Raw genomic sequence first — 56322 nt, 5'->3', positions numbered from 1 at the left:
GATACGAAGCGCGCGACAAGGATCGCCAAGCCTGCCGACGCGGCGATGATGACCATCAGGTAGAGCGGATTATAGATGACCCGCAGCGGCTTGGCGAGGCGGGGGAAGGTCAGGGCCAGTGCGCGCCGCTGCCCACTGGTGTCGGTGAAGCGCACTACCCAGCAATCGGGGCGCGGCGCGTCGACCAGCCCGGCCGCGCGCTCGGTCGTCCGGGCGAAATCGGGGAAGCAAAGGCCGAGCGGCACCTGACCCGCTTCGGGCAGCGAACGCGGGCCAAGGCGGTCGGCCAGCGTCGCCTGCAGGTCGGCGTCCGGCTCGTTGATCGCGACGCCGGCCGGGGCGGGCGATGCGCCAATGATGCTATGCGTCGCCATCATCGCCTCGATCCGCGCGGGATCACGGCGTAAGCGGTCGGCAATGTCCATCGCGCTCGCCACCACGCGCTGACGCCGCACCCGTTCGAAATCATGCCGCCGCGTCTGTTCGGCGACCATCAGCGCGATGATCGCGGCGACCGACATGCCGATCGTCAGGATCACGAAAATCTGGCCGGTCATGGACCGGAAGAAGACCGGCACGCGGGAAAGCGATCGACGGATCATGAATAATCGACCGCGCTGGCCAGCACATAGCCCTCGCCACGCACGGTCAGGATCAATTCGCTACCCCCCGGCAGCACCGCCAGTTTCTGCCGCAACCGGCTGATCTGCAGGTCGATCGTCCGGTCAAAGGCAGCAGTCGCGCGTCGTTCGGGCAGCAAGGCCTCGCGCGCCAGAACTACGTTCGGTTCCTCGATGAAGCGGCAGAGTAAACGATACTCGGCCGACGACAGCATCACCAATCGCTCGTCGGGCGCGACCAGCCGCCGTTGTACCAGGTCCAGCCGCCACGGGCCGAAATGGGCGTAGCGCATCGCTTCGGCCGGTGCCACAGGTTCGCTCCGCCCGCGCCGCAGCAGGTTCCGGATGCGCACCAGCAATTCGCGCGGTTCGAACGGCTTGGTCAGATAATCGTCGGCGCCGAGTTCCAGCCCCAGCACCCGGTCGATCGCACTGCCGCGCGCGGTCACCATGATGATCTGCACGGCAGACCCCTCGGCCCGCAACTCCCGGCACAGCGACAAGCCGTCACCATCGGGCAGGTTGAGGTCCAGCACGATGAGGTCGATCGTCTCCTCGCGCAGCGTCTGGCGCAGTTCGGTCAGGCTGCCGACACCCAGCAGCCGGTAATTTTCCTGCCGTAACTGCCCGATGATGAGGTCGCGAATATCGGCATCGTCATCGACCACCAGCACCGTGGCGGCAGGAGGAAGGGAAGGGTCGATCATGCGGTCTTCTATCGTGCGTACCTGCAAAAGTCTGCGCTTCTCCGCACCCTGCTACAGGCTGATACAAAGCGTTACGCGGCGGCGAGGCGATGCGACAGGCCGACCATAAGTCGCTCTACCATGTGACAGGCAAAAGCGTCAGGACGAGAGCGTCGGCACCCCCTAGCCGACGCCAAGCGGAGTCCTCGCGACGTCAGCGGACCATGTCCGTCCGGCGCACGATCCCTCCCCCTCCCCCCGTGTCCGGCCGGCCCGCCGATGACGCGAGGCTCCGCCTGGTTCACGCAAGGATCGACGCTACTCTATGCCCTCGCCTTTTCGCACCGTGCCTCTGGCGCTCTGCATATTGATCGCCGCCTGCGCTGAACCCAAGCCCCCGCAAAAAGGCCCGGTCGAAGTGGGGGTCGTCACCCTGACGACGCAAAATGTCACGGTGGCGAGCGAACTGCCTGGCCGCACCGTGTCGGCGATGATGTCGGAAGTCCGGCCCCAGGTTGCTGGCCTGATTCAGAAACGCCTGTTCACAGAAGGCGCGATGGTGACCGCCGGGCAGCCGCTCTATCAGATTGACGAACGCCTCTATCGTGCCTCCCGCGACGAAGCGCAGGCAGCGCTGGCGAGCGCGCAGGCGACGCAGATGGCGGCGCAGGCCAGGGCGCGCCGCTACACATCGCTGGGTGACAGCGAAGCCGTCAGCGCGCAGGATCGTGACGATGTCACCGCCACCGCGCGGCAGGCCAGCGCCGCCGTGCAGCAGGCCCGCGCCAGCCTGCAGACCAGCAACGTCAACCTGCAATTCACCCTGGTCCGTGCGCCGATCAGCGGGCGTATCGGCCGCACGCTGTTCACGCCGGGCGCGCTGGTGACCGCCAGCCAGGCCGATCCGCTGACGACGATCCAGCAGCTTGATCCGATCTATGTCGATGTCACCCAGTCCAGCACCCAGTTGCTCGCGCTGCGCCGGTCGCTGGCGTCGGGCCAGACGCTGCCCGCCAGCGCGACTATTCGCCTGAAACTGGAGGATGGCAGCGACTATCCGCAGGAGGGGGTGATCGCGTTCGCCGAACCGATTGTTGACGTCAACAGCGGCACGGTGACGCTGCGTGCGCGCTTCCCCAATCCCGACGGGCTGTTGATGCCCGGCATGTTCGTGCGCGTCGTCGCCCCGCAATCGGTCGTGCCGGGCGCGATCCTGGCGCCGCAACAGGGCATCACGCGCGATCCCAAGGGCAATGCCACCGCCCTGGTGGTGAACAGCGCGAACAAGGTCGAGCGCCGCACCGTGACGGCGGGGCAGGCGATCGGCGACAAATGGCTGATCACCAAGGGGTTGAAAGCCGGCGACAGGCTGATCGTCGAAGGCACGGGCAAGGTCCAGCCCGACGATGTCGTCAAGCCCGTCGCGGCATCGAAATAAGCCATGCTCAGTCGCTATTTCATCGAACGGCCGATCTTTGCCTGGGTCATCGCCATTGGCATCATGTTGGCGGGGCTGGGGGCGATGTTTTCGCTGCCCATCGCCCAATATCCCGACATTGCGCCGCCCGGCGTCGGCATCAGTGCGACCTATCCCGGCGCATCGGCCGACACCGTCGAAACCGCCGTTACCCAGGTCATCGAACAGCAGCTGACCGGCATTGACGGGCTGATGTATTTCTCGTCCTCATCGTCCGCAACGGGCCGGTCGCAGATCACCGTAACCTTCCAGAAGGGCACCGACCCTGACACCGCGCAGGTGCAGGTGCAGAACCGCGTGCAACAGGCGCTCAGCCGCCTGCCCAATCCGGTGCAGCAGCAGGGATTGACCGTCACCAAGCAGCAGACCGACTTCCTGATGCTGGTCGGCCTCTATGACGAAAACGACCTGGCAACGCAGGCCGATATTTCAGACTATCTGGTCAATAATTTCCAGGATCCGATCGCGCGGATCGAAGGCATTGGCGCGACCCAGATATTCGGGTCGCAATATGCCATGCGCGTCTGGCTCGATCCCTATAAGCTCGCCGCCGTCAAGCTGATGCCCTCGGACGTGCAGAGCGCGATATCGGCGCAGAATGTCGAAGTGTCCGCCGGGCAGATCGGTGCCGACCCCGCACCCGCCGGGCAGCAGATCAATGCCACGGTGACCGCCCGATCGCGGCTGGAAACGCCTGAGCAATTCCGCAACATCGTCGTCAAGACGCAGCGCGACGGGTCGATCGTGCATTTGTCCGACGTCGCGCGGGTGGAATTGGGCAATGAAAGCTACACTACGTCCGCGCGGCTGAACGGCCATCCCGCAACCGGCATGGCGCTGCAACTCGCGCCCGGTGCCGACGCGCTCAAGACCGCCGAACTGGTGAAGGCCAGGGTCGATCAATTGGCGCAAAACCTGCCCCATGGCTATAAACTGGTGTACCCGCGCGATACGACGCCGTTCATCAAACTGTCCGTCAACGAAGTCATCAAGACGCTGATCGAGGCTGTCTTGCTGGTCGTCGTGGTCATGTTCGTCTTCCTGCAGAGCTGGCGCGCGACCCTTATCCCCACCATTGCGGTGCCCGTCGTGCTGCTCGGCACCTTCGGCGTGCTGGCGCTATTCGGCTATTCCATCAACACGCTCACTTTGTTCGGCATGGTGTTGTCGATCGGCCTGCTGGTCGATGACGCCATCGTCGTGGTCGAGAATGTCGAGCGGATCATGGAGGAAGAGGGGCTTTCCCCCCGCGACGCGACGATCAAGTCGATGGAGGAGATCGGCAGCGCGCTGGTCGGCATCGGCCTTGTCCTGTCGGCGGTCCTCTTGCCCATGGCTTTCTTCGGCGGATCGACCGGCGTCATCTATCGCCAATTCTCCATCACCATCGTCTCGTCCATGCTGCTCTCGGTCGTGGTGGCGCTCATTCTCTCGCCCGCGCTCTGCGCCACTTTGCTCAAACCCGTGCATGACGAACGGCGCAATCATGGCTGGTCGGGCAAGTTCAACCGCGGGTTCGATCGGCTGACCAACGGCTATATCCGCCGCACCGAACAGATGCTGGGACGCCGCAAGCTGTTCTGGGTCGGCTATGTCGTCATCCTTGGCATCCTCGCCCTGCTGTTCGTGCGCCTCCCCTCCAGCTTCCTGCCCGTCGAGGATCAGGGCCAGGTGATGGTGCAACTCACGCTGCCCGCCGGTGCCAAGTCCAGCCGCACGACCGAAACGGCCGCGCAGGTACAAAATTACTTTCTGAATGACGAGAAGGACAATGTCGCTTTCACCTTCATCTTGACGGGGTTCAGTTTTCAAGGTCAGGGCGAGAATGTCGCGCAGGGTTTCATCAACCTTGCGCCCTGGGAAGACCGCAAGGGTGCGGTGAACAGCGCGGGCGGCATTGCCGAGCGCGCCAACAAGCAATTATCGGCCATTCGCGATGCCAGGGTGCTGGCGATGACGCCGCCCGTCATTCGCGGCCTCGGCCAATCCAATGGCTTCTCCTTTCAACTGCTCAACACCGGTGGGTTAAGCCGCGACCGCTTTCTGGAACTGCGCAACCAGTTGATCGCCGCCGCCGCGAAAGACCCGCTACTCGCAGGCGTGCGCGCTGCCGCGCTGGAAGACACGCCGCAGCTCAAGATCGATGTGGATTCCGAAAAGCTCGCCGTCCTGGGTCTGAGTCAGAGCGATGTGGACTCGGTCCTCAGCGCCGCCTGGGGCAGCCGCTACATCAATGATTTCGTGGATCGCGGCCGGGTGAAGCGCGTCTTCATGCAGGCCGACGCCCCCTATCGCGCGCTGCCGACCGATCTGGACAACTGGATGGTGCGATCCGCATCCACCGGCGAAATGGTGCCCTTCTCCGCCTTTGCCACCACGCGCTGGACGATGGGGCCGTCCACGCTGGCGCGCTTCAACGGCCAGTCCTCCTATGAATTGCAGGGACAGGCGGCGGCAGGCGCCAGTTCGGGCGAAGCGATGGACCGCATCGTTGAGCTACAGCAACAGCTTCCCGCAGGCACCAGCTATGCCTGGAGCGGCCTATCCTATCAGGAACAATTGTCGGGTGGTCAGGCGCCGCTGCTGTACGGCCTGTCGGTGCTGGTCGTCTTCCTCTGCCTTGCTGCCTTGTATGAAAGCTGGTCGATCCCGATCGCGGTGCTGCTGGTGGTGCCGCTTGGCCTTGTCGGCGCCGTGATCGCGGTGTGGGCGCGGGGGCTGGAGAATAATATCTTCTTCCAAGTGGGCTTGCTCACCACCATGGGGCTTGCCGCCAAGAACGCCATCCTGATCGTGGAATTTGCCGAACTCGCACATCGACAGGGCAAAGACCCACTCTCGGCAGCGATCGAAGCCGCGAGGCTGCGCTTCCGCCCGATCCTGATGACCTCGCTGGCCTTCATCGCGGGCGTCATTCCGCTCGCCATCGCCACCGGTGCTGGCGCGCAGAGCCGGGTCGCGATCGGCACCGCCGTCGTCGGCGGCATGTTGACCGCCACATTGCTGGCGATCTTCTATGTCCCGCTCTTCTTCGTCACCATCGCACGGCTGTTCGACAGCAAGGCCAAGGCCAAAGCCCCGCCGCCAAGCCCCGCCCCGGACGCAGGATTGCCCGCATGACCCGCTCGCTCCTTCTGCTGACCAGCGCGCTGACGCTGGCGGGGTGCAACATGGCCCCGACCTATGTCCGCCCCGCTGCGCCGGTTCCAGCGGCCCTGCCCACGGGCGAAGCCTATGCCCCGGCGCAGGCGGGCGCGGCGGGGCTTCCCTGGACGCAATTGGTCGGCGATGCCAAACTCCAGGCGGTGATCGCGCGCGCACTCACCAATAATCGCGACCTGCGCGCGACGCTGGCCAATGTGCAGGCCGCCCGCGCCCAATATCGCATCCAGCGCGCCAGCCAGTTGCCGACGATCACCGGCGACGCCGGCGCGACCTTCAGCCGACGCAATGACGCACAGCAAAACAGCTATAGCGCCGACATCGGCTTTGGTGCGTTCGAAATCGATCTGTTCGGACGGCTGCGCAACCTGTCGGAATCCGCGCTGCAATCCTATCTGGCAACGCAGGAAGGCGCGCGGGCCGCCCGCATCGCGCTCATTGCCGAGACCGCGACCGCCTATGCGACGCTGGCCGCCGACCAGGAATTGCTCACCGTTTCGCGCCAAACGCTCGCCAGCGCACAGCGCACGCTCGACCTTGTGAGTTCGCTGAACGGCACCGGGTTGACCGGCAAGCTGGACGTCTATCAGGCGCAAACCACGGTCGAACAGGCCGCTTCCGATGTCGCCTCCAATGTGACGCAAGTGGCGCAGGACCGTAATGCGATCGACCTGCTGGCTGGCGCGCCCGTCGAGGAATCGCTGCTGCCCGCCTCGCTCGACAGCCTGATCACGGGCATCGCCAAGGTGCCCGCCGGGCTGACCTCCGACATCCTGCTCCAGCGCCCCGATGTGCTGCAGGCCGAACATCAGCTCATGGCCGCCAATGCCGATATCGGCGCAGCGCGTGCGGCGATGTTTCCGCGGATCAGCCTGACCTCGGCGATCGGCGTTGCCAGTTCGGCCCTGTCCTCGCTGTTTACCGGCGATGCCTTTGCCTGGTCGGCCGCGCCCTCGGCGAGCCTGCCGATCTTCGGCGGCCCCGTGCGCGGCAATATCGACTTTAGCAAGGCGCAGCGCGACATGATGCTGGCGCAATATGAGGGCGCGATCCAGACCGCTTTCAGGGAAGTCGCCGATGCCCTGGCCCGTGACGGCACGATCGATGCGCAACAGGCGGCCCAGCGTCGCCTGGTGATCGCCAGTCAACGGGCCTATGCCCTGTCCGAAGACCGCTATCGCGCCGGTATCGATACCTTCCTCACGACGCTCACCAGCCAGCGCACGCTCTATGCCGCGCGCCAGTCGGCGATCGCCACCGACCTCGCTCTGCTCACCAACCGCATCCTGCTCTATCGCGTGATCGGCGCGGATCAGTAACCTCTTCCCACGCCTTCCATTTATGATATGCTTTCTCCATAAGATAAATGGAGAGAGACCATGCTGTTATTGGCGCGGTATCTGGATTGGTTTTGTCGGCAATGTGCCGCTGGTGCGCAGGATGAACTGCGCCTCAATCAGTTGATCATCAGTGCGCGGGCACCGCGCTCGCCTAAGGATGCTGCGCCGCAGCGCCGCTGAACCCCGCTTCTTCGCCCTTGCCTCTCCGCCTTTCCCGCGCCATGGCACGGGCGATAGCGCGGCGGAGGAAAGCAGAGCCATGAGCAAGGACCGCCCGCAAGAGCTGCGCGACATTGTCGAGCGGATCGGCCAGCGGCCTGCCAACCCGATCACCCGCGCCCGCCAGATGGTGGAGCAGGAAGTGCCCGTCGCCAGGCGGGGACCGGGCTGGGACCGCCATTGGCGCGAACTCGAAGCCTATCTCGAAGTCGGGGTCGTCTGGCGCGACCCGGCCAAAACTGTCTGCATCGATCCTGCAGGGCCGGAGGATGAAGCGCCACAAGACAAAAAAAGGGCCGATCCGAAGACCAGCCCGTAAAAGTTTTAGGAGAGGATGCCTGAAAGGCGAGTTTGTTTTCGCCCCAATGGCGTTTTGCTGCAAGTGCGAAAGCATCATGTGCGATTGCAAAAATTGCATCCGTAGCGCAATGCAACGCTTTCCGTAGGGGAATTGATCGATACCCTGTGGCGTTGTGATGGGCGATGACTGATTGCGACTCGGCGAATCACTTGCTGATCCATGCTTTGCGCACAGCGGTCGGCTGCCTCTATGATGACTGCGCGAAAACCGCCAACTGATCGGCGAAGGCGTGCTTAAAGGCCGGGCGCGCCTCGCCACGAGCGACATAGGTACATAGATTGGGATAGGCGGTCAGCAGTCCGGATATGGTCAGCCGACGCAGCACAGTGACCATCAGCAAATCGCCCGCGCTGAACGCACCATCAAGCCATTCCGCATCATCCAAATGCTTTGACAGGGCGTCGAGACGGTGGCGAGTCTGATCGTCCATCATCTGCAGACGTTCAACATGCCAAGGCTTGTCGCGTTCAGTGAACATGGCGCTTTCGCGATGGAGGATCGGGGGCTCCACCGTGCTGAGCGCCGCGAACATCCAACTGATGGCCCGCCCTCGCGCGATGTCATCGTCCGGCAACAGGCCGGGATGCTGCTGTGCGATGTGGAGGACGATCGCGCCGGATTCGAACAGCCTCAAATCTCCTTCCTCATAGGTCGGGATTTGCCCGAACGGATGCAGCGACTGATGCGGGGCTTCCTTCATCGCCGCAAAGGACAACAAGCGAACCGCATAAGGCTGGCCCACTTCCTCCAAGGCCCATCTGACCCCCATATCGCGTGCCAGCCCCCGGCCGCGATCGGGCGATTGGGCAAAAGCGGTGATGGTGATAGCCATTGTGAGGGTCCTGCATTCTGCCGACGATATGCGCAGGCTTCACCTCTCCCGTCCGGCATGCAAGAGTGAGTCGATATTTTCGTCCACCGCCAATCCCTGACCCGAAAAGGCCAGCCATGACAGCAGCGTCCCCGCAGACCGATCAGCCCTGGTGGAAGGGCGCGGTGATCTACCAGATTTATCCGCGCAGCTTTCAGGACAGCAATCATGACGGCGTGGGTGACCTGAACGGCATCACCCAGCGATTGGAGCATGTCGCCAAATTGGGCGTGGACGCGATCTGGATATCGCCCTTCTTCACCTCGCCGATGCGCGATTTTGGCTATGATATCGCCGATTATTGCGGCGTCGATCCGGTCTTCGGCACGCTCGCCGATTTCGACGCGCTCATCGCCCGCGCCCATGCGCTGGGCTTGAAGGTCACGATCGATCAGGTCTATGCCCATAGTTCCGACCTCCACGACTGGTTCGTGCAGAGCCGCGCCGACCGCACCAATGCCAAGGCCGACTGGTATGTCTGGGCCGATCCCAAGGCCGACGGCAGCCCGCCCAATAATTGGCAATCGGTATTCGGCGGCCCGGCCTGGACCTGGGACGCGCGGCGCGGTCAATATTATATGCACCAGTTCCTGGCCAGCCAGCCGCAGCTCAACGTCCATAACCCGATGGTTCAGGATGCGTTGCTGGACGTCATGCGCTTCTGGCTGGACCGCGGCGTCGATGGCTTCCGCCTCGATGCGCTCAACCACGCGATGCACGATCCCGATTTCCGCGACAATCCTCCCGCGCCCGATGATGGCAGCCCCCGCACCCGGCCTTTTGATTTCCAGATCAAACGCTACAGCCAGTCGCATCACGCCATCGTCCCCTTCGTGGAACGCATCCGCGCACTATGCGACGCCTATGGTGCGATCTTCACGGTCGCCGAAGTGGGCGGCGCACTCGCCGAGCACGAAATGAAGGCCTTTACCGCCGGCGATCATCGCCTCAACAGCGCCTATGGCTTCACCTTCCTCTACGCGCCCGCGCTCACGCCAGCGCTAGTGGCGGAGACGGTCGACCAATGGCCGGACGAGCCGGGCATGGGCTGGCCCAGCTGGGCGTTCGAGAATCACGACGCGCCGCGCGCGCTGTCGCGCTGGTGCGCGCCCGAAGATCGGCCTGCCTTTGCGCGCATGAAGATGGTTCTGCTGATGGCGCTGCGCGGCAACGCCATCCTCTATCAGGGCGAGGAACTGGGCATCACCCAGGTCGACATCCCCTTCGAGCGATTGCAAGACCCCGAAGCGATCGCCAACTGGCCGCTCACCCTGTCGCGCGATGGCGCGCGCACGCCGCTGCCTTGGTCGGCCGATGCCATACAGGCGGGCTTTTCCAGCGTCGAACCCTGGCTGCCCCATGGCGACGATCATCTCGCTCTCGCCGTGGACGCGCAGGAGGCCGACCCCGAATCCCTCCTCACCTTCACCCGCAACATGCTGACGCTGCGCAAGACCAACCCGGCGCTACGCCATGGTGCGCTCGCCATCCTGGTTGCCGACACCGCCTGCCTCGCCTTCCGCCGGACCAGCGGCGACCAGTCTTTGCTCTGCATCTTCAACCTGTCGCGCGAGGCCATGGACTGGCCCGCTGGCGTTGACGGGTCAGGTCGCATCCTGAGCGCCGTCAACGGAGCATCGTCGGCCAGCCTGCCGCCATTCGCCGCCCTGCTGATCGAACAGTGACGCTCAGGCGGCGACCCGTTCGCCGCTCAGCATCTCGCTCAACCGACCGCGGATGATCGCCTCGGCATCCGCCACGATGCGCTTCACCAGCGCGTCGCAGGTCGGGATGTCGTGGATCAGGCCTTGGACCTGCCCGGCCCAGACCAGCCCCGCGTCCAGATCGCCCGTTTCCAGCGCAACCCGCCCCTTCGCGCCCGATACGAGCGGCTGGATGTCCTGAAACACCGCGCCGTCGCGCGACGATATCTCGACCACCTGATCCGACACGCTATTCTTGGCGACGCGCCCCGTATTGTGGAATTTGCGGAAGATCAGGTTCGTGCCCCGCTCGTCATTATCGACCAGAAACTGCTTCACATTGTCATGGATCGGCGCTTCCACCGTCGCGCAGAAGCGCGTGCCCATGTTGATGCCGTCCGCCCCCAGCGCCAGCGCGGCGGCAAGACCGCGCCCGTCGCCGAAGCCGCCACTCGCGATCATCGGGATCGTCAGCTTGTCGGCCGCCGCCGGGATCAGGATCAGCCCCGGAATATCATCCTCGCCCGGATGCCCCGCACATTCGAACCCGTCGATCGAGATCGCATCCACGCACATCCGCTGCGCCGATAGAGCATGACGGACGGCCGTGCATTTATGCACGACGATGACGCCGTGCGCCTTGAAATCGTCGACATGCTCCTGCGGCTTATGCCCCGCCGTCTCGACGATCTTGACCCCGCTATCGATGATCGCCTTGCGATATTCCGCATAAGGCGGCGGACTGACCGACGGCAATATGGTGAGGTTCACGCCGAACGGCTTGTCGGTCATCGCACGGCAGCGATCGATTTCGCGCCGCAGATCGTCGGGCGTCGGCTGGGTCAGCGCGGTCAATATGCCCAAGCCACCGGCATTGGAGACGGCCGCGGCCAGTTCCGCCCGGCCGACCCACATCATGCCGCCCTGCACGATCGGATGCTCGATCCCGCACAGGTCTGTAAAGCGCGTCCTGATCCCCATTACAGCGCTTCCACGATCGTCACATTGGCAACGCCCCCGCCTTCGCACATCGTCTGCAAGCCATAGCGCTTGCCCTTGGCGCGCAGGGCATGGATCAGCGTGGTCATCAGCTTGGTGCCACTGGCGCCCAGCGGATGGCCGAGCGCGATCGCGCCACCATGAACGTTGAGCTTCGCCGGGTCCGCGCCGATCGCCTTGAGCCATGCCATCGGGATCGCGGCAAAGGCTTCGTTCACTTCGAACAGGTCGATGTCGTTGAGGCTGAGGCCCGACCGCTCGAACGCGCGCCGGGTCGCCGGAATCGGCTCCTCCAGCATGATCACCGGGTCACCCGCCGTCACCGTCAGGTTGACGATGCGCGCAATGGGCTTGAGGTTGAAGCGCTTGATCGCTGCCTCGCTCGCCACCAGCACCCCCGAAGCGCCATCGGTCATCTGGCTGGCATTGGCTGCGGTGATGGTGCCGCCTTCCTCCAGCGTCTTGACGCTGGCCATCGCCTCCATCGTGCCGCCGCGGCGCACGCCGTCATCGGTGTCGAACAGGCCTTCGGGCGTCCCCACGCCGACGATCTCGCCCTTGAACGCACCGCTGTCGATCGCGGCGGCCGCCTTGGCATGGCTGGCTAGCGCAAAAGCGTCCATATCCTCACGGGTGAAGCCATATTTGTTGGCGATCATCTGCGCGCCATGGAACTGGCTGAACTCGGCCACACCATAGCGGTTCTGGATGCTCTTGGGCCATGGCCCGATGCCGACGCCCGCCGCCGCGTGAAGCTGATAGTTGGAACCCATCGGCACCCGCGTCATGCTTTCCGCGCCCGCGGCAATCACCAGATCCTGCGTACCGGACATGATCGCCTGCACCGCGAAATGCAGCGCCTGTTGCGAGGAACCGCATTGCCGGTCGATGGTGACGGCGGGCACGCTGTCGGGCAGCTTCGACGCCAGCACGAGGTTGCGGCCAAAGGCAAAGGCCTGTTCGCCTGCCTGACTGACGCAGCCGACGATGACATCCTCGATCGCAGCGGGATCGACGCCCGTGCGATCGACCAGCGCATTGAGGATGGTCGCGCCCAGATCGGCGGGATGCACGTCGATCAGGCCGCCCTTGCGGGCGCGGCCACCGGCGGTACGGACGGCTTCTACGATATAGGCGTCGGCCATGGTCTCAAACTCCCCTAAAATTGGCGGGGCGTTTTGCAAGCAATGCGCTTAGCCCCTCTTCACTTTCCTGTCCCGCGCCTGCCGCCGCCATGCTCCGCAATTCGCGGTCCAGCTGCGTCTCCAACCCGGTCTCGAAACTGTCGGCCAGCAGCGCGCGGCTGGCGGCCAGCGCCGCCATCGGCGCATCGGCCAGCGCGGTGGCGACGCGCAGGCCTTCGTCGACCAGCGCTTCGTCATCGACGATCCGCGTGACCAGCCCGATCGCCTCGGCCTCCTCCGCCTTGATCCGGCGGTTGGTCAGGATGATGTCCTGCGCCTTGCGCAACCCCACCAGACGCGGCAGCAACCAGCTAAGGCCCCCGTCCGGCGTCAGGCCGATCGCGCCATAAGCGGCGGTAAAATGCGCCGACCGCGCGCCGATTACCACGTCACCCAGCATCGCCAGGCTGAACCCCGCGCCCGCCGCCGGGCCGTTGACCAATGTGACCAGCGGCTTGGGCGCGCGCGCCAGCCGGGCGACGGCGGCATGAAAGGTTGCGATCAATTCGCTCAGCACTTCCGATCGCTTGTCGCCCGCACCGGCCAGCAATTGCACATCGCCGCCTGCGCAGAATAACCGCCCATTGCCGGTCAGGACGATACAGCGGATCGCCGCGTCGGTTTGGCACCGGATCGCGGCCGCCAGCAGCGCGCGCGCCAGCGGCAAAGTGATGGCGTTGCCTGCCTCTGGCCGGTCAAGCGTGATCCGCCCGATGCCGTCCTCGACCGTAAAGGCGATCCCGTCCATCAGCGCGGCGCCATGCGGATTGCACCGTCCAGGCGGATGACATCGCCGTTCAGCATCGGGTTGCGGACGATGGACTCCACCAGTTGCGCATATTCGGCCGGTTTGCCCAGGCGACTGGGATGCGGCACCTGCGCGCCCAATGCATCCTGCACATGCTGCGGGAAGGCTTCGAGCATCGGCGTCAAGAAAATGCCCGGCGCGATCGTCATGACGCGAATCTTATGTTGCGCCAGGTCACGCGCGATCGGCAATGTCATCCCGACGACGCCGCCCTTCGACGCGCTGTATGCTGCCTGTCCGATCTGCCCGTCATAGGCCGCGACCGATGCGGTGTTGACGATAACACCACGCTCGCCGTCAATCTCCTCGGCCGCGGCCAGCCGCGCCGAGAATTTGGAAATGACGTTGAATGTGCCGATGAGGTTGACGGTCACCGTCTTGGCAAACGTATCGAGCGGATGCGGCGCATTCTCCTTGCCCACCGTCTTGACCGCAGGTGCGATCCCCGCGCAGTTGACCAGGATGCGCGCTACGCCATGCGCGGCCTCCGCCGTGTCCAAACCGGCCGCGACGCTGGCATCATCGGCGACATTCACCGAGACATAGACCCCGCCCAGTTCCGCCGCGACGGCCTTGCCCGCTTCTTCGTTCAAGTCGAAGATCGCAACCTTCGCGCCCTGCGCCGCCAGCATCGTCGCGGTCGCCCGGCCAAGCCCCGAAGCGCCGCCCGTAACAATGGCGGCCAAACCTTTGATATCCATAACAACCAACCCCTAAACTATCAGACCAGCTCGATCGCCATCGCCGTCGCTTCACCACCACCGATGCACAGGCTGGCGACGCCGCGCTTCAACCCGCGCGTTTCCAGCGCCCCGATCAACGTCGCGACGATGCGCGCGCCCGATGCGCCGATCGGATGGCCAAGCGCCGTAGCGCCGCCATTGACGTTCAGCTTCTCCGCCGGAATGCCCAATTCCTTGGCGGCGATCATCGCGACGACGGCAAAGGCTTCGTTGACCTCGAATAGATCGACATCGTCCACCGACCAGCCTGCCTTTTCCAGCAGCTTGCGCATTGCCGGAACCGGTGCGGTCGTGAATTTCGATGGCTCATGCGCGTGCCCTGCGGTCGCGACCACGCGGGCGACAACCTTCATGCCTTGCTTGTCCGCGACGCTCTGCCGCGTCATCACCAACGCTGCCGCACCGTCCGAAATGGACGAGGCATTGGCCGCCGTGATCGTGCCATCCTTGACGAAAGCGGGCTTGAGGCCGGGAATCTTGTCCGGCCGTGCCTTGCCCGGTTGTTCGTCGGTATCGACGATCGTGTCGCCGCCCCGGCCCCTGACCGTCACCGGCGTAATCTCGCGCACGAAAGCACCGCTGCCGATCGCCTCATTGGCGCGTTCGAGCGAGCGGATGGCATAATCATCCTGATCCTGCCGCGTGAACTGATAATCGCGCACCGCTTCCTCGGCGAACACACCCATCGCCTTGCCCGGCTCATAGGCATCTTCCAGCCCGTCCATCATCATCGTGTCGATGATCCGGTCATGGCCGATCCGCGCCCCGCCACGATGCTTGGGCAGGGCATAAGGCGCATTGGTCATGCTCTCCATCCCGCCTGCAATCACGACATCCACCGCGCCGGATGCCAGCGCTTCATGCGCCATGATCGCGGCCTGCATCCCCGATCCGCACATCTTGTTGACGGTGGTGGCTTCGGTGTTGAGGCCAAGCCCCGCACCCAATGCCGCTTGCCGCGCCGGCGCCTGCCCCAGTCCGGCTGGCAGGACGCACCCCATATAGATGCGATCGACCGCATCGACCGAAACGCCCGCCCGCTCGACCGCGGCCTTGACTGCCGCCGCGCCCAGTTCGGTGGCCTTGAGGCCCGACAAGGCACCCTGAAACCCGCCCATCGGCGTGCGGGCATAGCTGGCGATAACTACCGGATCGTCCTGCATATCAATTCCTTTCAAAGACTGCGCGCGATGACCATGCGCTGGATGTCCGATGTGCCCTCGTAAATTTGGCACACGCGCACATCGCGATAGATTTTGGCGACGCCATATTCTTCCAGATAGCCATAGCCACCCAGCGTCTGGAGCGCGCCCGATACGATCTGTTCGGCGGCTTCCGACGCGAACAGCTTGGCCATCGACGCTTCGGTCAGGCAGGGCAGGCCCGCATCCTTCACCCGTGCGGCGTTCAGCACCAGCTGCCGCGCCGCCTCCAGCCGGGTGGCGAGGTCAGCAAGGCGGAAGCCCACCGCCTGATGCTCCATGATGGGCTTGCCGAAACTCCGGCGTTCCTTGGCATAGGCGACCGCGATGTCCATTGCCGCCTGCGCCATGCCGACGCATTGCGCGGCGATGCCGATGCGGCCCGTCTCCAGATTGGCAAGCGCAATGCGATAGCCCTGCCCCGGCTGGCCGATCAGCAGATCATCCTCGACGAACATATCATCGAACCGCAGCGCGCAGGTGTCCGACGCGCCCTGCCCCAACTTATGCTCGACCTTGTCGACGCTGAAACCGGGTCGGTCGGTCGGCACGATGAACACGGACAGACCTTTCTTGCCCGCATCGGGATCTGTCACGGCGGCGACCATTACCAGTCCGGCGATCTTGCCCGACGTGATGAACTGTTTGGAGCCATTAATGCGCCAGCCGCCATCGACCTTGGTCGCGCGGGTGCGCACGGCGGACGCATCCGATCCGGCATCGGCCTCAGTCAGGGCAAAGGCACCGATGATCCGCCCCCCAATCAGGTCGGGCAGGAAGCGCGCCTTCTGCGCCTCGCTACCATCCTTGAGCAGGCCGGACACGAGGATGCTATTCTGGATAGAAACGATGGTGGACAGTGCCCCGTCCGCCGCCGCCAGTTCGATCAGCGCCAGCGCGTAGGACACCGCGTCCGCCTCCGCCCCGCCATAGCTTTCCGGCGCCGTCATGCCCCACAGGCCGAGGCCTGCCATCTCCTCGAACAGCTCAGGCGGATAGCCGCCCTCCGCTTCGAAGCGCATGCTATGCGGACGGATGGTTTCCTGCGCGAAACTGCGCACCGTATCGCGAATGGCCGTCTGAATTTCCGTCAGCATAAAACCCATTCGTCTCCTATATACTCGTCGGTATATTGATTATCCGCAGGTTTCTTGTCAAGGGTGGAGCCGTAAGGAGAATAGCTTGCCTCTGCCCAATGCCGCCCCCTCCCCCTTCCGATCGCGCGAAGAGCGCGAGCGTGACCGCGAGGAAAAGCGCGAAGCCGTGCTGCGTGCAGCAGTGCGGATGTTCAACGCACGCGGTTTTCACGCGACGTCGCTCGATGATGTCGCGGCGAGCCTGGGGATCAGCAAGCCGACCATCTATCATTATCTGGGCAATAAGGAGCAGGTGCTGATCGAATGCGTGACGCGCGGGCTGGAATTGCTCAGCGCCGCCGCCGATACGGCCCGCGCCCAGCCCGGCGATGGCCTCGCCCGACTACGCAGTGTCCTGCGCAGCTATGCGCTGGTGATGATGGATGATTTCGGTCGATGCGTGGTGCGCACCGGCGACGAATTTCTCTCCCCCGAAGGCGCGGCGCTATTTCGTGCGCGCAAGCGGGCGATCGACCTGTCGATCCGGGCGCTGATTGAGGACGGGATCGCCGATGGCTCGATCGCACCGGTCGATGTGCGGATGACGGCCTTCACCCTGGCGGGTGCGCTCAACTGGCCGGGCCGCTGGCATGCGCCGGACGGGCCATTGACCCCCAGCGAGATCGCCAACGCGATGGTTGATATATTGATCGGCGGCCTCGCCCCGCGCGCCTGATCAGTCCGCCAACACGCTGCGCGCCGCCGCCACGATCGGCGGCGGTGACGCGGCCAGCGCTTCGGACGTCGTGGCATAGAGCAGCCCGATGGTGCGCGTCTGGTCGAACCCCGCCAGCCGCGGTCGGGCGACATCCGGCGCGGCATAGCTGATCGGCATCAGCGTGATCCCCACCCCCGCCGCCACCATCTGCATCACCCGTTCGTCATTGACCGACCGATAGGCGAAATGCGGCCGCACGCCGCGTTCGGTGAAGAAGCGGCTCGTATTCGACAGAACCTCGCAATGGCGGCGCACGATCATCACATCCTCGTTCAGCGTCTCGGCCGCGACCGATGCCTGCCCGGCGGCGGGGTGATCCAGCGGCACGGCCAGCGCATAGCCCTCCTCGCGTAGCGGTTCTTCCAGAAACCGGTCGCTGCCCCGCCCGACCAACGTCAGCGCACAGTCGATCCGTCCGCGCGCAACATGGCCCAGCAATTCCCGCTCGGTCCCTTCCACCAGTTCCAACCGCGCGTCAGGGTCGATGCCGCGCGCCGCGCGCGTGATCGCTGCGATCGTCGCACCGGGCAGGCTGCGGATCACCCCCATCCGCGTCAGCGGCCCTTGCGCCGCGCCCGCCAGCATCTGCTGCGCCAGGTTGAACTCGCCCTCGATCCGCCGCGCATGGGCCAGCAGGCGCGATCCCGCCTGCGTCAGCTCGACCCGATGCCCCGATCGCAGGAACAAGACCCCGCCCAGCGCCCGCTCCAGCTTGGCGATCCCGACCGAGAGCGTCGGCTGCGCCACATTGCAATGCCCCGCCGCGCGTGAAAAATTGCCATGGTCGACCACGGCCAGGAAATAACGGAGCTGATAACGTTCGATCATAGATGCCATCTATGACACCCTGCCAATTCTTTCAATTTTGAATTGGTGGCTGGCTGCGTTAGTCTTGCGGCAAATAGGAGAGGCCAATGAGCAATTTCGATTTCGCCCTGGGCGAAACCGCCGACATGATCCGCGAAAGCACGGCGCGCTTCGCCGCTGACAAGATCGCGCCGCTGGCCGCCGAAATCGACGCCAAGGACTGGTTCCCCCGCGACCTGTGGCCGCAAATGGGTGCGCTTGGCCTGCATGGCATCACGGTCGAGGAGGAATGGGGCGGCCTTGGCCTTGGCTATCTCGACCATGTCGTGGCGCAAGAGGAAGTCGCGCGCGCCTCCGCTTCGATCGGCCTGTCCTATGGCGCCCACTCCAACCTCTGCGTCAACCAGATCCGCCGCTGGGGCACCGACGCGCAAAAAGCGAAATATCTGCCCAAACTTATCTCCGGCGAGCATGTCGGCAGCCTCGCCATGTCGGAAGCGGGTGCAGGTTCGGACGTCGTGTCGATGACGCTGAAAGCGGAAAAGCGCGGCGACCGCTATATCCTCAACGGCACCAAGTTCTGGATCACCAACGCGACCTATGCCGACACGCTGGTCGTCTACGCCCGCACCGGCGAAGGCAGCCAAGGCCTCACCACCTTCCTCATCGAAAAGGGGATGAAGGGCTTTTCCATCGGCCAGAAGATCGACAAGATGGGGATGCGCGGCAGCCCCACCGCCGAACTGATCTTCGACGATTGCGAAGTGCCGGAAGACAATATCATGGGGGCGCTCAATGGCGGCGTCGGCATCTTGATGTCGGGCCTCGACTATGAGCGCACGGTGCTGGCGGGCATACAGCTTGGCATCATGCAAGCCTGTCTCGATACCGTCATTCCCTATGTCCGCGACCGCAAGCAGTTCGGCAAAGCCATCGGCACGTTCCAGTTGATGCAGGCCAAGATCGCCGACATGTATGTCGCGCTCAACAGCGCGCGCGCCTATGTCTATGCGGTCGCCAAGGCCTGTGACGCCGGGCGCACAACCCGCTTCGACGCGGCGGGTGCGATCCTGCTGGCGTCGGAAAATGCGGTGAAGGTCGCGCTCGAAGCCGTGCAGGCCTTGGGCGGCGCGGGCTATACCAAGGACTGGCCGGTCGAACGCTATCTGCGCGACGCCAAGCTGCTCGACATCGGTGCCGGCACCAACGAAATCCGCCGGATGTTGATCGGCCGCGAGGTCATCGGCGCACAATGATCCTCCCTCAGCTTGCTGGGGAAGGGAGACCGCCCGAAGGGTGGTGGAGGGGCAGGTGCCCCAGAACACAAAGTAGAGGGCCAAAGTGACCGCACCCATCCTCGACACCAAAGTCCTGCGCGATAGCGAAGCCTTCCGCGCCAATGTCGCGCACAACCGCGCGCTGGCCGAAGAATTGCGCGCCAAGGTCGCCGCCGCCGCCCAGGGCGGCTCCGTCAGTGCGCGCGACAAGCACACCGCGCGCGGCAAACTCCTGCCCCGCGACCGCGTCGAGCGCCTGCTCGATCCCGGCTCGCCCTTCCTCGAAATCGGCCAGCTTGCCGCCAATGGCCTTTATGGCGATGAAGTCCCCGGCGCTGGCCTGATCGCCGGGATTGGCCGGGTGTCGGGCCGACAGGTCATGATCGGTTGCAACGACGCCACGGTGAAGGGCGGCACCTATTACCCCGTCACCGTGAAAAAGCATCTGCGCGCGCAGGAAATCGCGCTCGAAAACCGCCTGCCCTGCATCTATCTGGTCGATAGCGGCGGCGCGAACCTGCCCAATCAGGCGGAGGTCTTCCCTGATCGCGACCATTTCGGCCGCATCTTCTATAATCAGGCAAACCTGTCGGCACAGGGCATCCCGCAGATCGCCTGCGTCATGGGCAGCTGCACGGCGGGCGGTGCCTATGTCCCCGCCATGTCCGACGAAACCATCATCGTCCGCAATCAGGGGACGATCTTCCTCGCGGGTCCGCCGCTGGTGCAGGCCGCGACCGGCGAAGTCATCACCGCCGAAGATCTGGGCGGCGGCGACCTGCATGGCCGCAAGTCGGGCGTGGTCGATCATGTCGCCGACAGCGACGATCATGCGCTGACCATCGTCCGCGACATCGTCTCGACCCTGCAACCCGATCGCCAGCCGGACCTCAACCTGCGCGAACCGCGCCCGCCCAAATATGATGCCAGCGATCTTTACGGCATCATCCCCGACGATGTTCGCGCCCCCTATGACGTGCGCGAAATCATCGCGCGCATCGTGGACGGCAGTGAGTTTCACGAGTTCAAGGCGCTCTACGGCACCACGCTCGTCTGCGGCTTCGCCCATATCTGGGGCATGCCCGTCGCGATCCTCGCCAATAACGGCGTGCTATTCAGCGAGAGCGCGCAAAAGGGCGCGCATTTCATCGAACTCGCCTGCCAGCGCCGCATACCGCTCCTGTTCCTCCAGAATATCTCCGGCTTCATGGTCGGCGGCAAATATGAGGCGGAGGGGATCGCCAAGCACGGCGCCAAACTCGTCACCGCCGTCGCCACCGCGCAGGTGCCCAAGGTCACCGTCCTGATCGGCGGCAGTTTCGGCGCAGGCAATTACGGCATGTGCGGCCGCGCCTATCAACCCCGCTTCCTCTTCACCTGGCCCAATGCCCGCATCAGCGTGATGGGCGGCGAACAGGCCGCGTCCGTGCTGGCCACCGTCCACCGCGACGCAAGCAAATGGACACCGGAGGAAGCCGAAGCCTTCAAAGCCCCCGTCCGCCAGAAATATGAGGAAGAAGGCAACCCCTATTACGCCACCGCCCGCCTGTGGGACGACGGCGTCATCGACCCAGCACAAACGCGCGATGTGCTGGGACTGGCCTTCTCTGCGGCGCTGAATGCGCCGGTGCCGGACAAGGCGCAATTCGGCCTGTTCCGGATGTGATGGCGGTGAGCACCCCCCTAAAATTCCTCCCCCAGCTCGTCTGGGGGAGGGGGACCGTCCGGCGCAGCCGGATGGTGGAGGGGCAATCGCGCCGTCGCCTCAGTCACGATCTCTCGCGTGACCGCATCCAGATCGGCCAACACGTCCCGCGCGGCAATGCGCAGTGTATGGATGTTCGCTTCGGCAAACCATCGGTCACGTTCAACATCCCGTTCGATTTGCGATCTGTCGGCATGGCCCTCGCCATCGATCTCGATCGCAAGCCGTGCATCGCTGCAATAAAAATCCAGAATATAAGGCCCGCTGGGATGCTGCCGACGAAATTTCAGACCGTTCGGTCGCGCACGAAGACCTTGCCAGACAAGCACTTCCGGCAGTGTCATCGCGCGGCACAACTGCCGGGCTTTGCGCACAGTGGCTGTTCGTGCCTTGGGCGCCCCATCTTTCAGCATTGTGCCATCACCCCTCCACCATGCTTCGCATGGTCCCCCTCCCCGAGACAAGCTCGGGGAGGATTTTCTGGAGTAGCTCCATGATCCAATACCTCCTCATCGCCAACCGCGGCGAAATCGCCTGCCATATCATCCGCGCGGCGGTAGAACGACGGCGTCATAGACGCGGAGCAGACCCGCAACGTGCTAGGAATGGCGCTCGTCCTGACGCTGAATGTGCTGGCGGACGTGGAAGCGCATTTCGGCCTGTTGCCGCTGTGATGGAGTGGAGAATATGAAGACGATTGCGCAAAGCGCTGAATTTGGATGTGGCCCGGCATGTTTGGCAATGCTCGCTGATATTTCCCTAGATAAAGCACTAGAAGTCTGCGGTGAGCAGGATTGGGAACGCGAGGGTATTAGTGAAAAAGACCTTCGCGCTGCCTTCGCGAACCGGGGTTATGCGATGGGCGAGGGCATAAAGATCAGCGAGGATAGACACACTCTTCTGAAAATATCAGATGATGCCCTGCTTTGGGGACCAATTCTGGAAAGAGATTGGGATAAGCGCCGCTTGCATCCTTGGAATGGCGTCACGGAAAGGGCCAGATTTACCTTCAAGGCACCGCTCCTGCAAAGCATCGTTAGAGTGAGCGACGAAAGCACAAAAATATCGATTGAAACCTATGATCATTGGGCGGTCTGGGACGGCAAGATGCAGGTCGTGAGAGACCCTTATGGTTACCTTTCGCCCTTTGCTCCCGCTTATTATTACCCGGTTTCAAGATCATGATCCAATCCCTCCTCATCGCCAATCGCGGCGAAATCGCCTGCCGTATCATCCGCACCGCGCGGGCCATGGGCATCCGCACCGTGGCCGTCTATTCCGACGCCGACGCGAACGCCCTCCACGTCCGCTCCGCCGACGAAGCCGTCCATATCGGCCCGTCCCCGGTGCGCGAATCCTACCTTATGGGCGACCGCATCATCGCCGCCGCGCGCGAGACCGGCGCGCAGTCGATCCACCCCGGCTACGGCTTCCTGTCCGAAAATGCCGAGTTCGCGCAGGCCGTCATCGACGCGGGCCTCATTTGGGTCGGCCCCAACCCGTCCTCCATCACCGCCATGGGTCTCAAGGACGCCGCCAAGCAATTGATGCAAAATGCAGGCGTTCCCACCACGCCCGGCTATCTCGGCGCGGACCAGTCCCCCGCCCATCTCGCGGCGCAAGCCGACGCCATCGGCTACCCCGTCCTCATCAAGGCCGTCGCAGGCGGCGGCGGCAAGGGGATGCGCAAGGTCGACGCCCCGGCCGACTTCGCCGACGCGCTTACCTCCTGCCAGCGCGAAGCCGCGTCCAGCTTCGGCAATGATCATGTCCTGCTCGAAAAATGGGTCACCAACCCGCGCCATATCGAGGTGCAGGTCTTCGGCGACAGTCATGGCAATGTCGTCCACCTGTTCGAACGCGACTGCTCGCTCCAGCGCCGCCACCAGAAGGTGATCGAGGAAGCCCCCGCACCGGGCATGGACGAAGCGACCCGCGAGGCGATCTGTTCCGCTGCCGTCCGCGCCGCGCAAGCGGTGAACTATGTCGGCGCAGGCACGATCGAATTTATCGCCGACGGCAGCGAAGGCCTGCGCGCTGACCGCATCTGGTTCATGGAAATGAACACGCGGCTCCAGGTTGAACATCCCGTGACGGAGGAGATCACCGGCGTCGATTTGGTCGAATGGCAGTTGCGCGTGGCAAGCGGCGAACCGCTGCCGCTGGCCCAGGACCAGCTCAACATCACCGGCCACGCCATGGAAGCGCGACTGTACGCGGAAGATCCAGCGACGGGTTTTCTGCCTAGTCCGGGGAAAATCGAAAGATTTGTTTTCAATTTAGGTGCGCGGGTCGAAGCTGGCGTGGACGAAGGCGACACCGTCAGTACGTTCTACGATCCGATGATAGCTAAAGTCATTTGCCATGGCGCTGATCGGGAAGAAGCACGAACTGGCCTCCTCAGATGGATGGATCGCAGCTACATAAGTCCATTAAAAACCAACAAGGCCTTCCTTTTCGCTTGCTTATCCATGCCGAATTTTCGGGATTGTATTCTGGATACGGGCTTGATCGAGCGTGAAGGCGAGAAGTTGACGCATGTGGACGGGCCTTCGCCTAAAACGATCCTCACTGCGGGTCGCAGGTTCCGACGTGATTGGTTGACCTACGAGGACGTTGATGAGCGGCACATGAAGGTTGGGCTGATGGGCTTCCGATTGAATGCGTCCGCAAAGCTGACCGTTGACCTTTATGAGGTGAACGGCGCGCGCGTCGTCGCGGACGTTACAAGCGATGACGTGCTTACCGGCCTAGCCTCTGATTTCGACCCTGATGGAACCATCATCGTCACCGAAGCGGGGCAAAGCTGGTTGTTCAGCAGCACTGCTCCCAGAACCATTGGTGCGGACGCCGCCTCCGACGGTGCGATCCTCTCCCCCATGCCCGGTCGCATCATCGCGGTTGCCGTCGCGGCGGGTGACGCTGTAGTCAAAGGCCAGAAACTCCTGACGCTCGAAGCCATGAAGATGGAGCATAGCCTGATCGCCCCGTTCGATGGCACCGTTGCCGAACTGAACGCAGCCGAAGGCGGTCAGGTGAGCGAGGGCGTGTTGTTGGCCAAGATCGCCAAAACCACTTAGCCGCTGTCCTACAGCCCGCCTTTCGGGCTATGATGCGGGCCAGCCCTCCGTTTGAAATATTCAGTCCCCATCTTGGCATATAATGTCAAAAACTGCGGGAAATATGCGAAGTTAAGGGAAAAACATGGCCGGGCGCTTTTACGATCAATGGACCATCGGCGACACGATCACCCATGATATCCGCCGCACCGTGACGGAGACCGACAATCTTCTGTTCACGACGATGACGCATAATCCGCAGCCGCTGCATCTCGACGCCGAGTTCGCCAAAGCCAGCGAGTTCGGCCAGATCCTCGTCAACGGCACCTTCACCTTCGCGCTGATGATCGGGCTGTCGGTGGGCGACACGACGCTCGGCACGCTCGTCGCGAACCTTGGCTATGACAGACTGGTGATGCCAAAGCCCGTGTTCATCGGCGACACGCTGCGCTGCGACTCCGAAGTCACCGACTTGAAGCCCAGCAAATCGCGGCCCGGCGCAGGCATCGTCACCTTCACCCATCGCCTGCGCAACCAGCGCGACGAGATCGTCTGCCAATGCCTGCGCATGGCTCTCCTCCAGGGGAGCGGCGCGGCGGCGTAAGAAAATGGCGCACAGGGCCGCCAAAAGGAATAATTTGTTCCAAAGCTGGCCCCTGCGCTGTAGAGGGGCCGCCTCAAAGCCCTGAAGGACCGCCATCATGCCTGCCTATCGTTCACGCACCACCACCCACGGCCGCAACATGGCGGGCGCGCGCGGCCTGTGGCGGGCAACGGGGATGAAGGACGAGGATTTCGGCAAGCCGATCATCGCGGTGGTCAACAGCTTCACCCAGTTCGTGCCGGGCCATGTCCACCTCAAAGACCTCGGCCAGCTGGTCGCGCGCGAGATTGAGGCGGCAGGCGGCGTCGCCAAGGAATTCAACACCATCGCGGTCGATGACGGCATCGCCATGGGCCATGGCGGGATGCTCTATTCGCTACCCAGCCGCGACCTGATCGCCGACAGCGTCGAATATATGGTCAACGCCCATTGCGCCGACGCGATGGTCTGCATCTCCAACTGCGACAAGATCACACCCGGCATGTTGATGGCCGCCATGCGCCTCAACATCCCCGCCGTCTTCGTCTCCGGCGGCCCGATGGAGGCCGGCAAGGTCGTGATGCGTGGCAAGGAGGTCGCACTCGACCTGGTCGATGCCATGGTCGTCGCCGCCGACGAAAGCTATACCGACGAGGAAGTGCAGACGATCGAACGCTCCGCCTGCCCCACCTGCGGCAGTTGTTCGGGCATGTTCACCGCAAATTCGATGAACTGCCTGACCGAAGCGCTCGGCCTCTCACTGCCGGGCAATGGCTCGACGCTGGCGACCCATTCGGACCGCGAACGGCTGTTCCGTGAAGCGGGCCATGTCATCGTCGATCTCGCCAAACGCTATTATGAGCAGGACGACGACACCGCCCTGCCCCGCACCATCGCCAGCTTCGCCGCGTTCGAAAATGCGATGAGCCTCGATATCGCCATGGGCGGCTCCACCAACACCGTCCTCCATCTGCTCGCCGCCGCGCATGAAGGCGGGGTCGATTTCACCATGGCCGATATTGACCGCCTGTCGCGCCGCGTCCCCTGCCTGTGCAAGGTCGCACCCGCCAAGCAGGACGTGCATATGGAGGATGTCCATCGCGCCGGTGGCATCATGGCGATATTGGGCGAACTGGAACGCGCCGGGCTGGTCGATACGTCGCTCCCCACCGTTCACGCCCCGACCATGGCGGCCGCGCTCGCTCGCTGGGACATTGGCCGCACCAATAGCGAGGAAGTCCGCAATTTCTTCCGCGCGGCCCCCGGTGGCGTGCCCACCCAGACCGCGTTCAGCCAGTCGGCGCGTTGGGAGGAACTCGACACCGACCGCGAAAAGGGCGTGATCCGCTCGGCCGAGCATCCCTTCTCGAAGGATGGCGGCCTCGCCGTCCTCTATGGCAACCTCGCGCCCGAAGGCTGCATCGTGAAGACGGCAGGCGTGGATGACTCGATCCTGACCTTCCACGGCACCGCGCGCGTCTATGAAAGCCAGGATGCCTCGGTCGTCGGCATTCTCGGCAATGAGGTCAAGGCAGGCGACGTCGTCGTCATCCGCTATGAAGGGCCAAAGGGTGGCCCCGGCATGCAGGAAATGCTCTATCCGACCAGCTATCTGAAATCCAAGGGACTGGGCAAGGAATGCGCCCTCATCACCGACGGGCGCTTTTCGGGCGGCACGTCGGGCCTGTCGATCGGCCATGTCTCGCCGGAAGCGGCTGAAGGCGGCCTGATCGCGCTGGTGCAGACCGGCGACCCGATCGTCATCGATATTCCCAACCGCGTCATCAAGCTGGACCTGGACGACGCGGTACTGGCCGAGCGCCGCGCCGAAATGGAGAAGATGGGCGTCAAGGCCTGGAAACCCTTTGGCCGTAAGCGCGCCGTTTCTCCGGCCTTGCGGGCCTATGCCGCGATGACCACCAACGCCGCCAAGGGCGCGGTGCGCGACGTCAGCCAGATCGAGAAATAATCAGCATGCTGCGCGGCGTTCATCATATCGCGATCATCGGGTCGGACTATGCGCGCTCGCGCCGCTTCTATGTCGACGTACTGGGCCTGCCGGTGCTGCATGAGGTCTATCGCGAAGCGCGCGATAGCTGGAAGTGCGATCTCGACGCGGGCAATGCCCGGATCGAACTCTTCTCCTTCCCCGCGCCGCCGCCTCGCCCCTCCCGCCCCGAAGCCTGCGGCCTGCGCCATCTCTCCTTCGTGGTGCGCGACATCGACGCCGAAGTCGCGCGCCTCGCAAAGCATGATGTGGCCTGCGAGCCGATCCGCGTGGACGAATATACCGGGCAGCGTTTCACCTTCTTCAGTGACCCCGATGGCCTGCCGCTGGAGCTGTACGAAGAAGCCTGACCCTCACCGATCTTGCGTATCGCGCTTTTGTCTGACTTAATGGGCGCCAAGACTGGGGGGCGAGGCAGCATGAACGATAGCGGCGATCCATTTGCGGCCCTGCACGCGCGCAGCCACCCGCTGCGCGGTTCGCTCTCGCGGGAAATGCATGTCCGCAAAATGCCCCGGCTCCAGGCACCCGCGAGGGTCGTTCAGTTCGTCCTGCTGGTCGATGACGCGGACGTCGACGCCAGCCTGACGATCATGCGCAGCCTGCTTGCCCCGCATGAGGTTCCGTTCGATCCGACCGTCCGCTTCCTCAATTGCCAAATCGGTGCGCTGGGTTTTACCTGGGAACGGCATAGCGAGTTCATGACCTACAGCTTCCTCGCTGCTGGTGGCGGGCCGCTGTTCGACCTCACTCCCTTCGCGCAGGCAGCCCTATGGATCGGCGCGCTGCCGGGTCGGGTGATCCGCTCGACCCAGATTGCGGTGATCGCCGACGCGCCCGATGAGGCGACCATCGCCACCCATTTTGCCCAGGACGACCTCATCATCTCCGACGTGGCCGATGGGCAGGCGCGCATCTGGAGCGACTTTCGCCTCCATGCCGATGGCTTTGGCCGCCTGCTCGTTCAGGATAAGGGGTTGCAGGGGGCGGAACTGGCCCAGCTGGTCCAGCGCCTGCAGGAATTGGGCAATTATCGCAAGATCGCTTTGCTCGGCCTTCCCGAAGCGCAGGCCGCAACCCCGCTACTCACCGGCCTTGAACAGCGATTGACCGCCATCACCAGCCGCGTCGCCGAGCCGGATGCCGACGCCGATACGGTGCTGGAGGCGCTGTCGGCCCTTGCCGCCGAACTGGCGCAGATCGTCGCGCGCACCCGCTATCGCATGAGCGCGACACAGGCCTATGCCGCCATCTGCCGCGACCGCATCCGCGCCCTGGAGGTCGCGCCGGTGCGGGGCTATGGCTCGCTCGACGATTTCACCGAACGGCGGCTGCTCCCCGCGATGCGCACCTGCGACGCCTTCACCCGGCGGTTGGAGGATCTGTCGCAACGCACCGCCTGGACCAGCGCGATGCTACGCACCCGCGTCGACACCGCGCTCGCCCGCCGCAACCGCGATCTGCTGGCATCGATGGATCGGCGCACCGGGCTGCAACTGCGCCTGCAGCATACGGTCGAAGGCCTGTCGGTGGTGGCGGTCAGCTATTATACGCTGGGGTTGTGGCACTATCTCAAGGAAGCGCTGGAGCATCAGGGCGCGCATCTGCCGGGCTGGATCGACATCGCCTTGATCCCCGCCATCATACTGGCCGTCTGGCTCGGCATCCGCCAACTCAAAAAGGTGAAGCGGCCAAAGACGAGCTAGAGATTTATCGATACGCCTCTTTATCATCTCCCTTACGTGGCGCTAGAAGGCCGCCAACTGGATAGGGAGTGACATATGAAGACCCGCGCCGCCGTCGCCTTTGAAGCCAAGAAGCCGCTTGAAATCGTCGAACTGGACCTGGAAGGGCCAAAGGCGGGCGAAGTGCTGATCGAAATCATGGCGACGGGCATCTGCCATACCGACGCCTACACGCTCGACGGCTTCGACAGCGAGGGCATCTTCCCGTCCGTGCTGGGCCATGAGGGCGCGGGCATCGTGCGCGAAGTCGGCGCTGGCGTGACCAGCGTCAAGCCGGGCGACCATGTGATCCCGCTCTACACGCCTGAATGCCGCCAGTGCAAAAGCTGCCTGTCGGGCAAGACCAACCTGTGTACCGCGATCCGCGCCACGCAGGGCAAGGGGCTGATGCCCGACGGCACGACCCGCTTTTCCTATAAGGGCCAGCCCATCTTCCATTATATGGGCTGCTCGACCTTCTCCAACTTCACTGTCCTACCGGAGATTGCGGTCGCCAAGATCCGCGAGGACGCGCCGTTCGACAAGAGCTGCTATATCGGCTGCGGCGTCACCACGGGCGTCGGCGCGGTGGTAAACACCGCCAAGGTTCGCGTGGGCGACAATGTCATCGTATTCGGCTTGGGCGGCATCGGCCTGAACGTGCTGCAGGGCGCGCGCATGGTGGGAGCCGACAAGATCATCGGCGTCGACATCAATCCCGACCGGGAGGCATGGGGCAAGCGCTTTGGCATGACCCATTTCGTCAATCCCAAGGAGATTGAGGGCGATATCGTCCAGCATCTGGTGGCGCTGACCGATGGCGGGGCGGACCATACGTTCGATTGCACCGGCAACACCATAGTCATGCGCCAGGCGCTGGAGGCCTGCCATCGCGGCTGGGGCGTATCGACCGTCATCGGCGTCGCCGAAGCGGGCAAGGAAATCAGCACCCGTCCGTTCCAGCTAGTGACCGGCCGCGTCTGGCAGGGCAGCGCCTTTGGCGGGGCCAAGGGCCGCACCGACGTCCCCAAGATCGTCGACTGGTATATGAACGGCAAGATCGAGATCGACCCGATGATCACCCATGTCCTGAGCCTCGAAGAGATCAACAAGGGCTTCGACCTGATGCATGCTGGGACAAGCATCCGCAGCGTCGTCATTTTCTGATATTTTGAGCGAGGAGCAACCCCATGTCCATTTTCACCCACGCCTGCGTTGGCGCCAACGACATCGCCGTATCGAAGGCTTTTTACGACGCAGCCCTTGGCGCGCTCGGCATCGATAATCTGGGCGCGATGGGCGACAAGGCCTTTCTCTATGGCAAGGGCACGCCCGAATTTCTGGTGCTGACCCCGGCCAATGGCGAACCGGCCTGCCATGCCAATGGCGGTACGCTGGGCTTTGCCGCCGCCACCCGTGCGCAGGTCCGCGCCTTCCATGAAGCAGGCCTTGCCCATGGCGGCACCTGCGAAGGAGCGCCTGGCCCCCGCGCCTTCGCGCCGACCGCCTATGCCGCCTATATGCGCGACCCCACCGGCAACAAGATTTGCGCCTATTGCTACGCTGACGGCGAATGAGCGGCATGACCGTATCGACCAATCGCGCCTTTGGCGGGGTGCAGGGCGTCTATCGCCATGCCTCCGCCGTATGCGGTAGCGACATGACCTTCTCGGTCTATGTCCCGCCGCACGTATCAGGCGCGAAACTGCCGATGGTCTGGTATCTGTCGGGTCTGACCTGCACCCATGCAAATGTCACGGAAAAGGGCGAATATCGCCGCCTCTGCGCTAAACTCGGCCTCATCTTCGTCGCGCCCGACACGTCGCCGCGCGGCGAAGCTGTGGCCGATGATCCCGATGGCGCCTATGATTTTGGGCTTGGGGCGGGCTTCTATGTCGATGCGACGCAGCCGCCCTTCGCCACCCACTATCATATGTGGTCCTATGTGACCGAAGAACTGCCTGCGCTGGTTGCGGCGCAATTCCCCGCCGACATGGACAGGCAGTCGATCATGGGCCATTCCATGGGCGGCCATGGCGCATTGACCATCGGACTGACCTTCCCCGATCGGTTCAAAGCCGTGTCCGCCTTCGCCCCGATCGTTGCCCCCTCGCAAGTGCCCTGGGGCCAGAAAGCGTTGAGCGGTTATCTCGGTGATGATCGCACAGCCTGGCGTCGCCATGATGCGGTGGCGCTGATCGAGGATGGCGCGCGGATCGCCGACCTTCTGGTGGATCAGGGAGAGGCCGATCCCTTCCTTGCTGAACAGCTCCGTCCCGACCTGCTGGATGCGGCTTGCAAGGCGGCGGGCATTCCGCTGACGCTGCGGCTCCAGTCCGGCTATGACCATAGCTATTATACCATCTCGACCTTCATCGAGGATCATCTGCGCTGGCATAGCGCCCGCCTCTGACCCATGGAGCGCTTTACGGTCATGCCCCGTCCCATGTAAGGGCAAGGGCATGACCCAAGCCAATCCCCTGCTCGACAGCCGCCTGCACCCCCAATTCGGCGACATCCATCCCGACCATGTCCTGCCCGCCGTGGAAAGTGCGATCGCCACCCATCGCGCCGCCATGACCCAATGCGCCCAGGCGTCGGGCTTTGCCGCCGTCTTCCTGGCCAAGGAAAGCGCCGACGCTGCCCTATCGCGCATATGGGGCACGGTCGATCATCTGATCGGCGTGACCAACAGCCCCGAACTGCGTGCCGCCCATGGGGAAGCCCAACCGCTGATCCACAGCTATTTTGCCGAGGTCGGGCAGGACCGGCCGCTTTATGATGCGCTGGCCGCGATCCTGACCGAGGGGCTGGATGAGGCGCAAGCCCGCGCGCTTGCCCTGACGCTGCGCGGCTTTGAATTGTCGGGCGTCAGTCTCGACGGGGAAGATCGCGCTGCCTTTGCCGCCAACAGCGTCGAACAGGGGCGATTGGCGACCGCGTTCGCCAATGCGGTGATGGATGCGACCGAAGCCTGGACGCTACACCTGACCGACGACACGCGCCTGGCGGGGGTGCCGCAAAGCGACCAGGACGCGATGGCGCGCGCCGCGCAGGCGAAGGGGCTGGACGGCTGGTTGGTCGATCTCCACGCGCCATCGGTGCGCGCTGTCACGGCCTTTGCGCAGGATCGTGACCTACGCCGCACCGTCTACGAAGCCTATGGCACCCGCGCCTCCGAACAAGGGCCGCAGGCGGGCCAGTTCGACAATGGCGATCGGATCGCGCAATTGCTGGCCTTACGGCAGGATGCCGCGCGCTTGTTGGGCCATAGCGATGCGGTGGCATTGTCGCTCTCGACCAAGATGGCGCGCGACGGGGCCGAGGTTGACGCCTTCCTCGTCGATCTGGCGCAACGGGCGCGGCCGCGCGCGCAGGAGGAACTGGCCGAACTGACCGCCTTCGCGCGCGATCATCTCGCCATTGCGACCATCGAACCATGGGATGTCGCCTATGTGACCGAACATATGCGCCGCGCGGTGCATGCCGTTGACGAGGCGGAAATTCGCGCGCATCTGCCGCTGGCGCGCGTGCTTGACGGTCTGTTCGCCTTGGTCACCGACCTGTTCGAACTGGAGATCCGCGCCGCCGATGGCGAAGCGCCGGTCTGGCATCCCGACGTGCGCTATTTCACGTTCCACCGGGCAGGCGAGGATGCGCCGGTCGCCGCGCTCTATTGCGATATGTTCGCGCGGGCGGGCAAGCGGGGCGGCGCGTGGATGGACGTGTGCCGTCCGCGCCTGCGCGAAGCCGACCGGGAGCAAATGCCGATCGCCTATCTGGTGTGCAATTTCGCCAGCGGCGGCGCGGATCGGCCCGCGCATCTTACCCATTCGGATATGGTCACGCTGTTCCACGAAATGGGCCATTGCCTGCATCATCTGCTGACTCAGGTGGACCTGCCCTCGATTGGCGGCATATCGGGCGTCGAATGGGATGCGGTGGAGCTGCCGAGCCAGTTTCTGGAGAATTTCGCCTGGGAGCCAGCCATGCTGCGCCGGGTGTCGGCGCATGAGACGAGCGGGGCGCCGCTGGATGAGGCAATGATCGGCCGGATGCTCGCCGCGCGCCGCTTCATGGGCGCGCTCGCTTTGCTGCGGCAGGTGGAGTTCGCTTTGTTCGATCTGCGTCTGCATCTGGCGACGGCGCAGCCTGATGGTCCCTCCGCACAGCAAGTGCTGCAGGCAGTCCGGCAGGAAGTAGCCGTCATTCATCCGCCGGAATGGCATCGCTTCGCCCATGGCTTCAGCCATATCTTCGCGGGCGGTTATGCGGCGGGCTATTACAGCTATTTGTGGGCCGAACGCCTGTCCGCCGATGCCTTCGAAGCCTTTGCCGATGAGCGCGCCGACCGCGCCGCATTGGGCGGGCTGTTCCGCGACCATGTGCTGGCACGGGGCGGATCGCGGCCTGCGCTCGACAATTTCGTCGGCTTCCGGGGCCGCGAGCCGGATTCGGCTGCGCTGCTGCGCGCGCTGGGCCTGGCCGCATGAGTGGTGGGGTGTCGCGGGACTGGCTGGCCGAGGCGATACGGCGGATTGAGGCGGATTATAACCGCTCCGCCGACACCCACCTCATTCGCCTGCCCTTGCCGCGCCACCCCGGCATAACCCTCTACCTCAAGGATGAAAGCTCGCACCCGACCGGCAGCCTCAAGCATCGGCTGGCGCGCTCGCTCTTTCTCTATGCACTGTGCAACGAATGGATCGGGCCGCAGACGACGGTGATCGAGGCCTCATCCGGCTCGACCGCCGTTTCCGAAGCCTATTTCGCCAGGATGTTGGGGTTGCGCTTCATCGCCGTGGTGCCAGCGTCTACCGCGGCGCCCAAGCTCGATGCGATCCGCTTTCACGGCGGCGAGATCCATGCGGTCGATGATCCCCGCACCGTCTATGCCACCGCCCAACGACTGGCGCGGGAGACGGGCGGTCATTATCTCGATCAGTTCACCTATGCCGAGCGCGCGACCGACTGGCGCGGCAATAATAATATCGCGCAGAGCATCTTCACCCAGATGGCGCAGGAAGAATATCCCATCCCCAGCTGGATCGTCTGCGGCGCCGGGACGGGGGGCACGTCGGCGACGATTGGCCGCTTCATTCGCTACGAACGGCATGCCACCCGCCTGTGCGTCGCTGATCCCGTCAACTCGGTCTTTCATCGCCACCATGCCGATCCGTCGGTCACGACACTGCCCGAAGGTTGTGCCGCGCGGATCGAGGGAATCGGGCGGCCGCGGGTGGAGCCGAGCTTCATCCCTTCGGTGATCGACCAGATGATCGCGGTGGAGGATGCGCAGTCGATCGGCGCGATGCATGCATTAGCGGGCCTATTGGGCCGCCGCGTCGGTGGATCGACCGGCACCAATATCTGGGCCTGCATGGCGATCGCCGATGCCATGGCGCAGGCGGGCGAACAGGGGAGTATCGTCACGCTGCTATGCGACAGCGGCGATCGCTATGGCTGCACCTATTATGATGCGGGCTGGACGAACGCGCATGGCATCGACTGGCAGGCTGATGCGGCCAGTATCACCGAACGGATGACGGCATGAGTCGGGATGGCGACGAACCGAAGTGACAGGAGCATTGCCGTTGTCGCCGGGTTGCCCGATAAGGCGATATGACAGACTCATTACAAAGCGGCCCCGGCACGCTTGATCGCATACAACAGAATTTTCTTGCCAAGGCCGAACGACGATTGCTGACCTGGCTATGCAGCCGGATGCCGAGCTGGGTCACGCCCGACCGCCTGACCTTCGCCGGGGTGATCGGCGCGGTGATGACCTTTGCCGGCTATGTGGCCAGCAATTGGGGTGCGGCCTGGCTGATCCTCGCCATTATTGGCTATGTCGTCCAGTGGTTCGGGGATTCGATGGATGGCAGCCTGGCGCGGTTCCGGAGGATCGAGCGGCCATCCTATGGCTATTTCATCGACCATAGCTGCGACGGGCTGGTCACGCTGCTGATCCTGGCCGGGATAGGGCTTAGCCCCTTCGTCACGATGGACGTCGCGATGGTGGCGCTGGCAGGCTATCTGCTGCTGTCGATCCACGCCTATCTTTCCGCCCGCGTGCTGGGCGAGTTCAAACTCTCCTATCTGTCGGCCGGGCCGACCGAATTGCGGCTGATGCTGATCGGCCTGACCATCATGATGATGACGCTGGGCTATGGACCGGGCCTGTTCGGGCGATGGTCGGGCTTCGACATTTTCGTCGGCGCGGTGGGCGGCCTGCTGATCATCCTGTTCATCGGCCAGACGCTGATCACCGGGCGGCGGTTGGCGCATAAGGATGCAGGGCTGCTTTAAGCGCGGTCGGCGTCGGGCTGCTGATCGGGATGGGCCTGGGCGATGGACGCGAGGCTCGACAGGCGGATGCCGATCGCACGGATCAGCGGGAAGGGCTGGACATCGACGCCGAAGCGATGCGCACCATAGAGTTGCGGGAGCAGGAAACAGTCGGCCAGACCGGGCGTATCGCCGAAGGCAAAGTCGCCGCCGTAGCGGGCAATCTGTTGCTCCAGCGCGGCGAAGCCTTCGCTGATCCAATGGGCGATCCAGGCGGTGATCTGATCGGGAGTAGCCGCGAAATCGCCGCGTAGCCGGTCGAGGACGCGCAGATTGTTGAGCGGGTGAATGTCGCAGGTGACAAGCGCCGCCATGCTGCGCACTACCGCCCTGTCGAACGCCTTGACGGGCAGCAGCGGCGGATCAGGATATTGCTCGTCCAGCCATTCGATGATCGCGCCGGATTGGGTGAGGACACCGTCTGGCGTCTCCAGCGCGGGAACGAGCGCTTGCGGGTTGAGCGCGCGGAACGACGGGGCGCGATGCGCACCGGTGCGCAGGTCGTAGGGCGTCTGGCGATAGTCCAGCCCCTTGAGCGCCAGCGCGATGCGGACCCGGTAGGCGGCGCTTGATCGCCAATAGCCGTGCAGGATCATGCCAGCCCGCCTTTCGCCGGAAGGATGCGGGCGCGGCATTCGCCGAAGCCGATAGACGCAAAGCCCTCCCGTCGCGCAGTTGCAGTGAGGACCACTTCGTCGCCATCCTCCAGAAAGGTGCGCTGTTCGCCCGATGGCAGAGTGATCGGTTCCGCCCCGCCGCGGCTGATTTCGAGCAGGCTGCCACAGGCGCTGCGATCGGGACCGGAAATGGTGCCGGTGCCGAGCAGGTCGCCGGGCTGGAGGTTGCAGCCGTTCGAGGCATGATGGGTAACGATCTGCGCCGGCGTCCAATACATGTTCGATGAAGGGCCGTGGCTGAGCGCGAAGTCCGGCAGCCCCTGATCGCGCATCCGGGTGGTGGACAGGGTGACGCTAAGGTCGAGCGCTAGAGCGCCGCCCGCCTGATTCTTTTCATCCCAGAGATAGGGCAAGGGCGTGGGGTCGGCGGCGTCCCGCATCGGCTGCGCGGTGCGGAAGGGGGCAAGCGCTTCGGGCGTGATGACCCAGGGCGAGATGGTGGAATGGAAATTCTTGGCGAGGAAGGGGCCGAGCGGCACATACTCCCAGGCCTGAAAATCGCGTGCCGACCAGTCGTTGAGCAGGCAGAAGCCCGCAATATGGTCGGCCGCCTGGCCGATCGGGATGGGCTCGCCCAATTCATTGCCCTCCCCAATCCACAGGCCCAGTTCCAGCTCATAATCCAGACGCCGGGTCGGGCCGAAACGGGGTTCGCTATCCTGTGGTCCCTTGGTCTGGCCGACTGGGCGGACGACTGGGATGCCGGAGGGGCGGATCGAGGAGGCGCGACCATGATAGCCGATGGGGACATATTTATAGTTGGGCAGCAGCGGATTGTCGGGGCGGAACAGCTGGCCGACATGGGTGGCGTGATGGATGCCGACATAGAAATCGGTATAATCGCCGATGCTTGCTGGCAGGTGGAGTTCGCAGGTTTCCATCGGGTGCAGCGCGGGTTCGACTGCTGCCTGACACGCCAAATCGGACAGCGAAGCGGACATTGCTTTGCGTAATTCGCGGCGGAGGACGGTTGGTAGGGCGAAGAAACTGTTGAGGCGGGTCTGGTTCAGCGCGGCCTGCAGGTCAATCGGCAGAATGTCAATTATTGCTTTTATATCAAGGATATAGTCTCCTATTGCGACACCAGCGCGCGGGCCGCCGCCAGGTGGCGAGAAGATGCCGAGCGGCAGATTCTGGATCGGGAATGCGGCATGGCCGTTCGCGCTGGTGACCCAGCTTTGCAGGTCGGCGGCGTGGGTGTGGTCGATCATGCGGCGTCCTTGTCGGTGGGTAGCTGGGCCTTGCGGAAGCCATCCCAGCATTGGTCATAGTCGGGCTGGGCGAAGGGGGCTTGCGCGGCGAAATTCGTGGGGCGGAAGGGAAAGCGACTTTCGAACATGAAGGCCATGGTCGCTTCGATCTTGTGCGGGGCCAAGGCGGCGGTGATGCCCGTTTCATAGCTGGCGCGGTCGGGGCCGTGGCTCGCCATCTGATTGTGCAGCGATGCGCCGCCGGGGGCGAAGCCGCCTGCCTTTGCGTCGTAGGATCCTGTTATCAGGCCCATAAATTCGCTCATGACGTTGCGGTGGAACCAGGGCGGGCGGAACGTACCTTCCGCCACCATCCAGCGCGGCGGGAAGATGACGAAGTCACAATTGGCGGTGCCCGGCGTGTCGCTGGGGCTGGTCAGGACGGTGAAGATGGAGGGGTCGGGATGGTCGTAGCTGACCGTGTTGATCGTGTTGAAGCGGCGCAGGTCATAGCGGCAGGGCGCGAGATTGCCGTGCCAGGCGGCGACATCGAACGGACTGTGCGGCAGGCGGGTGGACCAAAGCTGACCCTGGAATTTCTGGATGAGATCGACCGGCGCGTCGACATCCTCGAACCAGGCGACGGGCGTTTCGAAATCGCGCGGATTGGCGAGGCCGTTCGAGCCGATTGGGCCGAGGTCGGGCAAGCGGAAGGCCGCGCCGTAATTTTCGCAGACATAGCCGCGCGCGACCGGGCCCAGCAATTCGACGCGGAAGCGCAGGCCGCGCGGGATCAGAGCGATCTGGAGCGGGGCGACGTCGAAACGGCCGAGTTCGGTGATCAGGCGGATGGCCCCTTCCTGTGGCACGAACAGCATTTCGCCGTCCGCGTTGAAGAAGGCACGACCCTGCATCGAGCGGTTGCAGGCGTAGAGATGCACGCCCTGCCCCATGCCCGCCGCGACATCGCCATTGCCGCAATAGGTGACGAGGCCGTCGAGGAAATCGGTAGGATCGGTCGGGATCGGTAGCGGGTCCCAGCGCAGGCGGTTGGGGGATGGTGGCAAGTCGGTGAAAGGCGCGGAGCGAAATTGGCCAGCCCCTTGCCACGGTCGATAGGCGCCATGCTGCGCCGTCGGGCGCAGGCGGTAGAGCCAGCTACGGCGGTTCTCGGCGCGAGGGGCGGTGAAGGCGGTTCCTGATAGCTGTTCGGCATAGAGGCCAAAGGGCACTTTCTGCGGCGAGTTGCAGCCGACCGGCAGCGCGCCTGGCACGGCCTGCGTCGCGAAATGATTGGCAAAGCCGGTCATCATATTGTCGCTGGCGCGCATTGCCCTGCCCTCTCCGGCCGATAGTTTCCTTTGCAACCATCATAGGCCTTGCCGAACTGGTGTCAAATGTTACTATCTGCCATGTCCGCCGCTACGCTCACGCTCGATCATTTCCTGCCCTATCGCCTGTCCTTCACCGCCAATCTGGTGAGCGACGCGGTGGCGAGTGCCTATCAGACGCTGTTCGGGCTCCGCATTCCCGAATGGCGGGTGATTGCGGTGACGGCCGAGAGCGTGGACGGAATCACCCAGCAGGCGATCGGCATCCGCACGCGCATGGACAAGGTGACGGTGAGCCGCGCGGCCAAGAGCCTGATCGCGCGCGACCTGATCACGCGCAGGCCTAACTCCGCCGATCAGCGATCGCATCTGTTGGTGCTGACGAGCGAGGGACGCGCTTTATATGAGGCGGTGGTGCCTAAGGCGCTAGAGTTGGAGCAGCAGATTTTCAGCCGCTTCGCCAAGACCGAGCTGGACCAGTTCGCGGCGATGTTGCGCGATATCGATGGAATCGTGCTGGCGTCCGGCCTGTCGGACGGTGTCTCAACGGGCGATTGACGGGGCGGTATAAGAATGGGGGCCGGTCCTTTGTGGATCGGCCCCCTGTTTGGGTCAGGCCATCAAGGCCTTCACCGTTTCGACCACCCGATCGGGCGAGACGATATAGGCGTCTTCCAGCACCTTGGCGAAGGGCACCGGCGAATAGGGCGCGCCAAGGCGGCGGACCGGGGCTTTGAGCTGACCGAACAATTCTTCGGCAATGGTCGAGGCGATTTCGCCGCCGGGGCCGAAATGGCGTACCGCTTCATGGGCGATCACCGCGCGACCCGTCTTGGCGACGGAGGCCAGCACGGCTTCCTTGTCCCAGGGCGATACGGTGCGCAGGTCGATCAGTTCGACCGAAATGCCCGCCTCTGCCAAGGGGGCGAGCGCCTGCTGGCAGCGGATGACCTGCGAGGACCAGGAGACGATGGTGACGTCGGTCCCTTCCTGCACGATCCGCGCCTTGCCGAGCGGAACGGGCACTATCACATCGGGCACTTCGGCAGGGATGAACAGCGATCCGGCCGATTCGATGAAGATGCAGGGGTCCGGGTCTTGGATGCAGGACAGGAGCAATCCTGCATAGTCGACCGGGTTGGACGGCGCGACCACCTTGATCCCCGCCGTATGCGCGAACCAGCCTTCGAGATGATCGGCATGTTGGCCCGCCGTCTGCCAGCCGGCACCCGTCAGCGTGCGGATGGTGATCGGCACCGTGCTTTGCCCACCCGACATGAAGCGCAGCTTGGCGGCATGGTTGAAGATCATGTCCATGGCGACGGCGGTGAAGTTCATCAGCATGATTTCGGCGACGGGCTTGTAGCCCGCCAGCGCCGCGCCGATGGCCGCACCGATGATGGCCTGTTCGGAAATGGGCGTGGATTTGACGCGATCGTCGCCGAATTTGGTCGACAGGCCTGCGGTCGCGCCGGTGACGCCGCCACCTTCGCGGTCGGCGATATCCTCGCCCAGTACGATAACCTTGTCATCTTCGGTCATGGCCTGGTGCAGGGCTGCATTCACGGCCTGGAGGCTGTTCATCTTCTTGGCGCTCATGCCGGGATCTCCTGCGCAAAGACATCGCGACGCAATTCGTCCACCGAGGGCAAGGGACTGGCGAGGCCGAATTCCTGTGCGTCTTCGATCTCGGCTTCGATCGTCGCCTGCATTGTGGCCAGCGTCTCTTCGGTCGCATGGCCCTGTTCGATCAGCCAGGCCTTGAAGGCGGGCAGCGGGTCTTTTTCGATCGCGGCAGCCTTTTCTTCCTTGGTCATATATTTATCGTCGTCGCCCAGCACATGGCCGTGGAAGCGGAACGTCTTGCATTCCAGCAGGGTCGGACCTTCGCCATCGCGCGCGCGGGTGATGGCATCATGGGCGGCGGCGAACATGGCGAGCGGGTCGTTGCCGTCAACCGTATAGCCCGGCATTCCATAGCCGATCGCGCGCTTGGCGATGAAGTCGACCGAGGTGCCGTTCTCATAGCGTGTATGTTCGGCGAAGCCGTTATTCTGGCACACGAAGATCACCGGCAGCTTCCAGACCGAGGCGAGGTTGAGCGATTCATGGAAAGCGCCGATGTTGGAAGCGCCGTCACCGAAATAGGCGATGGTCACGCGCCGCGACCCATCCAGCTTTGCCGCCCAGGCGAGGCCATTGGCGATCGGCATGGAGGAGCCGACGATGCCGGTCGTGACCATGACGCCGCTTTCGGGGTGGGTAAGGTGCATCGGCCCGCCCTTCCCCTTGCAGGTGCCATCGACACGTCCGGCGATTTCGGCCCAGAGCGGGCGCAGCGGCATGTCCTTGGCCACCATGTCGTGGATGCCGCGATAGATGGTGCAGATCTTGTCATCGTCCGTCATCAGCGATGAGAGCGTGGCGGGGATGACTTCCTGCCCGCGCGCGGAATAATAGGGCATGACGAGCCGCCCAAGCCGGATGGTCTTGCGGATGGCGTCATCATTGCGTTCGATGCGGATCATGCGCCGGTAGATGTCTACCAGCTGGTCCGGGGTCGGCGCCGGGGCGTTGCTCAGCTCTGCCATAAAGTCCTCAGATGGCCAATGGGATGCCCCTGCATTGGCCGTTGCGGGGCGAGGGTCAACTCGCCGGGGCGATATGTCGATGCGGGCGGGGATCAAGGCCCGGAAGGCGGCGTTGATGCCCTGAAACACACCGCCAATTCGCCCCGCCGATATGCGCACGCTGCCCTTTGCGCGGCGCGCGGGGGCGTTCATGCTCGACGGGAAAGGAAGGATTTTATGACCAAGGACACACGCGACATCAGCGAGCGGACGGACCGGGTGCTGCAATTGGAGGCCGAACTGGAGGCCGAGGGCGCAGCGACGACGCAAGGGGAGGAATTGGACCATGCGCGCGCGATGCTGCACCAATGGGTGGACAGCGTGGTGGCAGTGGTATCCTCACCAGGCGTGGGGCGGGTGTCGCTGATCCATGCCGATGGCGGCGAATCGCGTATTTCTTCGCCTGCCCTGCCCTATCTTCTGTCCCGACCGGCGCGCTTTACCGATCAGGGCTGATTATCGAGCCCTACGGCGTGGCGGGCGGCGATATAGCCGAACACCAGGGAAGGACCGATGCTGGCCCCCGCGCCGACATAGACATTGCCCATGACCGATGCCGTGGTGGTGCCGGTGGCATAGAGCCCGGCGATCACCTGGCCGTCGGCATTGACCACGCGGCCACGCGCATCGGTGACGACGCCGCCATAGGTGCTGACATCGCCGGGCACCACGGGGACAGCGTAAAACGGCCCCTTGTCGATCGCGCCGAGGGCGCTTTGGTCGGAAAAGGGATCGCCGACGAAGCCGCAATTATCATAGGCGCGGGCACCGCGCTGAAAATCCTCGTCCACGCCCTTGGCGACAAAGCCGTTCCAGCGGGCGACGGTGGCGGTCAATGTAGCGGGATCGACCTTGATGCTGGTGGCAAGGTCAGCGATCGTGTCGGCGGTGTGGAGATAGCCGCTTTCGATCCAGCCATCGGGGATTTTCTTGTCGATGAACTTACCCGCGATGGCGTATAATTCGACATAGTTGCGGTCGACGATCGCCCAACTGGGGATGGCGGGGACCAGCGCGTTCCGCTTGCGCATGGTTTCGCAATAAAGTTCGTAGCTGCCGCCCTCGTTCATGTAGCGCTGGCCTCTCTGGTCCACCAATATGGCGTGGGGCTTGCCGGTCATCGATTGCGCGCCTGGTGCGACATAGGTTTGATCCCAACCGGGCGCAGGCGTCATCTGATAGCCGACCAACTGGTCCATCTGCGCCAAATGACCGCCGATCCGCTCCAGTTCCTGGTGCATGTCGCCGGTGTCCCCTTCGGGCGTCTGCGACCATTGGACGCTGGTGCCGGGGATATAGCGATCGCGCATAGCCTGATTTTGCGAGAAGCCGCCCGCATTGATGAGGACGCCCAAGCGCGCGCCGATCCGCCAGGGCTTGCCGTCCCGCACCGTTTCGACGCCTGTCGCGGCGTCATCGGCGATGATGATCTGGCGGGCGGGTGCGTTCAGCCTTATGTCCACGCCGGCGGCCAGGGCAGCCTTGAGCATGCGGCCCTGCAGCGCTGCGCCGGCGGTGGTATATTGGCGTCCTAGCAGCTTGTCCCGCAATGTCCGGCCGATGATGCGCAGCAGCATTTTGCCCGACGCCTTGTTGGTACGGCGATGGCCCTGCGCCTCCATTCCTTCGACCAAAGTGACGTTGAATTCGGCGAAACCCTTGCGCAGCTTGTCGCGCCATGGCCCCAATTCCTTGCGGTCGAAGGGCTTGGCGACGACCGTGCGTGAGGTTTTGCAGCCGCCGGGCAGTTCGTCATAATAATCGGGCCAGAAGGTCGCGCCGCGTTGCAGGGCGACGCCCTTGTCGACCAGGAAATCGATCGCGCGCGGCGCTTGCGTGACATAGGCGCGCCGCTTTGCGGACGAGGTGCCGGGGGCGGGATGCTCGTCCTGCGTGGCGTCGAGATAGGCCATGGCTGCCTCGGCGCTGTCGCTTTCGCCATCGGCCAGCATGAAACGGTTGGCTGGAATCCACATCACGCCGCCCGACTTGGCCGTCGTGCCGCCGACGAAGGCGGTCTTTTCGAGGATGACGACCGATTTTCCGGTGTCGCGCATGACCAGCGCCGAAGCCATCGACCCTGCGCCGCTGCCGACGACGAGCCAGTCGACCATTTCGTCAAATCCGGTCATGCTATGCGCTCTCCTCTGCTTATGGCGCAGGCTATATCGGTTATGCGGCCGGCCGCCACGCCAGCCCTGCGCTTATCGCCGGGGCGACGTTGGCGGCGGCGCGGGGCGTGATATGGGGAGCGTCGAGGAGACCGAGCGATGACCCAGATGCTGCCCGCCTATGAGACGATCCTGCTGGAGCGACGCGGGCGGTTGCTGGTGGTGACGCTCAACCGGCCCGACGCGATGAACGCGGTCAATCGCGTGCTGCATGACGAATTGCCCGATGCGCTGACCTTTGCCGGGACCGATCCCGATTCCGACGTGGTGCTGCTGACCGGCGCGGGGCGGGCCTTTTCGGCGGGGGGCGACATCGACCATATGGCGCATAATGCCGCGAACCCGCACCTGTTCGACCATGAGGCGCGGCAGGCCAAGCGGATCGTCTTTGCGATGCTGGACATCGAAAAGTCGGTCGTCTGCCGGATGAACGGGCATGCGGTGGGGCTGGGCGCGTCGATCGCGCTGCTGTGCGATGTGATCTTTGCGGCGGAGGGCGCGAAGATCGGCGATCCGCATGTGGGCATTGGCCTAGTCGCCGGGGATGGCGGCGCGGTCGTGTGGGCGCAGCGGATTGGCCTCGCCAAGGCCAAGGAATATCTGCTGACCGGTGAACTGCTGAGCGCGCGAAAAGCGGCGGAGATCGGGCTGATCAACCACTGCGTTGCGCCGGAGGCACTGGACGCGGCGGTCGATGGCTTTTGCGCGAAGCTGCTGGCGGGCGCGCCGAATGCGATCCGCTGGACCAAGATATTGACCAATATCGAACTCAAGCGAATTGCGGGCGCGGTGATGGAGGCAGGGATCGCCTATGAGTCGCTGAGCGTGCGGAGCGCCGATCATCGCGAGGGGATTGCCGCGCTCAGGGAGAAGCGCGCGCCGCGCTTTACCGGACGATAAGGCGGCGCGGGCGTTTCTCGACTTCGCTCGAAACGAACGGAGAGGTTAAGTCACGTCCGCCAGCCATACCCAACATCGTGCCTCGCTCGACAGGCGGATGGCTTCCTGCAGACGCTCTACCTCCAGCGCTTCGGCAAAGTCCGGGGCGGCGTTGCCATGGCCCTCGATCGCTTCGACCATGGCCTGCATCGAGAGCGCCATGGGGAAGCTTGGCTGGGGCTCGCTCTGCCAGTCGAGCGTGATGCCGGGTGCCGCCTTGAAGGCATCGGGAATCGCGATCTCCGCCATCGCCCCGCCCAATTGTCCGGCGCGCAACGTGCAGTCGCGCGCGGTCGGGAAGGTCGGCGACGACACGGCAATCCGGCCCTTGTCGCCGAAGACGTCGATCAACCAGCCATCGTGCAGCGCCATGGACCAGCTGATCTGCATCTGCATGGTGAGGCCGCTTTCGAAGCGCAGAATGACATTGGCGAAATCGGTGGTGTCGGGCGTGATGGTGTCGCCATCCGCGAAACGCCATTCGCGCAGGATCTGGCTGTCGTCGGCGACCAGTTCGGCGATCGGGCCGAACAGATGGCGCAGCATGTAGAGCGCATGGCTGCCATTGTTGCGGACGGCCGACACCCCCTGCCCGCCTTGCGCGAACCAATTATAGGGGAATTGCTTGATCGGGCTGTTGAACAGCGAGATGTTGAAATGGCAGGTGCCGCCGAGCGGTGTGCCGACATAGCTATCGTCGAGCATCGCCTTCATCTGGCGGTGAGCGGGCAGCCATTGGGAGAAAGCATCGACCACACCGACGCTGCCGCCCGCGCGCCACGCCGCGTCGATCGCTTTGGCGCCTGCCCAGTCGGGGGCATGGGGGCTGGCATTATAGACATGTTTGCCATGGGCCAGCGCGGCCAGCACCATCGGCAGGCGCACCGAGGGCCGGGTGCCGAGATCGACAATGTCGATGTCCGGGTCGGCGCACATCTCCTGCGCGTTCCAGAAGGCGCGCGGCAGGCCCAGCCGGTCGGCCGCAGCGCGCGCCGTTTCCTCGCGCGAGGTGCAGATGGCCGTCACCTCGACGCCGGGAATGGCGCGCCAGGCGGGAAGATGGGCGAAGGCGCCCCAAGCGGCGCTGACGATGCCGACGCGCAGGGTCATTATTCGATCGTGCCCAATATGGTGCCGACTTCATAGGTTTCGCCGGGCTGGGCGACGATGCGCAACGTACCGCTGGCGGGCGATTCCACTTCATTGGCCGACTTGTCGGCTTCGAGCAGATAGAGCGGCTGGCCTTCGGTCACTTGCGCGCCGTCTTCGGCGAGCCATTCGGCGATCTGGGCCTCGGTCATCGAAAAGCCGATCTTGGGCAGCAATATGTCGGTCGCCATGGGTCTTGTCCTTCGTGAAGATCTGGCGCTGGTCATGCCCGCTGGGGCAGGCGCGCGGCAATGCGCAACAGGGCGTGCCGCCCCGATATCGTTGCCGCGATAGTGCCCGCGTCAATAGCCGCGGCTGTCGGTCCAATCCTCGGTCTCGCCGGGCTTGTAGGTCTTGCCGGGTATCTTGCCCGATGCGCTCTTGAGGTCGAAGCCGATCGGGTCCGCACCCCCTTCGATGCCGACGCCAAAGGCGGACAAGGCCCAACTGGTCATGACATAATGGCCGATCGAAAAGACCAGATCCATCTGCTGCTTCTTGTCGAAATGACGGCCAAGCACGGCCCATGTCGCATCGCTGATCGTGCCGTCGGCGATCAGTTCATCGACCGATCGCAGGACGGCCTCATCGGCTTCGTTCCAATCGCCGCCTGTGGGATAATCACGGATCGCGGCGATATCGTCCAGCGTCAGCCCGGCGTTGAGGCCATAGCCGACATGATTATGCCATTCATAAGCGGACTTCACCTTCCAGGCGACGCGCAGGATGAGCAATTCCAGATGGCGCGTCGAGAGCGTGTTCGACATCAACAGATGCTTGCCCCAGATATTATAGACTTTGCCCAGATCAGGGTGGTTAGCCATAACCATCAGGACATTGGTCTTGGAGCCTTCTTCCCACGCATTGGGCTCGCCCCAATAGGCAAAGACTTCGCGGGCGTCGTCCGTCCATTCCGCGCGGGGTAGTGGCAGGATGCGGGGCTTGATGTCGGTCATGGCTGGATACCTCCTTGGGTTTGGCATCTGCGGGGTGGGAGCGGCGATCGGCTAGAGTCCCTCGACCAGCAGGGCACGATAGGTTGCGCCCTTTTGCCGCAAGGCCTTGGCCTCCTGATATTCCGGGCTGTCGTACCAGGCGCGGGCCTGGGCGGCGTCGGGGAATTGCAGGATGATGATGCCATCGGGTGCTTCGCCCTCCAGCGTGTCGAGCGCGCCGTAGACGGCGAGCGGCCTAAGCCCATAGTCGGCGACGAAGCGCCCCGCCTGGGCACGGTTCATGGCGCTATAGGCATCCATCGCCGCCTGATCGTGGATCGGCCCTTCGCGGGTGAAGATCATATAAGCGGGCATTGTGCGTCTCCTGTTTCAATGCGGCGCGTGGATGATGGCCGCCCCGTTCCAGCCGCCCGCGGCCGCGAAATCGGTGCGGCAGGAGCGGCTGGCGATCCAGGCGAGGAAGGTGCTGGGAATGCCGACCAGCAGCGCCCAGCGCATCGCCATGCCGAGCGAATCCTCGCCGTAGATCGGCCGCAACATGTCGCTCAGCCAGCCAACCAGCACAGGGCCGCCGCCAAGGCCAATGACCTGGATCGACACCATCAGCACGGCAATGGCGGTCGCGCGCGAGCGGGACGGGACAAGGCCCGCGACCACGGCCATCAACGGCGCGGCGGACAGGCCGCCGATCAGCATGTTGAGGCCATAGAGCGGGAACACGCGGTCGGCCGAGCCGGTAAGGATCATCCAGCCGATGCCGGTGGCGAGCGCGCCGCTGATCATCAGCATCCAGACATACCAACGCATGTCGCGACGCCCAAGAAAGTCCGCCAGGGGACCGCCGACCGTATGGCCGATCGCCGAACCGAAGAAGAGCGCGCCGCCCATCTGCAACCCGGCTTCATTGGCGGGCATGCCGTGCGTGCGCTCCATGAAGGCCGGTGCCCAGCTGATGAAGCCCATGGTCAGCAGCGCATTGAGCGAGGCTGCCAGAATGAGCGGCGGCAATGTCCGGATCGCCATCAGTTCACGCGCAGTCTTGAGGAAGGAAGGCGTCGCGCCCGTTTCGACCGGCGCGCCATCGGCGAGGCCAGCACGGGTGTCGCGCAGGGTGAACCAGACGATGGGTGCCAGGATGAAGCCGGGGATGCTGGCGAAGATCAGCGTGTTGCGCCAGCCATATTCCTGCACCGCCCAGCCGCCGACGGCGGGGCCGAGAAACGTGCCGAGCGACGCGCCGAGCAGGAAGATGGAAAGCGCGGTGGCGCGCTGACGAATGGGAAAGAGGTCGGCGATCCAGGCCTGGGACGGCGGAGTGAAGCCGCCTTCGCCAAGGCCGATCCCGGCGCGGCCGATCAGCAGCACCCAGAAGCTTTTGGCCATGCCGCACAGGATGATCGCCGCGCTCCAGACGGTGGCGGCGATCGCGACGATCTTACGCTTGGACCAGCGATCGGCGAGGCGCGCCAGCGGAATGATCGCCAGGATGTAGACGATGGCGATGATCATATCCTTGACCATGCCGATCGCAGCGTCCGAAAGGCCGAGTTCGCGGCGGATCGGTTCGACCATCACCACCATCAGATAGCGTTCGCCCTGCACCGAAGCGGATACCAGCACCATGATGAAGAGGAACCAGGACCGATAGGCCATGCTCGGCAAGGCCTCCGTCGGCGCTGGCGGGCGCAGTTCGATGTCGGCCATGGAGTAGCTTGCCTCTCTCATTGCTCTGGGGCCGTTCGTTCCGGGCGGCGCCTTTCGCCGCGCGATGGCGGTCGGACATGCGGGATGTGCGGCACGTTCGCCCGTGCGGGCAATGGCGCGATGCGAAGGATCGCTTGCGCGATGGCGGCGGGCTGGATCATGCCATTCTGTACCCCCGTTACGCGATAGCGCCGGGGCGATTTGCGCCGTGCCAGCGGACATGGCAGCCAGGCGGCCCCGCCTCCGCTTCCACAGCGGCAGGCCATGAGACTATAGGAGGCGAGGATGGGATCGGCCTATTGGGGCGAATTTCGGACGCATTGGCGACCGTTGCTTGCCGCGACCATGGGACTGGGCTTTGGTATCGGCCTGTCCGCCTATACGATGAGCCTGTTCGCGCCCAAGCTGATCGCCGAGTTCGGCTGGCCAAGGTCGCAATTCGCGTTGCTGGGCAGCATGGGGCTGTTGATGCTGATCGCGCAGCCGATCACCGGGCGGCTGACCGATCGCTTCGGGGTGCGGGCGGTGTCGACGGTGGGCGTACTGGCAGGGCCAAGCGCCTATATCGCCTTTGCAATGCAGCCAGGCAGCATTCGCGCCTTCTTCGCCATTGCGGTGTTGCAGATCGTCGTCGGCACGCTGACCACCTCGCCAGTCTATACCCGCATCGTGGCGGAACGGTTCGAAAGGGCGCGGGGGCTGGCTTTCTCCATCGTCATGACCGGGCCGCCGCTGGTCGGCGCGGTCCTCGCACCGTTGCTCGGCCGGTTCATCGAAAGCGAGGGATGGCGCAACGGCTATCTGTTGATGGGCGGGATAACCATGGCGTTCGGCCTGATCGCGGTGGCCATGACGCCGCCGCATATCGGCACCCGCCCGGACGAGGATGTGCCGGTCGAATCCAAGGCAGGCTATGGCGTGATTGTGCGCAATCCCGCCTTCTGGGTGTTGATCATCGGCATGATTTTGGTGAATTTTCCGCAAGGATTGGTGTCGGCGCAAATGAAATTGATGTTGATGGACAGCGGGGCGCAGTCGCAGACCGCGACCTGGCTGATTTCCATCTATGCGGTGGGCGTCATGGTCGGTCGCTTTGCCTGTGGCCTGTCGCTCGACCGGATGCAACCGCACCATGTTGCCGCGCTGACCCTGTCGATGCCGGCGATCGGCATGATGCTGATGGCATCGCCCTTCGACGCGACCATCGTGCTGGCGCTGTCGGTGGCGATGATGGGACTGGCGCAAGGGGCGGAGGGCGATGTGGCCGCCTATCTGGTGTCACGGCGCTTTGGCCTCAATGTCTTCAGCTTGGTGATGGGGCTGGTCGGCGCATCGATTGCGGGGGGTGCGGCGCTGGGGTCGCTGACGCTCAGCTATACGCTGGGGCTATGGGGCAGCTATGCGCCGTTTCTGGTTATCGGTGCCTGCGTCACCTTGGTCGGGGCGCTGCTGTTCCTGACGCTGGGCCATGGTTCCCGCAAGATGGAGGTCGCGCGCGCATGACGAATCGGCAGAAGATAGCGGTCGTGACCGGCGCGAGTGCGGGTATCGGCAGGGCGGCGGCGGGTGCGTTGCTGCAACAGGGGTGGCGGGTGATCGGCGTCGGACGCGACGCCGGGCGATGCGCCGCGGCGGAAGCCGCGTTGTCCACCCTGCCCGGCGCGGATTTCACCATGATCCGGGCGGACATGGCGCTAATGGGCGAGACGGCGCGGGCGGCGGCGGAGATTGCTGCGCTGGCCCCGGCGATCGACGTGCTGCTCAACAATGCAGGCGGGGTGATGGCGGAACGGGTTATCACCGAGGAGGGGCATGAGGCGACCTTTGCGTCCAATCACCTCGCGCCCTTTCTGCTGACGCGGACATTGCTGCCCCATCTGATAGCGGCCGCCGCGCAATCGGAACCCGGCAGCGTGCGCGTGGTGGCGGTATCGTCCACGGGCCATGAACATTGCGATGGCATTCGTTGGGACGATCTGACCTTTGCCGAGGGTTTCGTGGGGGGAGCCGCCTATTGCCATGCCAAGCTCGCCAACATCCTGTTCATCCGCGAACTGGCGCGGCGGCTGGCGGGGAGCGGGATCGTGGCGCATGCGATGCATCCGGGGGTTGTGGCGAGCAATTTCGCCAGCCACTGCGACGCGCCGATGCGTGCCTATATGGAGTCGATCGCCGAGCAGGCGCTGACGCCTGAGCAAGCCGCCGATACGTTGGTGTGGCTGGCGAGCGCGCCTGAACCGGGGCGGTCGAGCGGCGGCTATTTCCATAAGCGCGAGGCCGTGCCCTGTTCGGCGGCGGCGCAGGATGATGCGGCCGCCGCCCGACTGTGGCAGGTGAGCGAGGCGATGGTCGCAGGCTACTGAAAGCGGGCGATGACCTGCGGCAGATCGGCGGTGGTGCGGATGCCGGGTGGCGCTTGGCAGAGGGCAGCGACGGCATTGACCGCGCGATGGGCGGTGAGGCCGGGCGTGAAGGCGGCATAATCCTCCTGCGCGACCGGAAAGCTGATCGCGACATCAAGCGGCGTGTCGCCTTCCACCCGGATGCGCCAGCCCGACGGGCGCAGTTCCCAGTCGGTGCGATCGATCCGGTCGCTGCAATACCAGTTGGCGCGGAAGCGCAGCATGGGTTGGCCATGGCGCATACCGGATATGGTGATGCGTTGGGCAGCGACCGTGCCCGCATCGATGGTTCCGGCGGCGATGGTGATGGCCTGGGTGGCCACGCCCATTTCGCCGATCGCATCCCATTGGTCGATGGCGATTCCGGCAGCGTCGGCCAGTTGGGCGAGCGATCCGGCGAAATCGCCCTTCACATGGTCGATCTGGCGTGGATCGAAGGCGCGTGGGGCGCGGCCGAAGCCCATCACGCCGAACAAGAGGTCGGGCGAGGCGCGGCTGGACAGATCGGCATATTCGTCGATCGTCAGGCGATCGAGCCGCCGCGAGAGCGAGAGGAGCGGGATGGGCAGCGCTTCGGTGATGAAACCGGGGCTGGAGCCAGTGCTGTAGATCGACGTGCCGCCCGCTTGGCAGGCGGCGTCTATTCTCTCGCGTGTGGCAGCGTCCATGGACGGGGGGTGGTGGAAGTCGCCGCGGGTCGTCACGACATTCTTGCCGGATGCCAGCAGGCGGCATAATTCGTCGATGTCGGTTCCCTGGCGCATGTAGAGGACGCAGTCAGCCTCCATTGCGACCAGATCATCGACCGACCTGGTGGCGATGATGCCGCAAGGGTCCAGCCCGGCGATCACGCCTGCATCCTGGCCCCGCTTGGCATCGGAACTGACCCACAGGCCGACGAGGTCGAGCGCGGGATGCTCGATCACGGTGCGGAGCGCGCGGGTGCCGACATTGCCGGTCGCCCATTGGATCACCCGATATCGTCTGTCGTTCATCGACTCTCCTCCGGGCATCATGGCCCGATATAGTTGATCATCCCCTGTTGCGGGTCGGGCGTGTCGGGGCGAAAGCGCACCGATCCGAACGGCCGTTCCAGCCGCCGCCGCACGCGCAAAACGTCCGGACTGTTATGGAAGGAACTGGCGTGGGACTGGATATCCTTGTCCGCTTGCGTGAAGCGCTCGCGCATGTGCAGATAATCGCCCCAGGTCGGGCATTGATAGCGTTCGGTCCATCGGGTGGGATCGGCAATGTCGCGCGCGATCGACCAGTTGAACCCGCCATTGCGCAGCCGGGTGTGCTGGACCTGCAACATCGCCCCATAAAATTCGCGCGCACGGGCAGGATCGACATCATAATCGATTTCTATGATGATCGGGCCGGATCGGCGGGTGAGCGCCATGCCGACCTCCGGCTCGTTATTGAGCAGGAAGGGTTCGACATCGGCTTCATTGGTGTCGGGCAAAGGCAGGAGCATGCCGATGAGCGGCAAGGCGGCGAGCGCCAGGCCCGACAGATAGAGCGCACCTTCGACCGAAATCTGCCCCGCGACCCAGCCCCAAAAGGCCGCGCCGATCGCAATGCCACCGGTCAGCGCCGAGGAGAAGAGCGAGAGCGCGCGCGCCGTCACCCAGCGGGGCGCGGCGAGTTGCACGGCGACGTTGAACAGCGCGATGGTCAGGATATTCGCGCCGCCCGCGATGAAAAGGGCAAAGCATGTGAGCGGCACCGATCGACTAAAGCCCACCAGGAGCAACGCCGCGCCGCTGATGACGGCCAGCAGGGTGACGGTGCGATGGGTGCCAAACCTCTCGCGGCAGGGACCGACGAGCAGCGCGCCGCCGACCGCGCCCACACCGCTGGCACCAAGCAGCAGGCCGAACGTGCTGGCGTCGCCACCTAGCAATTGCTTGGCGATCAAGGGGGCGAGCGCGGCGGCCGATGCGCCCGCCAGCCCGAAGAAAAAGGCGCGGGCCAGGACGGTACGGATCGGCACAGCGTGAAGCGCATAGCGTGCGCCCGACACGATCGCGCGGTGGATCTGTTCGGGCGGCAGGCGCGAGGAGACATGGCGGCGCTGCCACAGGTAGAAGGCGATGAACAAGGGCAGATAGCCGATCGCGTTGACGGCGAAGGCGGCATGGGCACCGGCCGCCAGCACGATGATGCCACCGATCGCCGGGCCGAAGCTGCGCGCGACATTATAGCTGATCGTGCCGAGCGCGATGGCGGCAGGCAAGTGATGCGGACCGACCTGCTCGCTGATCGAGGATTGCCAGGCGGGCGAATAAAGCGCGACCCCTGCCCCGATCAGGAAGCAGAAGGTCAGCAGCATCCAGGGCGAACTATAGCCCGCCCAGGCCAGCACCGTCAGAATGCAGGCGCAAACCATCGAGAAGGCAAGGCCAGCCATGGCAATCCGCCGTCGGTCGAACATGTCGGCCAAGGCACCCGCTGGCAGCGCAACCAGCATCAGGGGCAGCATCAATGCGCTCTGGACCAGCGCGACCATGCCGGGCGACGGGGTGAGCCGCGTCATTTCCCAGGCCGCGCCGACGCCCAGGATCAACTGGCCGAAATTGGAGAGCAGGCTGGCGGTCCAGATGCGGCGGAAGACCGGTTCGCGCAGGGGCGCAAAGCTGCCGCCGTCCTTTGCCATTCCGCAACTCTCCCTACTTCCTGTCCTTTGGCCGACCACCCTGCGCGCGGCCCGGCCGCAGCGTCCATCCCGGCCCACGATCAATCGCCCATGCGATTGGGGATGCGCGCGCATCCATGCGATAGCGCCATCAACAATATTGCAGGAGACGCGCCTTGGCAGAGGCCTTTATCATCGACGCCGTCCGCACGCCGCGCAGCTTCGGCAAGCTGGGCAAGGGTGCCCTGTCCCATCTGCATCCCCAGCATGTCGCGGCCACGGTGCTGCGTGCGATCCGCGATCGCAATGGCATCGACACGGCCGATGTCGACGACGTGATCTGGGGCACCAGCGCGCAGATGGGATTGCAGGGCGGCGACATGGGGCGGATGGCGGCGCTGGACGCGGGCTATGATGTGCGCGCGTCGGGCGTGACGCTCGACCGCTTCTGCGGCAGTGGCCTGACCGCCACCAATTTGGCCGCCGCGCAGATCATGGCCGGGATGGAAGATCTGGTCGTGGCGGGCGGGACCGAGATGATGTCGCACGTCATGTCCTATGGCCAGTCATTGCGCGAAGCAGGGGTGCCGTCGGTCGGCGGCCTTGGCACCGGCAATCTGCGCCTGCAGGCCAAGCATCCCCAGTCGAACCAGGGCGTCGCCGCCGATGCCATTGCGGCGATGGAGGGCATTACGCGCGAGCAGCTCGATGCCTTTGGCGCGGAGAGCCAGCGGCGGGCGGGGATCGCGATCAAGGAAGGGCGATTTGCCCGATCGACCGTGCCGGTGGTGGATGATGATGGCGCGGTGATATTGGACCATGAGGAATATCCCCGGCCTGATACCACGGCCGAACAGCTGGCGCAGTTGAAGCCCGCCTTTGCGGCCTTTCTCGACATGCCCTCGCGCGCCGATGGCCCGACATTCCGCCAGTTGATCAACCAGACATATCCTGACCTGGCGATCACGCCACTGCACCATGCGGGCACATCGTCCGGCGTGGTCGATGGCGCGGCCGCCCTATTGCTGGCGTCGGCCGACTATGCGCAGCGCCATGGCCTGACGCCGCGCGCGCGGGTCGTTGCGACCGCCAATATGGGGGATTGCCCGACATTGATGTTGAACGGCCCGGTCCCGGCCGCGCGCAAGGTGCTGGCGAAAGCAGGGTTGCGGGTCGAGGATATCGACGTCTTCGAGGTCAACGAAGCCTTTGCGGTCGTGACCGAAAAGTTCATCCGCGATTTGGGGATCGACCGCGCGAAGCTCAATCCCAATGGCGGCGCGATTGCGCTTGGCCATCCGATCGGGGCGACCGGCGCGGTGCTGATCGGCACGGCATTGGACGAGTTGGAACGGACGGGCGGTCGCTATGGCCTGATCACCATGTGCGCGGCGGGCGGCATGGCTCCAGCGATCATCATCGAACGTGTCTGAGAGACAGGACATGGTGCCGACTTGTGCATTGCAGGATGAGCTTTCTTTCGTTTCGCCGCGGTGGCGCTATGGTGGCCAGGTGATGGCGAAACCGATCGATCAATTGCTGGCCGAAGACCCGACCGCGCTCAAGCGCAACGCATCGTTGAAGCTGACGGTGATCGCGCGGCAGTTGCGCGCGCATTTCGACCAGAGCGTGGTGCGGCTGGGCGTGACCCGGTCGCAATGGACGGTGATCGCCGTGGTCGCGCGGCATCCGGGTGCGACGCAACGAACGATCGCCAATATGCTGGAGATTGCCGAGGCGTCGGCCGGGCGATTGATCGACCGGCTCTGCGCCGACGGGCTGCTGGAACGGCGGGCCAAGGATGACGACCGGCGCGCGCATGCCGTGTTCCTGACCGAGGCAGGCCAGACGATCACGACTCAATTGGCGGGCATTGCCCGTGCCAATGAGGATGTCGCCTTTGCGCGCTTCGATGTGGACGACCTCAACCGGCTCAACATGCTGCTGGACATGATTTCCGAGAATATTGCCAAATCCTGATCACAGGCCAAGCGACAGACGCAAAAAGGCCCGCCTTCCGCATTGGAAGGCGGGCCTTTTTTGATGGGTCAGGCCGATCAGCGGGCGGTCAGCAGATCGCGCTTGGACAGGTTGGTGACGAGCTTGCCATCGGCGGCGGCGAGGCTGGCAGCGGGCACGACGACCATCTTGCCGTTGAGGATGATCTGCGCGGCGCCATCGGGCGCGACGCGGTAGACGGCAGCGAGACGGTCACCCGACGCGGTGTAGAGCATCTTGCCCTTATAGTCCGCCGCGCTGACGGCAGCGGAGGACGACAGTTGCACGGCTTCGGCAGCTGCGGCGGCCTGCGGCAGGGCGGAAGCGGCAAGGGTGAAGGCAAGAGCGATTTGGGCAAAAGCAGTCATGGCGAACCTCTGGGTTAGAAAAGAGAGTGATTCATTTAATACTAAGCTTAGTTAGTAATTCGCCAAAAACATGTCAACCTAGCTTAGTATTATTTTTTGCAAGTGCGAACGAACAAGGGCGCGCCATTGCCCGGCGCGCCCTTGTTCTTTGGTCATGATGCGAAGGAGAAGGCAGGTCAGCGCGGCGGGAAGCGGATCGCGCCGTCGATGCGGAAAGTTTGCGCGTTGATATAGCTGTTGCGGACCAATTCCATGGCGAGCGATGCGAACTCTTCCGGCAGCCCCAGGCGGCGGGGGAAGGGCACCGATTTTTCGAGATTTTCATACATGGGCGGGTTCATGTCCTTGAACCGCAGCATCGGCGGCGTCGCGAAGATGCCGGGCATGATCGCATTGACGCGAATGCCCAAGTCCATCAGGTCGCGCGCCATGGGGAGGACCATGCCGTTCACGCCGGCCTTCAGCGAGCCATAGGCGATCTGCCCCACCTGCCCGTCTTCGGCCGCCGCGCTGGATGTCAGGATGATGCTACCGCGCTCCTCGTCGGCCAGTGGATCGAGCGATGCCATGCCGAGCGCGGCGATGGAGGCCATGCGGTAGCTGGCGACCAGAATGCCTTGCGCGGACAGGGCATAATCCTCGGTCGAGAGGCGCTTGAAACCGCCATTATCCTTGTCCTTCGACACGGTCTTGCCGCCCTTCGACACCATGGCGCAATGGACGAGCAGCCGTTCCTGCCCCTGAGCGGCGCGGGCCTGGTCAAAGCCGGCGAGTGCGCTGTCTTCCGAGAGGATGTCAACCTTGCAGAAGGTCGCGCCGACGTCTGCGGCGATCGCTTCCCCCTGATCCTGGTTGATGTCGAAGATCGCGACCTTTGCGCCGTTGGCACGCAAGGCTTTCACCGTGGCAAGGCCAAGGCCTGACGCGCCGCCGGTGACGATGGCGGAGAGCGAGGAGTCGATCAGCATGGGAGTCCTTCCGGTGACGTTTGCGCCATACCTTCGGCCCGTAGCCCGTGCCGCTCAATCCCCCTGTTTTGCGGGGGTTCGCATATCGTGACGGCGTTGGTGGCCGCTGGGGCATCGTGCGAGCGATAGCCCGCATTCAACAGCCTGTCGGCTCTTGCGGCAATGGCCGCAGCTTCTAGGCTTTGCGGCAAGATACAGCGCTGCATCGTGCGGCGCATGAGGGGATTGGGGTAAGTTTATGACCCAGGTGATGAAGGGTGTGCGCGTGTTGGAAGTCGCGCAATTCACCTATGTACCGGCGGCGGGCGCGATCCTGGCCGACTGGGGCGCGGATGTCATCAAGATCGAGCATCCGGTACGCGGCGACACGCAGCGCGGATTTCTCAACATGGGCGGGGTGACGCTGGATCCGCTGCGCCACACGTTGTTCGAACATCCCAATCGCGGCAAGCGCAGCGTGG

Annotated in this window: 54 protein-coding genes (2 of these 54 only partly in view); 28 read left to right on the top strand and 26 right to left on the bottom strand. The window is 64.2% G+C overall.

Translation table 11 applies throughout. The features are described 5' to 3' along the window. Positions 1-602 carry the 5' portion of an ATP-binding protein gene (locus tag ACZ2HM_RS22875; RefSeq protein ID WP_037473206.1) on the bottom strand. The gene continues 766 nt to the left of window position 1, outside the view, so the window shows 602 of its 1368 coding nt (coding positions 1-602); its start codon is at positions 600-602; its stop codon lies beyond the left edge, outside the window. After that, positions 599-1327 (bottom strand): response regulator, encoded by a 729-nt coding sequence (locus ACZ2HM_RS22870; protein ID WP_037473208.1) that lies wholly within the window; start codon positions 1325-1327, stop codon positions 599-601. The genes ACZ2HM_RS22875 and ACZ2HM_RS22870 overlap by 4 nt, the downstream gene beginning before the upstream one ends. Positions 1328-1631: 304 nt before the next feature. On the opposite strand from ACZ2HM_RS22870, the gene ACZ2HM_RS22865 reads away from it, so the two are divergent. From ACZ2HM_RS22865 to ACZ2HM_RS22850, 4 genes are all read left to right on the top strand, one after another. Continuing rightward, positions 1632-2744 carry an efflux RND transporter periplasmic adaptor subunit gene (locus tag ACZ2HM_RS22865; RefSeq protein WP_081913183.1) on the top strand — a complete coding sequence of 371 codons (1113 nt, stop codon included), beginning with the start codon at positions 1632-1634 and terminating at the stop codon, positions 2742-2744. Positions 2745-2747: 3 nt separating this feature from the next. Further along, on the top strand, positions 2748-5903 hold the full coding sequence (locus ACZ2HM_RS22860; RefSeq protein WP_470427098.1) for an efflux RND transporter permease subunit: 3156 nt from the start codon (positions 2748-2750) through the stop codon (positions 5901-5903). Next, positions 5900-7264, top strand: coding sequence for an efflux transporter outer membrane subunit (locus tag ACZ2HM_RS22855; RefSeq protein ID WP_037480447.1), 1365 nt, complete (start codon positions 5900-5902; stop codon positions 7262-7264). Before ACZ2HM_RS22860 ends, ACZ2HM_RS22855 begins: the two co-directional genes overlap by 4 nt. Positions 7265-7544: 280 nt before the next feature. Next, entirely contained in the window at positions 7545-7823 is a 279-nt protein-coding gene (locus ACZ2HM_RS22850) for a hypothetical protein (RefSeq protein WP_150125702.1), read from the top strand. A gap of 229 nt (positions 7824-8052) precedes the next feature. Here ACZ2HM_RS22850 and ACZ2HM_RS22845 read toward each other — a convergent pair whose 3' ends face one another. Next, entirely contained in the window at positions 8053-8697 is a 645-nt protein-coding gene (locus ACZ2HM_RS22845) for a glutathione S-transferase family protein (protein ID WP_037480450.1), read from the bottom strand. Positions 8698-8813: 116 nt separating this feature from the next. On the opposite strand from ACZ2HM_RS22845, the gene ACZ2HM_RS22840 reads away from it, so the two are divergent. Continuing rightward, positions 8814-10421, top strand: coding sequence for an alpha-glucosidase (locus ACZ2HM_RS22840; RefSeq protein ID WP_037480453.1), 1608 nt, complete (start codon positions 8814-8816; stop codon positions 10419-10421). 3 nt (positions 10422-10424) lie between these two features. On the opposite strand, the gene ACZ2HM_RS22835 is transcribed toward ACZ2HM_RS22840, so the two are convergent. From ACZ2HM_RS22835 to ACZ2HM_RS22810, 6 genes are read right to left on the bottom strand one after another with little or no spacing between them, the layout of a single operon-like run. Then, positions 10425-11420: an NAD(P)H-dependent flavin oxidoreductase gene (locus ACZ2HM_RS22835; RefSeq protein ID WP_470427097.1), complete on the bottom strand. Its 996-nt coding sequence runs from the start codon at positions 11418-11420 to the stop codon at positions 10425-10427. Continuing rightward, positions 11420-12583, bottom strand: coding sequence for an acetyl-CoA C-acetyltransferase (locus ACZ2HM_RS22830; protein ID WP_470427096.1), 1164 nt, complete (start codon positions 12581-12583; stop codon positions 11420-11422). Before ACZ2HM_RS22830 ends, ACZ2HM_RS22835 begins: the two co-directional genes overlap by 1 nt. Before the next feature lie 4 nt (positions 12584-12587). Continuing rightward, a complete protein-coding gene (locus tag ACZ2HM_RS22825) occupies positions 12588-13370 on the bottom strand; it encodes an enoyl-CoA hydratase/isomerase family protein (RefSeq protein WP_037480462.1) in 783 nt (260 codons plus the stop codon). Next, entirely contained in the window at positions 13370-14131 is a 762-nt protein-coding gene (locus tag ACZ2HM_RS22820; protein WP_037480465.1) for a 3-hydroxyacyl-CoA dehydrogenase, read from the bottom strand. The genes ACZ2HM_RS22825 and ACZ2HM_RS22820 overlap by 1 nt, the downstream gene beginning before the upstream one ends. Positions 14132-14151: 20 nt before the next feature. Continuing rightward, positions 14152-15336: an acetyl-CoA C-acyltransferase gene (locus ACZ2HM_RS22815; RefSeq protein ID WP_470427095.1), complete on the bottom strand. Its 1185-nt coding sequence runs from the start codon at positions 15334-15336 to the stop codon at positions 14152-14154. Positions 15337-15347: 11 nt separating this feature from the next. Beyond that, positions 15348-16472 (bottom strand): acyl-CoA dehydrogenase family protein, encoded by a 1125-nt coding sequence (locus ACZ2HM_RS22810; RefSeq protein ID WP_037480831.1) that lies wholly within the window; start codon positions 16470-16472, stop codon positions 15348-15350. A gap of 85 nt (positions 16473-16557) precedes the next feature. Between ACZ2HM_RS22810 and ACZ2HM_RS22805 the strand changes: the two genes are divergently transcribed. Then, a complete protein-coding gene (locus ACZ2HM_RS22805) occupies positions 16558-17187 on the top strand; it encodes a TetR/AcrR family transcriptional regulator (RefSeq protein ID WP_076605624.1) in 630 nt (209 codons plus the stop codon). Here ACZ2HM_RS22805 and ACZ2HM_RS22800 read toward each other — a convergent pair whose 3' ends face one another. After that, complete coding sequence (locus ACZ2HM_RS22800; RefSeq protein WP_313921900.1) at positions 17188-18057, bottom strand: LysR family transcriptional regulator; 870 nt, start codon at positions 18055-18057, stop codon at positions 17188-17190. Positions 18058-18143: 86 nt separating this feature from the next. On the opposite strand from ACZ2HM_RS22800, the gene ACZ2HM_RS22795 reads away from it, so the two are divergent. Continuing rightward, a complete protein-coding gene (locus tag ACZ2HM_RS22795; RefSeq protein WP_037473652.1) occupies positions 18144-19292 on the top strand; it encodes an isovaleryl-CoA dehydrogenase in 1149 nt (382 codons plus the stop codon). Positions 19293-19377: 85 nt separating this feature from the next. Beyond that, the gene (locus ACZ2HM_RS22790) at positions 19378-20979 is read left to right on the top strand and encodes a carboxyl transferase domain-containing protein (protein ID WP_470427094.1); all 1602 of its coding nucleotides are present in this window, start codon (positions 19378-19380) and stop codon (positions 20977-20979) included. 17 nt (positions 20980-20996) lie between these two features. Here ACZ2HM_RS22790 and ACZ2HM_RS22785 read toward each other — a convergent pair whose 3' ends face one another. Continuing rightward, positions 20997-21431, bottom strand: a complete 435-nt coding sequence (locus ACZ2HM_RS22785; protein WP_037473656.1) for an endonuclease domain-containing protein — start codon at positions 21429-21431, stop codon at positions 20997-20999. Positions 21432-21705: 274 nt separating this feature from the next. Between ACZ2HM_RS22785 and ACZ2HM_RS22780 the strand changes: the two genes are divergently transcribed. The 12 genes from ACZ2HM_RS22780 (at position 21706) to ACZ2HM_RS22725 (ending at position 34701) form a co-directional block, all read left to right on the top strand. Next, positions 21706-22203 carry a cysteine peptidase family C39 domain-containing protein gene (locus ACZ2HM_RS22780; RefSeq protein WP_069064333.1) on the top strand — a complete coding sequence of 166 codons (498 nt, stop codon included), beginning with the start codon at positions 21706-21708 and terminating at the stop codon, positions 22201-22203. Then, complete coding sequence (locus ACZ2HM_RS22775) at positions 22200-24098, top strand: acetyl/propionyl/methylcrotonyl-CoA carboxylase subunit alpha (RefSeq protein WP_470427093.1); 1899 nt, start codon at positions 22200-22202, stop codon at positions 24096-24098. The genes ACZ2HM_RS22780 and ACZ2HM_RS22775 overlap by 4 nt, the downstream gene beginning before the upstream one ends. A gap of 124 nt (positions 24099-24222) precedes the next feature. Next, a complete protein-coding gene (locus ACZ2HM_RS22770) occupies positions 24223-24681 on the top strand; it encodes a MaoC family dehydratase (protein WP_037473660.1) in 459 nt (152 codons plus the stop codon). Between the two features lie 97 nt (positions 24682-24778). Beyond that, positions 24779-26629 (top strand): dihydroxy-acid dehydratase, encoded by a 1851-nt coding sequence (gene ilvD / locus ACZ2HM_RS22765; RefSeq protein ID WP_096062383.1) that lies wholly within the window; start codon positions 24779-24781, stop codon positions 26627-26629. An 8-nt stretch (positions 26630-26637) separates the two neighbouring features. Beyond that, positions 26638-27018: a VOC family protein gene (locus ACZ2HM_RS22760; protein ID WP_470427339.1), complete on the top strand. Its 381-nt coding sequence runs from the start codon at positions 26638-26640 to the stop codon at positions 27016-27018. 69 nt (positions 27019-27087) lie between these two features. Continuing rightward, positions 27088-28374: a DUF3422 domain-containing protein gene (locus tag ACZ2HM_RS22755; protein ID WP_069064338.1), complete on the top strand. Its 1287-nt coding sequence runs from the start codon at positions 27088-27090 to the stop codon at positions 28372-28374. Between the two features lie 75 nt (positions 28375-28449). Continuing rightward, positions 28450-29559: an S-(hydroxymethyl)glutathione dehydrogenase/class III alcohol dehydrogenase gene (locus ACZ2HM_RS22750; RefSeq protein ID WP_470427092.1), complete on the top strand. Its 1110-nt coding sequence runs from the start codon at positions 28450-28452 to the stop codon at positions 29557-29559. A 23-nt stretch (positions 29560-29582) separates the two neighbouring features. Then, a complete protein-coding gene (locus ACZ2HM_RS22745) occupies positions 29583-29969 on the top strand; it encodes a VOC family protein (RefSeq protein ID WP_037473669.1) in 387 nt (128 codons plus the stop codon). Continuing rightward, positions 29966-30805, top strand: coding sequence for an S-formylglutathione hydrolase (fghA, locus tag ACZ2HM_RS22740; RefSeq protein WP_470427091.1), 840 nt, complete (start codon positions 29966-29968; stop codon positions 30803-30805). The genes ACZ2HM_RS22745 and fghA overlap by 4 nt, the downstream gene beginning before the upstream one ends. A gap of 49 nt (positions 30806-30854) precedes the next feature. Beyond that, the gene (locus ACZ2HM_RS22735) at positions 30855-32885 is read left to right on the top strand and encodes a M3 family metallopeptidase (RefSeq protein WP_470427090.1); all 2031 of its coding nucleotides are present in this window, start codon (positions 30855-30857) and stop codon (positions 32883-32885) included. Positions 32886-32893: 8 nt separating this feature from the next. Then, on the top strand, positions 32894-33946 hold the full coding sequence (locus ACZ2HM_RS22730) for a PLP-dependent cysteine synthase family protein (protein ID WP_237748784.1): 1053 nt from the start codon (positions 32894-32896) through the stop codon (positions 33944-33946). 68 nt (positions 33947-34014) lie between these two features. Next, a complete protein-coding gene (locus tag ACZ2HM_RS22725; protein ID WP_037473673.1) occupies positions 34015-34701 on the top strand; it encodes a CDP-alcohol phosphatidyltransferase family protein in 687 nt (228 codons plus the stop codon). On the opposite strand, the gene maiA is transcribed toward ACZ2HM_RS22725, so the two are convergent. From maiA to hmgA, 3 genes are read right to left on the bottom strand one after another with little or no spacing between them, the layout of a single operon-like run. Further along, entirely contained in the window at positions 34698-35336 is a 639-nt protein-coding gene (gene maiA, locus ACZ2HM_RS22720) for a maleylacetoacetate isomerase (protein ID WP_037477841.1), read from the bottom strand. The two genes, ACZ2HM_RS22725 and maiA, sit on opposite strands and share 4 nt — an antisense overlap. Then, a complete protein-coding gene (gene fahA, locus ACZ2HM_RS22715; protein WP_037473674.1) occupies positions 35333-36628 on the bottom strand; it encodes a fumarylacetoacetase in 1296 nt (431 codons plus the stop codon). The genes maiA and fahA overlap by 4 nt, the downstream gene beginning before the upstream one ends. Next, positions 36625-37917, bottom strand: coding sequence for a homogentisate 1,2-dioxygenase (gene hmgA / locus ACZ2HM_RS22710; protein WP_037477843.1), 1293 nt, complete (start codon positions 37915-37917; stop codon positions 36625-36627). Before hmgA ends, fahA begins: the two co-directional genes overlap by 4 nt. A 102-nt stretch (positions 37918-38019) precedes the next feature. On the opposite strand from hmgA, the gene ACZ2HM_RS22705 reads away from it, so the two are divergent. Then, a complete protein-coding gene (locus tag ACZ2HM_RS22705) occupies positions 38020-38496 on the top strand; it encodes a MarR family winged helix-turn-helix transcriptional regulator (protein WP_037473675.1) in 477 nt (158 codons plus the stop codon). A 54-nt stretch (positions 38497-38550) separates the two neighbouring features. On the opposite strand, the gene ACZ2HM_RS22700 is transcribed toward ACZ2HM_RS22705, so the two are convergent. Next, a complete protein-coding gene (locus ACZ2HM_RS22700) occupies positions 38551-39537 on the bottom strand; it encodes an alpha-ketoacid dehydrogenase subunit beta (protein WP_470427089.1) in 987 nt (328 codons plus the stop codon). After that, positions 39534-40529: a thiamine pyrophosphate-dependent dehydrogenase E1 component subunit alpha gene (locus tag ACZ2HM_RS22695; RefSeq protein ID WP_037473679.1), complete on the bottom strand. Its 996-nt coding sequence runs from the start codon at positions 40527-40529 to the stop codon at positions 39534-39536. Before ACZ2HM_RS22695 ends, ACZ2HM_RS22700 begins: the two co-directional genes overlap by 4 nt. A 216-nt stretch (positions 40530-40745) precedes the next feature. Here ACZ2HM_RS22695 and ACZ2HM_RS22690 point away from each other — a divergent pair, with 216 nt between their 5' ends. Beyond that, positions 40746-41024 carry a hypothetical protein gene (locus tag ACZ2HM_RS22690; protein ID WP_037473680.1) on the top strand — a complete coding sequence of 93 codons (279 nt, stop codon included), beginning with the start codon at positions 40746-40748 and terminating at the stop codon, positions 41022-41024. Here ACZ2HM_RS22690 and ACZ2HM_RS22685 read toward each other — a convergent pair. Further along, a complete protein-coding gene (locus tag ACZ2HM_RS22685; protein WP_037473681.1) occupies positions 41015-42700 on the bottom strand; it encodes an FAD-binding protein in 1686 nt (561 codons plus the stop codon). The genes ACZ2HM_RS22690 and ACZ2HM_RS22685 overlap by 10 nt on opposite strands. 138 nt (positions 42701-42838) lie before the next feature. On the opposite strand from ACZ2HM_RS22685, the gene ACZ2HM_RS22680 reads away from it, so the two are divergent. Continuing rightward, on the top strand, positions 42839-43639 hold the full coding sequence (locus ACZ2HM_RS22680) for an enoyl-CoA hydratase/isomerase family protein (protein ID WP_069064347.1): 801 nt from the start codon (positions 42839-42841) through the stop codon (positions 43637-43639). A 45-nt stretch (positions 43640-43684) separates the two neighbouring features. On the opposite strand, the gene ACZ2HM_RS22675 is transcribed toward ACZ2HM_RS22680, so the two are convergent. From ACZ2HM_RS22675 to ACZ2HM_RS22655, 5 genes are all read right to left on the bottom strand, one after another. Further along, positions 43685-44788 carry a Gfo/Idh/MocA family protein gene (locus ACZ2HM_RS22675; RefSeq protein WP_037473684.1) on the bottom strand — a complete coding sequence of 368 codons (1104 nt, stop codon included), beginning with the start codon at positions 44786-44788 and terminating at the stop codon, positions 43685-43687. Continuing rightward, positions 44788-45018 (bottom strand): biotin/lipoyl-containing protein, encoded by a 231-nt coding sequence (locus ACZ2HM_RS22670; protein WP_037473685.1) that lies wholly within the window; start codon positions 45016-45018, stop codon positions 44788-44790. The genes ACZ2HM_RS22675 and ACZ2HM_RS22670 overlap by 1 nt, the downstream gene beginning before the upstream one ends. Positions 45019-45129: 111 nt before the next feature. Further along, complete coding sequence (locus ACZ2HM_RS22665; protein WP_037473687.1) at positions 45130-45783, bottom strand: carboxymuconolactone decarboxylase family protein; 654 nt, start codon at positions 45781-45783, stop codon at positions 45130-45132. 51 nt (positions 45784-45834) lie between these two features. Then, a complete protein-coding gene (locus ACZ2HM_RS22660) occupies positions 45835-46137 on the bottom strand; it encodes a DUF1330 domain-containing protein (RefSeq protein WP_037473688.1) in 303 nt (100 codons plus the stop codon). Positions 46138-46152: 15 nt separating this feature from the next. Beyond that, positions 46153-47487 (bottom strand): MFS transporter, encoded by a 1335-nt coding sequence (locus ACZ2HM_RS22655; RefSeq protein ID WP_037473690.1) that lies wholly within the window; start codon positions 47485-47487, stop codon positions 46153-46155. A gap of 285 nt (positions 47488-47772) precedes the next feature. Here ACZ2HM_RS22655 and ACZ2HM_RS22650 point away from each other — a divergent pair, with 285 nt between their 5' ends. After that, entirely contained in the window at positions 47773-48990 is a 1218-nt protein-coding gene (locus tag ACZ2HM_RS22650; RefSeq protein WP_069064350.1) for an MFS transporter, read from the top strand. Next, positions 48987-49850 (top strand): SDR family NAD(P)-dependent oxidoreductase, encoded by an 864-nt coding sequence (locus ACZ2HM_RS22645; RefSeq protein WP_069064351.1) that lies wholly within the window; start codon positions 48987-48989, stop codon positions 49848-49850. The genes ACZ2HM_RS22650 and ACZ2HM_RS22645 overlap by 4 nt, the downstream gene beginning before the upstream one ends. On the opposite strand, the gene ACZ2HM_RS22640 is transcribed toward ACZ2HM_RS22645, so the two are convergent. Together ACZ2HM_RS22640 and ACZ2HM_RS22635 are read right to left on the bottom strand one after the other, a co-directional pair. Beyond that, a complete protein-coding gene (locus ACZ2HM_RS22640; protein WP_037476730.1) occupies positions 49844-50884 on the bottom strand; it encodes an NAD(P)H-dependent amine dehydrogenase family protein in 1041 nt (346 codons plus the stop codon). The two genes, ACZ2HM_RS22645 and ACZ2HM_RS22640, sit on opposite strands and share 7 nt — an antisense overlap. Positions 50885-50901: 17 nt before the next feature. Further along, a complete protein-coding gene (locus ACZ2HM_RS22635) occupies positions 50902-52548 on the bottom strand; it encodes an MFS transporter (protein ID WP_037476729.1) in 1647 nt (548 codons plus the stop codon). A 155-nt stretch (positions 52549-52703) separates the two neighbouring features. Between ACZ2HM_RS22635 and ACZ2HM_RS22630 the strand changes: the two genes are divergently transcribed. Continuing rightward, positions 52704-53960, top strand: coding sequence for an acetyl-CoA C-acetyltransferase (locus ACZ2HM_RS22630; protein WP_037476728.1), 1257 nt, complete (start codon positions 52704-52706; stop codon positions 53958-53960). Positions 53961-54042: 82 nt separating this feature from the next. Further along, entirely contained in the window at positions 54043-54507 is a 465-nt protein-coding gene (locus tag ACZ2HM_RS22625; protein WP_470427088.1) for a MarR family winged helix-turn-helix transcriptional regulator, read from the top strand. 77 nt (positions 54508-54584) lie between these two features. Here the strand turns inward: ACZ2HM_RS22625 and ACZ2HM_RS22620 are convergent, their stop codons facing one another. Beyond that, entirely contained in the window at positions 54585-54893 is a 309-nt protein-coding gene (locus tag ACZ2HM_RS22620) for a hypothetical protein (protein ID WP_069064353.1), read from the bottom strand. A 176-nt stretch (positions 54894-55069) separates the two neighbouring features. Then, a complete protein-coding gene (locus ACZ2HM_RS22615; protein ID WP_313921911.1) occupies positions 55070-55861 on the bottom strand; it encodes an SDR family oxidoreductase in 792 nt (263 codons plus the stop codon). Positions 55862-56099: 238 nt separating this feature from the next. Between ACZ2HM_RS22615 and ACZ2HM_RS22610 the strand changes: the two genes are divergently transcribed. Then, positions 56100-56322: the 5' end (the start) of a CaiB/BaiF CoA transferase family protein gene (locus tag ACZ2HM_RS22610; protein ID WP_037476725.1), read on the top strand. 1007 nt of this gene lie beyond the right edge of the window; only the first 223 of its 1230 coding nucleotides appear in the window; the start codon lies at positions 56100-56102; its stop codon lies off the right edge, out of view.

The sequence above is a fragment of the Sphingobium sp. KKT206 genome, assembly GCF_055640555.1.
The sequence above is the reverse complement of the archived record's forward strand: the minus strand, read 5'-3'. Positions and strand labels throughout refer to the sequence as shown.

What these genes read in the sequence shown, in the direction of transcription:
- ACZ2HM_RS22870 (WP_037473208.1), bottom strand. Translation starts at nt 1,327, where the DNA reads ATGATCGACCCTTCCCTTCCTCCTGCCGCCACGGTGCTGGTGGTCGAT.
- ACZ2HM_RS22865 (WP_081913183.1), top strand. Translation starts at nt 1,632, where the DNA reads ATGCCCTCGCCTTTTCGCACCGTGCCTCTGGCGCTCTGCATATTGATC.
- ACZ2HM_RS22860 (WP_470427098.1), top strand. Translation starts at nt 2,748, where the DNA reads ATGCTCAGTCGCTATTTCATCGAACGGCCGATCTTTGCCTGGGTCATC.
- ACZ2HM_RS22855 (WP_037480447.1), top strand. Translation starts at nt 5,900, where the DNA reads ATGACCCGCTCGCTCCTTCTGCTGACCAGCGCGCTGACGCTGGCGGGG.
- ACZ2HM_RS22850 (WP_150125702.1), top strand. Translation starts at nt 7,545, where the DNA reads ATGAGCAAGGACCGCCCGCAAGAGCTGCGCGACATTGTCGAGCGGATC.
- ACZ2HM_RS22845 (WP_037480450.1), bottom strand. Translation starts at nt 8,697, where the DNA reads ATGGCTATCACCATCACCGCTTTTGCCCAATCGCCCGATCGCGGCCGG.
- ACZ2HM_RS22840 (WP_037480453.1), top strand. Translation starts at nt 8,814, where the DNA reads ATGACAGCAGCGTCCCCGCAGACCGATCAGCCCTGGTGGAAGGGCGCG.
- ACZ2HM_RS22835 (WP_470427097.1), bottom strand. Translation starts at nt 11,420, where the DNA reads ATGGGGATCAGGACGCGCTTTACAGACCTGTGCGGGATCGAGCATCCG.
- ACZ2HM_RS22830 (WP_470427096.1), bottom strand. Translation starts at nt 12,583, where the DNA reads ATGGCCGACGCCTATATCGTAGAAGCCGTCCGTACCGCCGGTGGCCGC.
- ACZ2HM_RS22825 (WP_037480462.1), bottom strand. Translation starts at nt 13,370, where the DNA reads ATGGACGGGATCGCCTTTACGGTCGAGGACGGCATCGGGCGGATCACG.
- ACZ2HM_RS22820 (WP_037480465.1), bottom strand. Translation starts at nt 14,131, where the DNA reads ATGGATATCAAAGGTTTGGCCGCCATTGTTACGGGCGGCGCTTCGGGG.
- ACZ2HM_RS22815 (WP_470427095.1), bottom strand. Translation starts at nt 15,336, where the DNA reads ATGCAGGACGATCCGGTAGTTATCGCCAGCTATGCCCGCACGCCGATG.
- ACZ2HM_RS22810 (WP_037480831.1), bottom strand. Translation starts at nt 16,472, where the DNA reads ATGCTGACGGAAATTCAGACGGCCATTCGCGATACGGTGCGCAGTTTC.
- ACZ2HM_RS22800 (WP_313921900.1), bottom strand. Translation starts at nt 18,057, where the DNA reads ATGATCGAACGTTATCAGCTCCGTTATTTCCTGGCCGTGGTCGACCAT.
- ACZ2HM_RS22795 (WP_037473652.1), top strand. Translation starts at nt 18,144, where the DNA reads ATGAGCAATTTCGATTTCGCCCTGGGCGAAACCGCCGACATGATCCGC.
- ACZ2HM_RS22785 (WP_037473656.1), bottom strand. Translation starts at nt 21,431, where the DNA reads ATGCTGAAAGATGGGGCGCCCAAGGCACGAACAGCCACTGTGCGCAAA.
- ACZ2HM_RS22780 (WP_069064333.1), top strand. Translation starts at nt 21,706, where the DNA reads ATGAAGACGATTGCGCAAAGCGCTGAATTTGGATGTGGCCCGGCATGT.
- ACZ2HM_RS22775 (WP_470427093.1), top strand. Translation starts at nt 22,200, where the DNA reads ATGATCCAATCCCTCCTCATCGCCAATCGCGGCGAAATCGCCTGCCGT.
- ACZ2HM_RS22770 (WP_037473660.1), top strand. Translation starts at nt 24,223, where the DNA reads ATGGCCGGGCGCTTTTACGATCAATGGACCATCGGCGACACGATCACC.
- ilvD (WP_096062383.1), top strand. Translation starts at nt 24,779, where the DNA reads ATGCCTGCCTATCGTTCACGCACCACCACCCACGGCCGCAACATGGCG.
- ACZ2HM_RS22755 (WP_069064338.1), top strand. Translation starts at nt 27,088, where the DNA reads ATGAACGATAGCGGCGATCCATTTGCGGCCCTGCACGCGCGCAGCCAC.
- ACZ2HM_RS22750 (WP_470427092.1), top strand. Translation starts at nt 28,450, where the DNA reads ATGAAGACCCGCGCCGCCGTCGCCTTTGAAGCCAAGAAGCCGCTTGAA.
- ACZ2HM_RS22745 (WP_037473669.1), top strand. Translation starts at nt 29,583, where the DNA reads ATGTCCATTTTCACCCACGCCTGCGTTGGCGCCAACGACATCGCCGTA.
- fghA (WP_470427091.1), top strand. Translation starts at nt 29,966, where the DNA reads ATGAGCGGCATGACCGTATCGACCAATCGCGCCTTTGGCGGGGTGCAG.
- ACZ2HM_RS22735 (WP_470427090.1), top strand. Translation starts at nt 30,855, where the DNA reads ATGACCCAAGCCAATCCCCTGCTCGACAGCCGCCTGCACCCCCAATTC.
- ACZ2HM_RS22725 (WP_037473673.1), top strand. Translation starts at nt 34,015, where the DNA reads ATGACAGACTCATTACAAAGCGGCCCCGGCACGCTTGATCGCATACAA.
- maiA (WP_037477841.1), bottom strand. Translation starts at nt 35,336, where the DNA reads ATGATCCTGCACGGCTATTGGCGATCAAGCGCCGCCTACCGGGTCCGC.
- fahA (WP_037473674.1), bottom strand. Translation starts at nt 36,628, where the DNA reads ATGATCGACCACACCCACGCCGCCGACCTGCAAAGCTGGGTCACCAGC.
- hmgA (WP_037477843.1), bottom strand. Translation starts at nt 37,917, where the DNA reads ATGACCGGCTTTGCCAATCATTTCGCGACGCAGGCCGTGCCAGGCGCG.
- ACZ2HM_RS22705 (WP_037473675.1), top strand. Translation starts at nt 38,020, where the DNA reads ATGTCCGCCGCTACGCTCACGCTCGATCATTTCCTGCCCTATCGCCTG.
- ACZ2HM_RS22700 (WP_470427089.1), bottom strand. Translation starts at nt 39,537, where the DNA reads ATGAGCGCCAAGAAGATGAACAGCCTCCAGGCCGTGAATGCAGCCCTG.
- ACZ2HM_RS22695 (WP_037473679.1), bottom strand. Translation starts at nt 40,529, where the DNA reads ATGGCAGAGCTGAGCAACGCCCCGGCGCCGACCCCGGACCAGCTGGTA.
- ACZ2HM_RS22690 (WP_037473680.1), top strand. Translation starts at nt 40,746, where the DNA reads ATGACCAAGGACACACGCGACATCAGCGAGCGGACGGACCGGGTGCTG.
- ACZ2HM_RS22685 (WP_037473681.1), bottom strand. Translation starts at nt 42,700, where the DNA reads ATGACCGGATTTGACGAAATGGTCGACTGGCTCGTCGTCGGCAGCGGC.
- ACZ2HM_RS22680 (WP_069064347.1), top strand. Translation starts at nt 42,839, where the DNA reads ATGACCCAGATGCTGCCCGCCTATGAGACGATCCTGCTGGAGCGACGC.
- ACZ2HM_RS22675 (WP_037473684.1), bottom strand. Translation starts at nt 44,788, where the DNA reads ATGACCCTGCGCGTCGGCATCGTCAGCGCCGCTTGGGGCGCCTTCGCC.
- ACZ2HM_RS22670 (WP_037473685.1), bottom strand. Translation starts at nt 45,018, where the DNA reads ATGGCGACCGACATATTGCTGCCCAAGATCGGCTTTTCGATGACCGAG.
- ACZ2HM_RS22665 (WP_037473687.1), bottom strand. Translation starts at nt 45,783, where the DNA reads ATGACCGACATCAAGCCCCGCATCCTGCCACTACCCCGCGCGGAATGG.
- ACZ2HM_RS22660 (WP_037473688.1), bottom strand. Translation starts at nt 46,137, where the DNA reads ATGCCCGCTTATATGATCTTCACCCGCGAAGGGCCGATCCACGATCAG.
- ACZ2HM_RS22655 (WP_037473690.1), bottom strand. Translation starts at nt 47,487, where the DNA reads ATGGCCGACATCGAACTGCGCCCGCCAGCGCCGACGGAGGCCTTGCCG.
- ACZ2HM_RS22650 (WP_069064350.1), top strand. Translation starts at nt 47,773, where the DNA reads ATGGGATCGGCCTATTGGGGCGAATTTCGGACGCATTGGCGACCGTTG.
- ACZ2HM_RS22645 (WP_069064351.1), top strand. Translation starts at nt 48,987, where the DNA reads ATGACGAATCGGCAGAAGATAGCGGTCGTGACCGGCGCGAGTGCGGGT.
- ACZ2HM_RS22640 (WP_037476730.1), bottom strand. Translation starts at nt 50,884, where the DNA reads ATGAACGACAGACGATATCGGGTGATCCAATGGGCGACCGGCAATGTC.
- ACZ2HM_RS22635 (WP_037476729.1), bottom strand. Translation starts at nt 52,548, where the DNA reads ATGGCAAAGGACGGCGGCAGCTTTGCGCCCCTGCGCGAACCGGTCTTC.
- ACZ2HM_RS22625 (WP_470427088.1), top strand. Translation starts at nt 54,043, where the DNA reads ATGGCGAAACCGATCGATCAATTGCTGGCCGAAGACCCGACCGCGCTC.
- ACZ2HM_RS22620 (WP_069064353.1), bottom strand. Translation starts at nt 54,893, where the DNA reads ATGACTGCTTTTGCCCAAATCGCTCTTGCCTTCACCCTTGCCGCTTCC.
- ACZ2HM_RS22615 (WP_313921911.1), bottom strand. Translation starts at nt 55,861, where the DNA reads ATGCTGATCGACTCCTCGCTCTCCGCCATCGTCACCGGCGGCGCGTCA.